Genomic DNA, 57,671 nt, shown 5'->3' on the forward strand with positions numbered 1-57,671 from the left:
GCGACGCCCTCCGCCGTCGGCAAGCAGCCGGTGCCGCCCACGCTGAGCGTCGACAAAGCGCCGCACGCATTGGCATATCGGAGCAGCGGTTTGGCCGTTTTTCCATGCAAGTATCCGTAAATGATGCCGGCATTAAAGCAATCCCCCGCCCCCGTCGTATCGACGGGCGACACGCGGTATGGCTCCGCAAGGATCACCGAACCGTCCGGTTCGCGCAGCGAAGCTCCTTTGGACCCTTGCTTAACGGCAATGCGGCCTGTAGTCGGAGGGATTTTCGCGAACGCTTGGCCGAGAGACGCTGCCTCGAAAATATGCAGAATCTCTTCCTCGCTCGGAATAAACAAATCGGTATGGGCCAACAACGCGCATATTCCTTCCCGATCCCATGCATTCCTTACGTCCCACCCCGTGTCGAACGAAGTGCTGACGCCGCGGCGCTGCGCCCGCTGAAACAGTTGCGGCCAATGCGGCCTCATGGCGTCCTGCAGATAATAGGAACCGAAGTGAAGGTGGTTTGCTTCCTTCAGGAGCGACTCCGGGATGTGATCCGGCCCGACCAGCGGGATGCTTCCCGGGTAAGTAAGCAGGCCGCGGTCCGACGGCGTCGAAAAGGACATCGTCACGCCCGTTTGCACGCCGGGCAAACGGACGACATGTTCCGTATCCACTCCCATCCGCTTTAATTCCGAAACGCAGAACGTCCCGAAATCGTCGTCGCCAACGACGCTGACGAACCTGACGTCCGCCCCGAGGCTGGCAAGAGCGCAGGCGGTGATGGCCGAGGAAGAACCGAGGACGACCCGAAAGCCGTCGACGATTTTCTCCCGGTTCCATTCCGGTATAACGTCGCTGCCCGTAACGATGACATCCACGTTCAATTCACCGACGATGACGACAGTAGGGGCGGTCCCCCCATTTCCCGCTCCGCTCATCGCAAATCCGGGATGAAATCCCGCTCCGCTTCGTAGAGTTCCTCGAACATGTCGCTGATTTCTTTAAGGGAACATACGGCGGCGGACAATGGATCCACCATAAGCGCATGCCGCGCCATGTCCTTGTCGTTTTCGAGCACGGCGCCGACGGCCAGTTCGAAAAATGCCATATTGGAGCGGCAGAGCGCGGCCAAATGCTCCGGCAGCTCGCCGAACCGGCAAGGGTTTATGCCGTTCCGGTCGATCATGCATGCCACCTCGACGACGCCGTTTTGCGGCAAATTATGAATAAGCCCCTCGTTCGGCACGTTGCCGTAAATCACTTTCGGTTCGTTCTTCAGCATCGCTTCGATGATGATCGCCGCATATTCATTGCTGGATTCCAGGCTGATCGGAAGCTTTCCTTCAAGCTTCTGCAAGATCTGCTCGTCGTTTTCCTTGCGCCAGATCGGCCAGTTATTGGCATAAAAACCGGTCGCTCCATTATAACCGGAACTGCAATGCTGGTCGATCAAATCCTGCCGTTTGCGGTAATACGGAATATATTCGGAGAAATGTCCGCTCGATTCCGAGACGAATGCCCCCAAGTACTTCATCGCGTCAAAACGCACGGGATCTTTTTTCAGCAGATCGGGGTCCTTGATTTTTTCGCGAAGCACCGGATATAAATCTTTGCCTTGATGCGTCAGCTCCACGAACCAGGACATATGGTTGATGCCCCCGGCTCTCCACTGCATCTCTTCGTAAGGAACACCGGCGTATTTGGCAAGCTGTCGCGATGTATTCTGGATCGAGTGGCACAAGCCGACGACCGGGATCTCGGTGATCCGGGAAGTGAGCAGCGTAACGGCCGACATCGGGTTGGTATAGTTCAAAATGATACAATCCGGGCACAACTCCTCGATATCCCGCACGATGTCCATCCAGCTCGGCAGCGTTCGCAGCGTTTTGAACAAACCGCCGGGGCCCAGCGTATCGCCGATGCATTGATTCACGCCGTATTTCAACGGAATTTCGTATTCATACCGAACGGTCTGCAGTCCGCCGACTTCGATCTGATTGATGACAAAACGGGATCCGGAGAGCACCTCTCTGCGGTCGACGGAGGCGATGACGTCCCATCGTTTCCCGGTCATTTCGATGATTTTGAGAACGAGCTTCCGGGCAATTTCCAGCCGGTCCGCATCGATGTCGACAAGCGCGATCGTACCGCCCTCCACGCCTTCGATGTTCAAAATATCCACGGCAATCTCTTGCGTAAAAGCGCTGCCTGCGCCGATAATCGTTATTTTTGTCATAAGTTCTCTCTCCATTTTGTTTATTTCATGCCGGTCATCGTCAAACCTTTAACGAACTGCTTTTGGAAAATCAGGAACACGACGATGACGGGAATCGTGATTAAGACGGCCGCCGACATGACGACATTGTAATTGACGACGTGGGTGCCGTTAAAATAGACCAGCGCAAGCGGAACCGTCATTTTTTCGGTATCGTTCAGCACGATGAGCGGCCATAAGTAGTTGTTCCATGCATTCATGAACGTAAAGATCCCCAGTGCGGACAACATCGGAAAAATTAGCGGCGCGATGATGCGGACCATCAGCTTCAGTTCGCCCGCCCCATCGATTCTCGCAGCCTCGAGCAAGTCGTTCGGAATCTCCTCGATAAACTGCTTTGCCAGAAACACGCCGTAAGAACTGACAAGATTCGGCAAAACGATCGCGGCCAGATTGTTGACGAGCCCCAGCTTGGCCGTAATCAAATACGTCGGAATCATGATGACCTGGAACGGAATCATCATCGTAGCCAGGATCAGCAGAAACCAAATCCGTTTGCCGCGAAACTGATGTTTGGCGAATACGTATCCGGCAAGCGCGCTGGTGAACAGGGTGGCGGCCGTGATGATGACCGAAGTGACGGCGCTGTTCAAGAGCCAGAGGCCGAAGGGAGCGTCCGCAAACACCGTACGATAGCCGTCCAGGCTGGGATGCTTGGGCCAAAAGCCGCCTGAGCCCGAAATGATGTCCATGTTGCTCTTGAACGACGAAAGCACCATCCACAGATAGGGGACCAGCATGACACAGGCTGCTACCGCGAGCAAGGCCGTGACGGCAGTATCAAGCCAGACATTTTTGCGACGCATACGTTTTCAGACTCCTTTCAATATTCCCACTGCGTACGGCCCAATCTCAATTGCAGCACAGTGACGATTAATATAATCACGAGGAACAAGGTGGCCAAAGCCGACGCATAGCCCATATTCGAATTGGAAAAGGCCTGGTCGTAAATTTGCAGCGCAAGTACCCTCGTTTCGTTGAAAGGCTCGCCCTTGGTCATGATCTGGAACTGCGGAAATGCTTGAAAATAAGAAATAACGGTTGTAATCGTGACGAACAGCGTCGATCTGCTTAACAACGGCAGCGTCACATGGCGGAATAAATGCCATCGGTTCGCCCCGTCCAAAATGGCGGCTTCATAGTACATTTCCGGAATCGAATCAAGGCCCGCCATGAACAGGACGATGTTGTATCCGATATCGGCCCACAACGTCATCATGATGACCGACAGCAACGCGTAATGCGGATCGCTCAGCCATTGTACGGGCGCGATGTGAAGCTCGCCGAGGATCATGTTGAACAAGCCGTTCTGGTAATTGAACATCGTGCTCCAGACGATGGCCGTTCCGGCAAGCGGAGCAATGGTCGGGAGGAAAAACACGGTGCGGAACAAATCCTTAAGCCAGCGTACCCGCACCCGCTGAATCGCCGTCGCGATCGCTAGCGTAATGACGAGATTGGAAATCACCGTAAAGAAGACGAATTTGAACGTGACCCACAGCGATTTAAGGACAACCCCGTCCGTAAACATGCGCAAATAATTCGCCGCGCCGACGTAGCGGGCATGATCGCTCATCGGGTTGTATTGAAACAAGGACAAAATCAGGCTCCACGCAATGGGAAGGAAGGCAAACAGGCCGAACAACAGCAGCACAGGCGTTAAGAATGCGAATACAAATCGCCGCTCGTTGCGGTAACGGCCAGGCTTCTTTCGCATTCCTGCCCGCTTGTTATCGCTTATTACGGTCGCTTCGTTCATTATCCAGACACTCCGATCATTTATGGTTGTCCTGACTATCGTTTATCGCTCTCTCCATCGTTTTGAGACCGTCTTCCACGCTCTCTTTCCCCGCTGCGATCAGTTGAAAATGATCATTCACCTGCTTGAAGAAATAATCGCGGTCCGCGATCGGACCGATCCATTGTCCGTACTGAAGGACGGAGAGCGGTGTTTTCATATATGGGTTTTCCTTGACGAATTCCGGGTCAGCCGCAACTTCCTTCTTGGCCGGAACGGTAAAAGTGTCGAGATTCCATGCTTTCAGACGATCCTTCTGCGCCATGAATTGAATGAAATCGAGCGCTTCCGCTTTCGCCCTGCTCTTCTGGGCGACGACGGTTCCCCAACCGGATTCCGCCGCAAAAAATGGTTTCTCTGAGGTGAACGAGGGCACGGGCACATAATCGAAATCCTTCACCTGGTAGTTATCCAGCCCCGCTGCGATCGTCCAAGGTCCGCGGTAGGTCATGGCGGAATTGCCTTGAAAAAAATAATCCGAGATATCCAGCTGGCTGCCAAAGGTCGTCAAATCCGCCACTTTATCGTCGGCGACGAGCGCCTTAAGCGCCGCCATCGCTTTGACCGCTTCGGGGGTCTGGAAATTCACGTGCTCGTTTTCGCCCCAGAAATGGCCCTTCTGCTGCAAAATGAGCGAAAGAAACGAAAAGGTGATGTTATCGGTGGATACGAAATCGAAGCCCTTTACTTTTATGCCTTTGCCGTCCCGCACGGTCAGCTTCTTCGCGGCATCGACGAGTTCGTCCCATGTGGCCGGCGGGCGGTCGATTCCCTTCTCCTTCAACATCTGCGGGTGAATGAGCATGCCGCCGTTTTCGATGTTGTACTCCATCGGCAGCCCGTACAGTTTGCCGTTCAGCATATAGCCGCCGACAGGCGCCGGGTAATACTCCTTGCTCAGCGTTTCCCCGTCCGGAAGCTCGGCAAGCGCGCCGTGACGGGAATATTCCGGCACCCATGTACCGAACATTTCAGCAATGTCGGGAGGGGTCCTCGCCGAAAAAGAGGCTTTTAATTTCTGGTTGTAAATTTCGTAAGGAAATGTTTGAAATTTGATTTCGACGTTGGGGTGCTCGTTTTGGTAGGCTTCGATCTGCTTCTCATAAGCCGCAACGAAAGCGTCTTCCTGATGCGCCCAGAAAACCAGCTTTACCTTGCCGTCAACGCTTGAGTTCGACCCCGCTCCTGCCGAGCACCCCGATATTGCAAAATACATGCAAAAACATAATAAAATTGCCGCAATTCTAGAAGATCGCACATTCCTCCTCCTTTCAACCTTTATTCAAATACCTATGGCAATGAGCCTCAATCCATATGGAAAATATAGCGCATTCATCGGATTACGTCAATGGTTTAATTTTCACTTTTTGCGGCAAATTTTTTGCGTGTTTTTTCTGTATTTGCGCTAAATGCAGTTGACCTCGTATCTCTTTTTACTTAACATAGAATGTGGGATTTTGCCGCAAAAATAGAAGCAATAACATGACTGACATAACGAAAAAAGGCAGGTTATACGTTATGCCCACATTAAAAGATATAGCCGAACGCGTCGGCGTCTCCATCTCCACCGTCTCCCGCGTGCTGGCCAACGAATCCAACCGCTCGGTCAACAGCCAAACCAAGCAAAAAATTTGGGATGCCGCACGGGACCTTGGCTACCCCGTCAAGCCGACCTCACAAGATCCGTCTCCGACGGTCAAGGGAATCGGCTGCATCGTATCGACGATGCAGGACCGCCATTACCATCCCTACTTTTCGGTGATATGCGAAGGCATCGACAAGGAATTGGCCAGAAACGGCTATAAGCTCGCCTTTACCCATACGCAAGAGGAGCTGAAGCGGCCGGAAATTATGCGGGAAGTGACGGACGATCCGCAGATCGAGGGAATCATTTTGATCGAAGGCCTCGACGGAAAAATGTACAACCATATGAAAAAGCACGTCAAACAGATCGTCGGCATCGACGTGTCCGACCCGAGCATCCCGACGATCTCCTACGACCGGGTCGAAGCTGCACGCATGGCCGTTGCGCATCTGATCGACCAAGGCCACCGCGATATCATTTTCATCGGCGGCACCGGCCTTTCCGGCAACTTTGAGCGGGAAAAGCGTTACCGCGGCTACAAAACCGCGCTGGAGCAGGCCGGTCTCGCCGTCCAAAGGCAGCATGTCCTGAATGCCGAGTGGGAGCCCGACAATGCTTACCGGCTGATGCTGAAATTCCTTGAACAGCCGCCCGGGCAGCTGCCGACGGCCGTGTTCGCAGCCAGCGACATTATGGCCATGGCCGCGATGCGAGCCATATCGGAGAAGGGCTACCGGATCCCGCAGGACTTCGCCGTTGTCGGCTTTGACGATAACGAACCGTCGCGGTACACGGTGCCGCCGCTGTCGACCATCCACATCCCGGCATTCGAGCTCGGGGTCGTTGCGGCAAAAACGATGCTCCAATGCATTCACTCCCCGTATCCGCTGCCTGTCAAAATTTTGCTGCCGTTTGAACCGATGTTCCGGCAGTCAAGCGATTGGCGCGTACCGAGGCAGCACTAAGCCGGAATAACCCACTACGAAACGGTGGACGGCGGACGGGTGCAGCCCTGGGAACGGACCGGTGAAATGGTCCAGGACGAGAAACTTCAATCACGTCCGATGCGGACAACAAGGCCCTCAACCCCGCGATCAGGCGGGATTGAGGGCCTTGCGCTTAATCTGGGAGCAGCCCGCATTTCATAATACCGCACACAATGTCGATAGAAATGCGACTTCAATTCGAAGCAAAGACTGCCTTATGATCATAATGCAGTACTTGATTATCATGAAAAAAAAGGAGGTGTCCCCCGGTTTAAGGCAGCGCTTACATTTGCATAAAAGGAACTTTTCTTCCATTTCGGGAGCGCGAGAATGGCACAACAGGGACTAAGAGCCGCTCGAAAAAAACTATTGTAAGGGAGAATGAAAAACGTGAGAAGCAAAAAACGAATCATTGCCTGCGTTTGCATCCTGACCATGTTATTAGGAACGTTCCTGATCGCTGCTGAACCCCCTCGTCCTGCCGAAGCCGCCGGACCGCAAAATTTGGCCGCCGGCAAACCTGCGACGGTGTCGGGTTATGCCGACGTATATGTTGCGTCCAATGTCACGGACGGCAATCAGGGCACCTATTGGGAAAGCACCAACAATGCCTTTCCGCAATGGGTTCAGGTCGACCTCGGCAAAGAATCCTCGATCAACCAAGTCGTATTGAAGCTGCCGTCCGGATGGGAGAGCCGGTCGCAGACGTTGTCCGTTCAAGGAAGCACGGACGGAACCAACTTCTCGGAGATGAAAGCACCCGCTGCTTATCTTTTCGATCCGAATGCCTCCAATGCGGTAACGATCGACATCCCCGCCGCCAATGCGCGTTTTGTCCGGATCAACGTCACCGCCAATACCGGCTGGCCGGCCGCACAGTTTTCGGAAGTCGAAATTTATGGCACTTCCGCTAGCGAAACCTGGGCCATTCCGGGCAAAATCGAAGCGGAAAACTACAGCGCCATGAACGGCATCCAAACCGAACCGACGACGGATGCGGGCGGCGGCCTGAACGTCGGATGGATTCATGTCGGCGACTGGCTGGATTACGATGTCGACGTGCAGACTGCCGGCACGTACGCCGTAGAGTATCGGGTGGCCAGCAATGTCTCCACCGGCGAGCTTCAGCTTCAATCCGGCTCGACGACGCTTGCCTCCACGAAGGTGCCCAACACCGGCGGATGGCAAAATTGGCAAACCGTCACCGCATACGTGACGCTAAGCGCAGGACCGCAAACGCTCCGCATTTATGCCAGCGGCTATGATTTTAATATCAACTGGATCCGTTTCGCATCGGATGACGGAGATCATGAACCTCCTGCCGCCCCGACAAATTTAACCTTCACTGAGCCCGCCGCAGACACCATCCAACTCACCTGGAACGCGTCAACGGATAACGTGGGCGTCACCGGTTACGACATCTTCGCGAACGGTCAGCTTCGCGGCAGCGTAAGCGGATCGACGCTCGCCTATACGGACAATCAACCCGCAAACGCAACCGTTGCCTACTACGTCATTGCCAAAGACGCCGCCGGCAATTCTTCCGAGCCAAGCAACACCGTAACCCGGTTCGGTTCGGGGGACAATCAGGCCGGACGGGGCGCAAACATGCCTTTTACCATTCTTGAAGCCGAATCTTCCTCCAACCCGACGAACGGCACGAAATTGGCCCCCAACTTTATCCCGGGCGATTTTGCGGGCGAAGCTTCCGGGCGTTCGGCCGTTTATCTCGATGCCAACGGGGAATACGTAGAGTTTACCCTTACCTCGCCGGCTAACGCCTTTGTGCTTCGCAATGCCGTAGCGGAAAACACCAGCGGAACGATCAGCGTTTACGTTGACGGCGTGGATAAAGGCAACTTTAACGTCTCCTCCAAGTACTCGTACGTATATGCTACGCCAACCACGCTTGGACGGCTGGGATACGACAACTCGGGCTCCAAAGCTTACTGGCTGTATGAAGATGCCCAACTCATGCTGGACCAAGTCTATCCGAAAGGAACCAAAATCAAGATTCAAAAAGACGCAGGTGACGTGCCGTGGATTTACGTGGATATGATCGAAACGGAAAACGTCGCCCCGCCGGCTTCGAATCCGGATCCGAGCAAATACGTCCAGGTGTCGAACACCAAATCGATTGAGCAAGCGCTGAACGAGTTCAGGCAAGATCCCACCAAAAAAGGAATCTTTATTCCTGCCGGCGAATGGACGATTCCATCCAAAATCCATTTGTACGGCCGGGCGACCGAAATCATCGGGGCCGGACCATGGCATACCAAGCTTATGGCTCCCCAAAACCAAACGAATACCGATGTCGGATTTAATATCGGATCGGAAGCCAACGGTTCAACCATCAAAAACTTATCCGCTTGGGGCAACTATGTCTACCGGCAGGACGGCCCGGGCAAATTCATCGACGGAAACGGCATGAAAAACGTCACCATCGAGAACGTTTGGGCGGAGCACTTCGTCTGCCTCTATTGGGGCGTGAACTCCTCCCACAACACGTTCAAAAACAACCGGATCAAGAACATGTTTGCGGACGGGATTAACATGACGAACGGTTCGTCCTACAACGTCATCGACAACAACTATGCCCGCGGCACCGGCGACGATTCGTTTGCCTTGTTCAGCGCGATCGATGCGGGCGGCTCCTACAACGTAGGCAACAAGTACACGAATCTTACCGCCACCAACGTCAGACGTGCCGCCGCTTTTGCCGTGTATGGCGGCCAAGGCAACCTGTTCCAGAATTTGTACGGGGCGGACACTCTGACTTACCCGGGCGTCACGATCAGCAGCCTAAGCTTCGGATACAACACGTTAGGTTTCGGCGATCAGGACACCGTCATCGACGGCGTCACGCTGGATCGCACGGGCGGGGATTTCTGGACCAGCGTCGGAGCTGACGATAAAATCAATGATTATCAAAACTTCGGAGCCATTTGGTTCCATGGCGGCGACCGGAGCTTCAAGAACATTCTCGTGAAAAACGTCGATATCAATCAACCGGTGTACTTTGGGCTCATGTTCCAATCCAAATCTCCGGAAAATCTGCCGATGGAAAACGTTCGCCTGGAAAACATCAACATCAATCAACCGACCCGCTACGGGATCAAGCTCGTAGCCAAAGCGGAGGACGGGCAAGGACCGGTCGTCGGCACGGCGAGCTTCACCAACGTTAAAGTGAACAATCCCGGAATCAAAGCCATTTACGGCGAAGACAAAAGCCCGAATTTCCATGTGATCCGGGCGTCGGGCAACAACTGGTGATCGCGCGGGTTTCGGCGGGATGAAGATTGTCCCTTCACGCCGAAGCCCCTAAATAAAAAACAATTGTTACGGAGGACTGGAGGCGGAATCCTAACCGCGGCCGTCCTCCGTTTCTGTTGTTCATCCGTGCTTCTTAAGCGCGCTCTCTAACAGTGCCCCGGCATTCCGAATGCCAAAAAGAGGTTCCACCGGCCCGTGTTTGACCCGGTGGAACCTCTTTTTTCATCGCGTTATCGATTATTGCGCTTTGATCTGGTCGAAAAACTTCGTCTGCACGAGTTTGGCCGCTGCGTCCAGCTGCGCTTTCGAATCCGTTCCTTTCTTCGAGAAGGACTCCTGCACGACGTTGGACATGGCGCCGTAATAGTCCTGCGTTCCGTACTGCGCCTCAGGTTTGCCGTCGATGAGGCTCAGCATTTTTTCGTCGTAATGGTAGACGTTGTCGTATTTGGCGTAGATGGCATTGACCTTTTTCGCGTATTCGGAGTTGTCGCTGAAGTAGTTCAGCGGAGCAGGCACGTAATATTTGTTCTTGCCCTTGCGCTCCTGAATATTGGCGTCGAGGGCTTCGAGGCCTTTATCCGTGAAGTAATCGAACGTGATGTAACGGAAAGCCATTTCCTGCTCTTCTTTCGTCGCGTTCGGGTTGATGACCAAATAGTTGCCGCCCAAAATGCCGATATGCTTGCCGCCTTTTTCCGCCGCAGGCATCGGATAGGCAATGACGTTTTCAGGCTTGAGGCCGCCTTGGTTCAAGGCGGAGTCGATGATGTCGTATGCGCCGGCGATGACCATGGCCGTCCGTCCCTGCTGGAACGCGTTAATCGCATCGCTCCAGCCTAGCGCCCAGTCCTGCGGAATCGCGTTCGCTTCCCATCTCAGCTTTTTGTAGAAGTCGAGCGCTTTGACGCCGGCGTCGGAGTTGAAGGCCGCCGTATATTTTTCGCCTTCGATGTTTTGGATTTCGCCCCCGGCTTCAAACAGGAAATTGGTCCAGTTCCAGCCGGCCTCGTTGCCTTTGCCCATCGGCGCGATGCCCGAAATGCCCTTCTTGGCGTCCGTGGCGCCTTTGGCGGTGTTGTACATGTCATCCCACGTCCAGTCCATGTCCGGCAATGGAACCTGCTTGGCATCCAAAAGGCCTTTGTTGATGACGGTGGAGGTCACGTAACCGTTTTGCGTGATGCCGTACACTTTGCCGTCCACGATAAACTGGTTTTGCAGGAGCGGGTTCATCTCGTCCTTGTATTCCCAGCTGTTGTAGAGATCGCTGATATCCGCCACCCAGCCGTGCTCGACGAGCATTTGGGCTTCCGTCGCGAAGGTGTTGTAGAACGTCGGCGCCTCGTTCGAAGCCATTTTGATGCCGATTTCGTTCACGTTGTACTGCCAGTCGTCCTTGACGATCGTCACGTTCGGATATTTCTCCGTAAACCGTTTGATTTTATCGTCTTCCTGGGCTCTGGCTTCCTTCTGGTCCGGCAGCGGATAGTGGATCTTGATCGTGATCTTTTTCTGCGAGATGTCGTCCGTTTTGGCCGGCTCTTCGGTTTTGCTCCCCGTTTCGCCCGTGCCCTGGGAACCGGTACCGGTTTTGTTTTCTTCCGCCGTTTTATTGCCGCTGCAGGCTGCCAGCATGGCGGCCGACAGCATCAGGCTGAGCAGCAACATGGAAAACTTGCGCATGGAAACTCCCCTTTTCGTTTCAAAGTTATACTTGCCCTTTTATCATAAAAGAGATGATTCGTTCTAACGATGTGCAATCATATGCCCTTCGTGTGCAGGCCTACGATGTTGCCGGATTTTATCCCTTCACCGCGGACAGGCTGACGCTCCGCATAATGAACCGCTGGAACACGAGGAACACGAAAATCGGCGGCACCATGACCATGAACAGGATCGCGAATTTGATGCTGTTGTCCATGCTGCGCGCGTTGATGACGTATTTGTAGATCGCCGTCGCCAAGGTGTATTTCTCTTCGCTGTGCAGCACCAGGGACGGCCAGAACCAATCGTTCCAGGCGCCCGAAAAAATAAAGATCGCCAGCGTCGCAAAAATCGGCACGGACAGCGGGACCGCAATGCGGATGTAGCTGTTGATCTCCGAAGCTCCGTCGATGCGCGCGGCCTCGAAGATCTCCGGATGGATGCCGTCAAAAAAATTTTTCATCAGCAGGAAATAATACGCGCTTGCCCCCGCCGGAAGCCAGAACGCCCAGAAGGTGTTAAGCAGCCCGAGGTCCTTCAGGTTGACGAAGTTCGGAATCATGTAACTCGAAGCCGGAATAAACAACGTCATCAAAATAAAAAAGTAGATCGCCCGGTGATAAGGCACCTTCAGGCGCGAAATGCTGAAGGATGCAAGGCCGAGCACGAAAATCGTCATCACCAGGTTGCCGACGAACACAAACAGCGTGTTTTTCAGGAACATCGGCAGATCGATGTATTCCCAGCCTTCCTTGAAGTTGCTCCAGTTCCACGTCTCCGGGAAAAAATGCGGCGGAAACATGTTGACTTCCTGATTCGTTTTCAGGCCGTTGAACATCGTCATCAAAATCGGATACAGCATCGTCACGATCATGACGAGGATGCCGAACACCATGAGGCCGTACACGACCCGGTTCAACGGCTTTTTCAGGTCGGAATCCGACAGGATGCCGCGTTCAGGCTGCTTGCTCATCTTTCATACTCCTCCTTGTTGAGCTTGTATTGAAGCAGGCCCACCAGGCTGAGCACGATGAACATCAGCATGCCGAGCGCCGTCGCCGTGCCGTAGTCCAGCCGCGTAAAGGCGTATTTGACGATGAGCAGCGCATACGTCAGCGTCGCGTTGTTCGGTCCGCCGTCCAGCAAGGCAAGCTGCGACTGGTAAGCCTGGGACGTGCCGATCACCTGCAAAATGAACATCAGGATGATCAGGCTGCGCATCGAAGGAAGCGTGATGTGCCGAATCCGGCTCCATACGCCGGCGCCGTCGATCTCGGCCGCTTCGTACCAGTCCCTCGGGATGCTCAGGACACCGGCCAGGTAAATCAGCATCGCCGACCCGAACTGCTGCCACGTCTCCATGAACACGATCGCGACCATCGACCAGCGGCTGTCCGAAATGAACGACACCGGATCGACGCCGAGCGAGCTCAAAAGCCCGTTGATCGGCCCGACCGGATCGTACATCCATCTCCACATGCCGTACAGCACGACGCCGGGCACGACGAACGGCAAATAGGCGGCGATGCGCGCGAAGCCTTGGAAACGGCGCAGCTCCGAAATCGCGATGGAAGCGACGATCGGCACCCAAAATCCGATAATGACCGTCAACAGCATGTAGTACAGCGTATTTTTGATCGCCGTCCATACGTCAGGATCATGGAACACCCGGACGTAGTTGTCCAAGCCGACAAAGGTGTTGCCATTGACGAAATCGATCTCGTAAAAGCTGTACAATGCCCCTTTGGCGATCGGCACCCATAAAAACAAAATAAAAATCACGACAGCCGGCAGCAAAAACATGTATCCCCAAAAGTGCTTTTTAAAAACGCCTCTTCTTTTGGACGATTGGCTCTCGCTGGCCGGCTGCCTCACCAAACCTGGCTCCCCCATGGTTCTCCCTCATTCCTTGTTGATTTCCAGCTTACGTTCATTGTAGGAAAGGGAGCCGCCTCGGAACATGTCTAGTTCTATGTGAATTATGGTTGATCTTACTTCTTCTATTTCTTCAGGTCGCTCGGGCTGACGCCGTAGTACTTTTTGAAAATTTTGCTGAAGTGCTCCGGCGATTCGTAGCCGACCCGCTCGGCGATTTCGTAGCGGCGCAGATCGGTGTGCAGCAGCAGCGACCGGCTTTCCTCCATCCGCAGCTTCACCACGTATTCCCACAGGTTGAAGCCGGTCATTTTTTTGAATAAATAGCTCAAATAGTTCGGGCTGACATGGTTGCGCCTTGCGACCTCTTGGATCGTAAGCCCCTTTTGGCAGTAATTCTCTTCGATGTAGGCTTTGGCCTGATCCACGATGCGGTTGCTCTGCGTGGAAAGCTCGTCGGGGTTCGGGTCGCGGGCATAGTTATGCCAGCTGAAATCGCCGTAATAAAAAACGTGGTAATCGCCGTGCTCCCGGGCCCAAAGCATCGCCTTGTCGGCCTGGCGGCTGAGTACGTGGACGAACTGCAGCCCTTTCAGGATCTGGCTGATGCCGACCGTGCAGTCCATTTTCAAATATTTGCCGATATGATGGTGCATGCTCCGGCCGATCATCTCCAGCTGGCTGATCCGGTTCGCATGCTGCTCCGCGTACGCCTCCTCGCTCCATTGCGCCAAAATATTGATGCTGCGGTCGGGCGCATAAAACACCCGCGCATCCAACTCCCGATCCAGCAGCTCCTGGATGATGTTCAGCGAAGCGTACTGCATGAGCGGAATGTCCCTTACCGGAAACGGCCTTTCCCCGTCCGCCCCGTTCAAGGCAAGCTTCACCTTGATGACGGCGAAATACGGTCCGGTTATCCCGATGCTTTCGTAATACGGCTGCTCCGGATACGGCTCATCCGGATGTTCGACGCTTTCCGCGAGCAGACGGTTCAGCGGCTCGTTAACCTCCGGCTGCGGTTCCTCCATGCGAAAATCCCCTTGGCCGCCCGACAGCACCTCTTCCGTGCGCGGCAGCGGCTTATCCATCTTGAGCAGCACGCTGCGCACCGAGTCGAGAAACTGCTCGCTGTTCAGCGGCTTGATCAAATAATCCCGCGCCCCCAGGCGGATGGCCATCTGGGCATACTGAAACGTCTCGTGCGCGGAAATGATGATCGTCTGCACCCATGGTTTGACGATTTTGGCTTGGTGCATCAGCTCGATCCCGCTCATTTCTCCCATTTGGATATCCGTGATGAGCAGATCGATATCCTCCATGCGAATGTAGTCCAGCGCTTCTTCACCGCTCGCCGCCGTCATGATTTTGCCGATGCCAAGGCCCGAAGCGTTCAAAAGCCCGGCCAGCCCTTTGCAAATCAGCGGTTCGTCATCCACGACCAAAATGTTGTACATCGCTTTAGTGCCTCCTTTTAGTCCTCTTGCCTCGTGATCTGCAGCGATACGGTGACCGTCGTGCCTCCGCCTTCCCGCGCCTCGTAAGCCAGTCCGTATTCGGGCCCGAAATGCAGCTGCAGGCGCTGGTGAATGTTGCGGATGCCGTACCCTTTCGCGGGATTCGGCGAATCGTCGCCGAGCACTTTGCGGATCGTTTCGTAATCCACGGGTTTGAAGCCGTTGTCCGAAATGCGGATGTACAGCACGCCCCGGCGCTCTTCGGCGGCAATCCGGATTTCTCCGTCTTCGCCCATATTTTTAATGCCATGAATAATCGCGTTTTCGATCAGGGGCTGGAGCGTGATTTTCGGAATGTGGACGGAATACAAATGCTCCGGAACGTCCATTTCGACGCGGAAAGCATAATCGTACCGGTTCTGCTGCAGCTTGATGTAAGCCGTGGCATGCTCGAGTTCCTCTTCCAGCGTAATCAGCTCCCGTCCGCGGCTGAGGCTGATTTTCATCAGCTTGGACAAATCCTTGATCATTTCGGCGGAAGTCGTGTTCCCTTCCATCATGCTTTTCCAATAAATGCTCTCCAGGGTGTTGTACAGCAAATGCGGGTTGATCTGCTGGTATAAAAGCGAAAGCTGGAATTCCTTCTGCTTCAGGTCCATCGCGTATTGATAATGGATAAGATCGTTCAGCCTTCGCGCCATGTCATAGATCGTGGAGATCAGCACGCTGACCTCGTCGTTTCGTTTGCGCAGCGGGGTCTGCGGCACGATCTGGCCGGGTTCGTACCTGCGGACGAAAAACACCAGCTTTTGCAGCGGCGTCATCAGCGACCGCCAGAAATACAAAATGATGATCAGGCCGACGATAAAATAAGCAATCGAAATGACCAGAATGACCCGCTTGATTTCGTTCTGCTGCTGAAGCAGGGCTTTGACGGGCACTTTGTAGATCAGCTTCTGCTGAAGCACGTAATTGTAATCCGCCACGTAGATGAAATCCTTTGTGATCACGTCCTTGACGCCAATGGCGGAATTGCCGGGGTCAAGCTCCGGCGGCAGGTCGAGCACGCCCGTTCTCCCTTGTTCCGTCGTCGTCAAAATATGGTTGTTCCAATCCGTGAAATAAATCTCGCCTTCCGGCAGTGACACCGTTTTCAAGGATTCGCCGATCCGGGCATCGACGTTGGACACCGCCAGCACGCCGATCGTCCCGCCTTTGTAGATGTTGTTGATCGCCCGCACGTAAAGAAGCGTCTGCTGATCCTTCTGTCCCTTCACGGGAGGCGAAAGATGATCCGTCAGCCTCAAATAACCGTTCCCTTTGCGGGAGACGGCTTCGTCGAACCATTCCGGCTTTTCCTTCTCGCTCGAAAAGAAATACAGCCCCGACTTTTTCGATTCCGGGTAATAAGGGGCGAAAAAATAAGCGTTATCCGGATCGTACACGTACAGCGAATAATAGAGCGGCTCCCGCTCATCGGTCTCCTGCGAATAGGTATTGAGCATGACCTCGATTTTTTCGTAATTTTTCACCCGGGTCAGAATCGTTTCGTCCCCGGCCGTGCTGAGCTGCTGAATCATCGCATTTTGCAGCACGGTGGACGTCACCTTGTTGATCGTTTCGATATCCCGGCTGATGAGCTTGAAGTTTTGCTTGTTCAACTCGATGTACGCATTGGTCACGTGGCGTTTCAACACTTGCCCCGCCTTGCCGTTGCCGTAACTGTTCAGGATAAAAAGCGGAATGACGAGCACCAGAAACAGCAGGATCATCTGCTGCTTGACGTTCATTTTCGTTAACGGGTTCCGCAGCTTCATCGGCCAACACCTCCGCCCTTTCAATATAACAGTTCTAAAATCGGGCCAGTATGTGCATTTCTACGATCATCATGGGCATTTCCACATACGCGGCGTTTGTCAGAAAATGTAACTCTAGTGTAAATCATTTTGGGATGCTTGCCAGTTTTTTTATGGTAAAAACAAGCGGCGGACGAAAAAAGCGGAGAAAACGAACAAATGAAGAATTTTCCTGTTTTTGATATGATGGCATAGAGGTGAGTCCGATGATTATCCGAGAGCAATGTACCTGCCCTTTAGAGGTTGTACATGACATTATAAAGGGCAAATGGAAAACCATGATCATTTATCAATTAAAAGACGGGAGTATGTCCTTGGCCCAACTGGAGAGGGATATCGACCAGATCACCCAAAAGATGCTGCTGCAGCATTTAAGAGAACTCAGGTCTTCCGGAATCGTCGATAAAATCAAAACGGAGGGTTATCCGCTGCATGTCGAATATTACCTTACCGAGCGCGGAAAAAGGCTGCTGGACGCGGTGCTGATCATGCAGGAAATAGGCATTGATTACATGGTGGAGATGGGGCAAACCGAACTTCTCGACCGCAAAGGCATTCCATACCCACAAAAAAGTGGGTAATTCACCGTACGTCATACCGGTACTATAATGCGTGTAGAAACCAACTTTTCTACGAGCAAAGGAGCCATGTACCATGAATACTGCATTTATATCGGTAGACATTCAGAACGATTATTTCAAAGGAGGCCGAAACGAGTTATACCATCCCGATCAGGCGTTAACCCATGCCCAAGAAGCATTGGCGCTGTTCCGGGAAAAAAACCTGCCCATCATTCATATTCAGTGCATTCTTCTGGATGAGCAGGCCGCGTTTTTCCTCCCCGGCACCGAAGGAATCCACATTCATGAAGGCGTAAAACCTCGATCCGACGAAAAAGTGATCGTCAAACATACGCCGGACAGCTTTTTTCAAACCGAATTGCAAGCGCATCTTGAATCGATCCAAGCAAAGCGGTTGGTCATTTGCGGCATGATGAGCCACATATGCATCGATTCGACGGTTCGAAGCGCAAGCCGCTTGGGATATGAAGTGGTGCTGCTGGACGATGCGTGTGCCACCAGGGACTTGGAATGGAACGGTACCGTGATTCCGGCCCAAACCGTCCATGATGTTTTTATGGCATCGCTGCAGGGTACGTTTGCTCAAGTCATCCCCGCAAGCAGCCTTCGCGACATGATTAGGCATAAACTCCAACAACAAATGATCAGAGGATGCCATTGTCCCGGCTTCTTTTTTACAGCATTCCTTAGGCATTGAATTCTTACGGCGGCTTGGGCAAGTCGCCGTTTCATCCTTCCTTCGCAGTCTATTCCTCTCCTCCCGGCTCGAATTCGTTCGTTATCGGACCGTCTATTGCATAATTCCACCTTTGCAGGCTTAAAATATGCTCAATTATGTTAACTGGTTTGCTGCACAATTCGATTGGTTAGGTAAGGAGATATCCATGAGTTCATACAAGGACATCAGAGACGTTAGGGAATCCCTCGAACAAATAAGCACAACGGACTGGTTGCAGCATTCATTGGGATCATGGCAATGGTGGCTATTGTTATTCTCAGCCATTGCTCCTTGGATCATATGGTGGATCTTTTTCGATAGAAAAAGAGGCAAAGAACTTTTGATTTTGGGATTGGCATTTTCAATTGTTGCGATATTTCTGGATAATTTGGGTACGTTCTACGGTTTGTGGGGATATCCGATCAAATTAGTTCCTTTAACTGTGCAATTTATCCCCGGCGATTGTGCCGTATTTCCGGTCACATTTATGTTTATGAATCAGTTTGCAAAAAACAGAAGGTCATTTATCATCATTGCCATAGTAGCTGCGGCTGTATTTTCGTATATGATCGAACCTATTTTCAAAGCAGCCGATATGTACCGGCCTCACCATCCATGGAATTATTCATGGAGCTTTATTGGGTTCGTTTTGGTTTTTATTTCGGTTCGCTCAATTGTCTATATGACGCTCAAGAAATTGGCGTGATGACGGATAGCAACCCGTCCGCAGGGCTTCAACGAGCTACGGCGATGATGGTGTGATCACATGGATGAGTATAGAACATATAGGTACCGGAGAATGAAAATCGACCGCCCCCTGAATCTAGGAAGCGATCGACTTAGTCTTTTACCCGGTTATTCCCGGATGCGGCAACAGCTCATTGAAGGCGATACAATTGGTCGATGCGCGACCGGTCGACGGGAACCGTCAAGTTCAATTCCTGCATGAAATGTTTCCGAATCTCCCCGTTCTCGTCCAGCGCATACCCGCCAAAGGTCGCGTCCGGATTGGTAAAGACGGGCATAAACGGCTTGATGGTGACGGATTCGGGCGCTTCCTTGAAGCGATCCAGCACGATATCGAACGCTACCGTCTTTCGGTCCGGATAAATCCCTTTGCCGCCGATTTGATTTCCCTTTTCGCCGTTGCTTCCGACCACCTCAAAAAGCAGGTTGCCCTTCTCGGCATCGGTCCATTCATGGTCGGCATGGACTTCCAGCCTCAAGATCGTTGAAACCGGCGAGAATTCCAATTCTTTGACCGTCATGGATAGCCCGTTCCACGTTTTCTGTTCACCGGATGTAACGGTCACGCGATCCGCCTGTTTATGGACCGGGAGCGTGATCACGAAAGGATCCTTGAAGCCTTCTAAGGTAATCTTCAATGTGAGCGAAAACTCGTCCGGCAAATGCGTGGAATTCGGGACCGAGCCATTGCTGTTGTTAAAGACATGGAACAACACCGCGTCGTCATCGGCCGACGGTTCCCACGTCAAATCCGGACGGTACGCTCCCGGAAAACTTTTCATCGCAACGCCGTCCACGAACATTTCGGCATCTTTGATCGCTCCCTTTTCGTAGACGATTTTTGATTCGCCGCCCGAACGAACTTCTTTATAATCGGATATTCCTCCGTGAAAATCTCCGCCCTCCCGTTGAAGGGAAAACGACAGAAGCGTGCCGTCGAATACGACCTCGCGTATTTTAAGAACCGTTCCGTCATGTTCGTCGTAGGCCTCGGGATTCGATACAAGCCCCTGTTCTTCCGCCGTCCGCAGTCCCAATTCGTCCGCAAGCTTAAAAATGCCGCCGACGACAGGGATCTGTTTCATCGTTTGAGCCATCGCCGGAGAAACGAAGCCGCTTCCCAAAACCGCGATCAAGGCGGCAGCCGACGCCGCTGCAGCGATTTTGCCGGCTTTCTTTCGTTGACGGTCTCTTCCCGGCCGCGCGCCCCCTTCCATTTCGGCCAAAGCGGCGTAGATTTCATCCTGCTTGCGGCGTATCAGCTCCGGAACCTCCGCGGCGATTTGCTTCTTGCCGGATTGCGTCAGTTCACGTTCCAAATCAAACAGGCTCATACGATAAATCCCCCTCCTTTCCGTTTTTCATTTGATCCGCCAAAATGCCCCTTGCCCGGTGCAGGCGCGCCCGGACGGCACCGTTCGAAATGCCGAGAATTTCTGAAATATGCTTAATCGGAAGATCCTGATAATAAAACAGGTGAATGACGATTCGGAGCGACTCGTCCAACCGGCTCACCGCCTCCTGAAGATCCACCTTCTGATAGCTGCCATAATAAGCATCCGAGGTTTTCGCTTCCGGAAGCTCGTCCATCACCACGGTCCGCTGCCTGTTTCGCAGCAATTGATTGCATTCGTTGATGAGAATCCGGATCATCCATGTCTTGAAATATTCAGGTTTTCTTAATGTCGACAGCGATTTATAGGCTTTCAGCGTTGCCTCCTGCATCGCATCCGCGCAGTCTTCGTCTCTTCTCAGAATGGACTTAGCCAAGCTGTACAGCCGGGGCTCCAGATCGCGCATGATGCGGACGAACGCATCCAGGTCTCCCTTCTGCGCCTTCTTGACTTCAAGTGCCATGGTTACCACGTTGCTTTCATCTCCTTTTAAAGGCCCTCTATGGATTAGATGGTCCGGAGGCGCGAAATGTTATATGGAAAAAATTTCTGCAGAACGAAGAATCCCTTCCCGGCGAACAGGTGCCTGCCGGAAAGGGACCGCGATGTTTCCAAAATTCATTGAACCCTAGAAAAAGTGCAGGATAAGCCTTTTATGCTGCTGCTTCTATTTTATCTTGGCAGTCATTTCGAGATCTTTCAAGTATTCCATCACCACTTCGCCTTGGTCATCTACCTTGAATGCGCCGGATGTGGCGCCCGGTTCCTCAAAGACGGGTTTGGCCGGCTTAATCGTAATGGACTTGATGTTTTTCCCCTGCATATCCAGGAAAATGTCGTGGTACATGACCCCTTTGGCCCCGTTTTCGTCGGTGCCTCTTCCGCCCGATAACTGCTCGATTTTCCGGCCTTGATCGTCAAAAAAATCGTACAGCATCGTCGTGTTCGCGTCCACCCCCGTAACGATCAGCTGCAGTCTCGCGGAATGCGAAGTCACGTTTGCCTTTTTGAATGTGATGGAGGTTTTACCCGATTTTTTCGTGATGTTCGGATTCAGCTTCTTCACCGTGCCTGCATTTTTTTGTACGGGAACGTTCAGCGTATACGGCTTGTTGACGCCTTTCAGCGTAATCTTCGCCGTGAGTTTGAAGTTGTCCGGCAAAGCCTTCAGGCTGGCTTTATCTCCGAGATAAGTCGCATCGGCCATCGTGATGAGCGCTTTGTCCGGGCTGGAACCCGCTTGCCAAGTAACGTTGGGGCGCTCCCATAGCTTGGACCCGCCGTACGCATTGGCGGAGATGCCGTTAATAAAGAGTTCCAGGGATGTAATCGCTCCTTTTTCCTGAACGCTATCTTGTTTTTGATCATCCCATTTCCAGTCGGTCATGCCTCCGACGAGGCCCTTTCCGTTACGTTCGACTTCCAGCTGAACGACGTTGCCGTCGTATGTCGCCTTGGAGATGCGCAGGGAAATGTCTTGCTGGGTCACGGTGCCGGAAACGGATTTGGTTGCCTGAGCCTGGGCTGCGAAAGCTGTCCCCCATGCGGCTCCTCCCAATAAGCAGCTGGCCAAGACGGCGGCGCTCATCACTTTATATATCGACTTCATGTATAGTTCCTCCTAAACATTTCAGTATCGTTCGAGGGCCCTCTATAGGATTAGATGGACCGGGTACCGGAAATGTTATACGGCAGGAACGATTCCTCCCCTCGTTAAGCTTCCCCATACGATCTTAAGGCTTTTGTCGAATCCGGGCTTCGTTATTCGTCGACCGTCACCGTCATCTCCAGCTCCGGAATGAACATCTTTTTTCGCGTTTCATGCGAAATGAGGTACGGCTTGATTTTGAGTCGTTTGGGCATCCGTTCGAAAGGGTCCATATCCATGTGCATCGCCACCATGGTCGTGCCGGGAATGCCGCCTCCATATCCGCTGCCGGAGGAATCCAACTGATTGCCGTCCTGATCCTCAAGGACGTATCGCAGTCTCTCTCTCCGCTTAGTCAGATCTTGCTTCGCATAATCTTCATTAATCGTCAGTTTGGTCATCAACGGCGTGAGTTCGATTTTCCCCAGCGAAATTTTGAATTGTTTCCATTCCTTCGGCGGATCGTTCGAGGTTACGATTTTGGTCGCCGTTTCATTTTTCTTGACGGGAATGTCGAACATGAACGGATCCTTCTCCATCCCCGCCAAAGTGATTTTCAGGTTTAACGTAAATTCGTCCGGGAATCGGTAAGGGGTATGGTCCTTAGAGCTGAATTCCTGATGGCTGATCGTCACTATTGAGGCCGAAGGGGTGCCTGTACGCCCCCAATTCTTCATCGTCCCTTGTCTTACGGTCATATCGACCACTTCCCCGTTGACCATGCCATTGACGCTGAAATCACGATTGGTGAACAGATGGTCGTCGGTATCCTGTTCCAATACGAAATAAATATTTGACCCGGAATAAACCAGTTTCGGAATCCGAAGCGTCACCCCGTGATGCGTCACGCTGGCATTCAGCTCGTCCATCATGCCTTTTTCGTCGGCGGTTTGCAAACCGATCTGGTGAGTCAATTGGAATAAATCCTGGATAAAGGGAATCCCTTTCAGCGATTTGGCCATAGCCGGCGAAACGAACGCCGAACCCAGCAAAGCGAGGCACACCGCAAAAGCAGCGGCTGCCGAACCGCAAACGTATAACCACTTGTTCCTGCGCTTTACGGTTAAAGACGGCAATTCCTCAAACGCCGCAGCCATGCGTTCGCCGACAATGTGCGGCAGTTCGTCCGGGATCGGCACCCGACTGTCCTTAAGCTTCATCTCGATATCGTTCAGATCCATGCTTTTTTGCCTTCCTCTCCGGCGTATCGCCCAATATTTGAAGCAGCCTCCGGCGTGCCCTGAACAAGCGCCCTTTGACCGCATTTTCCGTTATGCCCAGCAATTCGGCGACGGACAACAGAGGCATATCCCGAAAATAAAACAGCTGGATGACGGTCTGCAGCGGCTCGTCCAGTTGTTCGACGGCATCCCGGATATCCAGCGAATCATAATCGGATGCGGGCTTTGCTTGTTCCATGTCTTCCATATTGTCCACGGGGACCAGCCGTTTCTTGTTTCTCAATACCTGGTGGCATTCATTGATCAGTATTCTGCAGATCCAGGTATGGAAAAACTCCGCTTTTTTCAGCGTATGAAGCGATTTGTACGCTTTCAGGATCGTCTCCTGCATGGCGTCGGCGCAATCCTCGTCGCTGCGGAGAATCGAGAAAGCCAGCCCGTACATCTTCATTTTGATGTCAACCACAAGCCGGATGAATGCTTCATGGTCCCCCTTCCTCGCTTTTTTCACTTCTTGTTTTACGTTCACGTTTCTCTGCTCCTTTGACCGTATTCACCCTATCGTTCATTGGCATATCTTTTAGATACGCGGGAGTCCCCAAAGGTTTGTTCGAAATGAAAAAAAAACGCCGGAACATTCCGGCGTGTGCGTAGGCATGGCTCAAATTGTCATTTTCGTTCGCCCTTCAACCTTGGCGGCTTCCGTGCAATGTTGAGTCGGGAGGAGGATGTGAATGACGGTGCCTTTCGCTTCCGGATCGAGCCAAATCCGCCCGTCATGCCGCTCGACGGCGCCTTTGGCGATGGATAGTCCCAGCCCGCTCCCGCCGTCGCTCCGGCGGGCCCGGTCGCCTCGAACGAACGGCTCGAACACGGTTTCTTTCACTTGATCCGCGATCCCCGGCCCGTTATCTCCTACCGTCACCCGAACATTTTTGGCCGTAACCTCCAGCGATAGCCATACGCGGGCGCCCTCCGTATTGTACTTCAGCGCATTGGCCAACAAATTCGTGACCGCCCGGCGTATCAGCCCCTCGTGGCAGCATACCCTGACCGGCGTTTCCGGAATCCGGACATCGAAGGCGATGCCTTTTTGCGCGAACGAATCATATAGATCGGCCGCCGCGGTACGGCACAGCTCCGCCAAATCTTCGGTCCTGCGCTCGTACGCCGGCTCCAAGCTTTCAAGCTTGGTCAGTTCGAACAAGTCATCGACAAGCGAAGCGATGAACTTGGCTTTCAAATAGATGCGGTTTGCGAATTCGAACCTTTGCGTTTTGTCCTGCTCCATGCCGAGCCGCAGCACTTCCGCATAACCTTGGATCGTCGTAATCGGCGTTTTAATGTCATGGGAAATATCCATCATCATCCGGCGGCGCCCTTCTTCAAGCTTCCGTTTTGCCGCCTCGGCCTGCTTGAGCCTGTCGGCCATGCGGTTGAAGCGAAACTGGAGGTCCATCAGCTCCCGGTCGGCCCGATAAAAAAGCCTCTCGTCTTCCCTGCCTTCGGCGATGCGGTCGAGTCCGCGGGTTACCGCGGCGAGCGGCTTCGTAATCCGTTTGGCCGTGATCCGGCTGTACAGCCATACGCTTGCCAAAAACGCGGCGGCGAACCACAACAAACCCCGCAGCAGAAGACCGGCAAATACGCCGGTGATTTCGGCGTTCGTCTTGGCCAACCGGCTTTCTTTCTGAACGGCCCCGCCCGGGATCGCGACAAGCAATCGGTATGGCCGGCCGTCAGGCGCAACGAAAGGCGCCAAAGAATAGTAGGCCGAACGGTTTCCGTCATAAAACATCGCGTACACCTCCTCCTCCGTATAAGCGGATTTGGCTTTTTCCTTGCCGCTGCCGCGCGAAAAAACGACGCGCAAATCGGAATCCAGCACCTGAATGTAACCGCCCAAGGATTGAACGGTTTCATAGGGAATCTTTTCCCAATCGTCCCGGATCAAATGGCTGGCTTCCACCATGGGCAGCGTTTGGTTCAAGTACTGGTCCCGCGCATCATACATGCCTTTGTACACCATGAAACCAATGATGCCGAGAATGACGGAAAAAAGGACGTAGTTAAGCATTAAGCCCGCATGGACGCTTCGCATGTTCCTCATGGCGCCACGTCCCTTGGATCCAGTTTGTATCCCAGCCCTTTAATGGTCACGAGAAACCGCGGTTCCCTCGGGTCGTCCTCCAGCTTGTCCCTCAGCCTGCTGATCTGAACCATGACGGTGTTGCTGTCCTCCAGATAAGGCTCGTTCCATACGTTTTCGTATATTTGGCGTTTCGTGAATATCCTTCCCGGCGATTCCATCAAAAGCTTGAGCAGCTTATATTCGAGCGGCCCAAGCGCAATCTCTTGGCCCCGTTTGTACAGCATGCAGGCTTCGTGATCCAGCTTCAGCGGCCCGCAGACGGTGGCAAGCTTCGGCGAAGCACCGTCTCCGCCGGCCCCTTTCAGCTCATAATAACGGCGAAGCTGGGCTTTGATTCTCGCCACCACCTCGATTGGGCTAAACGGTTTGGAGATGTAATCGTCCGCCCCGATCCCAAGCCCGGTCACCTTATCGACGTCACCGCCCTTGGCCGACAAAATGATGACGGGGATCGTATGTTTTTCCCGGATCCGCCCGATCAGCTGGTAACCGTCCAGCTCCGGCATCATAATATCGACCACGGCCAGGTCCACCTGTTCCTGCTGAATGATCCTCCATGCCTCCTGCCCGTTTCCCGCCACGATCACGCGGCAACGCTCCCGCTCCAGAAACAGTTTCAGCAGCTCCGCGATTTCCGGCTCATCATCCGCGACAAGAATCGTACGCTCCTCGATCTCTCTTCGTTCATGCATCAATATGATTTCTTCCTCCACTTGTATGTTGGCGGCTTGTCCGCCCTATTCATATAAAAATATACATTGCTATGATCGTCCCATGCGCAACGAATGTCAATTGTAAGGATAATGTAAGGTTGGCTACAGATGGGTTACAGTTTCGATTGATACGCTGATGGCATACATCCAAGACAGGAGGAAAAACATGCGAATTGGGGAAATTGCCTTATTCATCGCAAACTTTACGCTGATTCTCGGCAGTGTTCTGGTTACAAGGAAACGGGGACGCTCGTTTTATGGGTATGCCTGGGCCACCGCCGTAACGGCAGTTCTTAGCTTGGTTCAAATCATCGCCGAAGGATATCGCTGGCAGATGCTTCCGGTCTATGCAGCCAGTCTTGTCACCGGGGGCTTGGCCCTGCGCCGCCGGCATCCGTCGCGAAAAGCGGAGGCCCGGACAGATACGCTGCCGGAAAAACCGCGTGCCGCAGCAAAAGGACTCCGCCGCGGAATCGTGGCGTTCCTGTTTCTCGTATATGCGGGAGTGTCGGTCGCGCTGCCGACCCTTCTGCCCGTCTTCAGTTTCGTCAAACCCCAAGGGCCGTACCCGGTGGGAACCACGACGATGATGCTTGAAGATCCAAGCAGGGAAGAACCGGCCACCGCGGACCCTGCCGATCGCCGTAAGCTCATGATTCAAATCTGGTATCCGGCCCAAGCCGGTACCGGAACGGGGCCGGCCCCCTACATCGAGCACCTGCCGGAAATATTGGACGGCTTGCGCCAGGCGATCACCCTTCCCCCGTTCCTGCTGGGCCAGCTTAAATACGTGCATACCGATGCGATGCAAAATGCGGAACCATCCAGGGAACAGGAACGTTACCCGGTGCTGCTGTTTTCCCACGGATTAACCGGCTTCCGGAACCAAAACACGTTCCAGGTGGCGGAGCTCGCCAGCCGCGGATATGTCGTGGTCGGCATCGACCATGCCTACGATGCGGCCGCCGTCGTTTTTCCGGACCATACGGCCATGCTCAAGCTTGAACATGCTTCCGGCTTCGATGCTTATGAGGAAAAAAGCAGATTATGGGTCCAGGACGCCAAATTCGTGTTGGATCAATTGCAGCGTTTGAACGATCCGAGCCAAAAAGGGATGTTTTCCGGCAGGCTCGATCTAAACAAGGTCGGCATGTTCGGCCATTCCTTCGGCGGCGCCACAGCAGCGCAAATGCTGCTGGCGGATGGACGGGTCAAAGCAGCCCTGAACATGGACGGTACGCTTTACGGCAAGCCCGTGCCGGAAGGCGGCTTCGGCAAACCCTATCTGCAAATGAACGCGGAACTGAGCATCAGCCGGGACGTCTTCGACAAATCGCTGGATCAGGCGATCCAACAATCCGGCCGCAGCCGGGAGGATTACGAACAATTTTGGGACGAGTCCGCGAAACGACGCCAACGGGCCGCTGCCTCGAGCGAGGCGTATTCGGTCACTTTTGCCCACGCGAACCATATGAGCTTTACCGATTTTTATCTGTTCTCGCCGCTGCTTCACCCGAAAGGAGCCGAACCGAGGCAGATGCAAGCTTCGATCAACGCGCTCACCGTTGCATTTTTCGATCGTTACGTCAAGGGAAATCCCGGTCCCTCCATCGAGGAGGTTGCCGGCCGCCTTCCGGGCGTTACCATGCCATAGCCGCACGACGTATCCATGTACCGCAAAGAAGCCCCGGGCAGGAATGCCCGGGGCTTTGGTACTTTTTTTAGCCTAATCTGTTTTGTTTGTGCAATTCCGATCTGGATTTTGCAATAACGCAGGACCGGTTTTGTGTTCGATCGCTTTGTGGATGAAATACAGGCTGATCCTCCCAGCCGCTTCGTCCCCGGCCTTCACCAGTTTCAGCACCCAACTTATTCATCGGCCGTCCCATAATCTTTGATCGTTAGGTTGACCTCATACCGGATCGGAACCTCGCTAAAGGTTTGGTCCCAATCTTTTTTGACTGCCTTCCATACATGAGGATACGCAATTCTCAATTTGTTTCCGAAGCCGGCAACGTCCGTTTTGTATTCATGCTGAATTTTATCCAATACATGCTCTACTAAACGCTCCACCTCTTCTTCGGCCGCTTTTTCCGCTCTTTTCAAAAAGTCCGTTTCGATGGTTTTCTCCGAAACCACCCAATGCTCGGCAATTCTTCCTTCAGACTCGATTTCTATTTTAAAAGAGATGGTGTTTCCATCAACGCGGGGCTTAATTTTGCTTTTCATGGACAACACCTCGTATATTATGGGCTCACCTGTCTTTTTGTCCACGCTTTTAACCAAACCGCCCTTCCCCTCCCCGGTTATCCACGTTAAGCCTTCCAATTCCTTTTCATTCAAAAAACCGCGCAGTTTTCTGGTTTTCCCTTCAATGACGGCGGCTCCTTCAAATTTTATGTCCCCATTCGCCGACGAGACGACATTTTGCAAAAGAAAGCTGGTCCCGGAATGCAGCTTCCCCTCGATCTTGGTCAGCGTAGCCGGTGGTAAAATCTTGGTGGTTCTGCCGTGGCCATGTGTCATTTCAACCAGTTTAAACGCCGGAACCTCCATCGGCTTTTTCGAATCCAGCGTTTGGCTCGCCCGGTTCTGAGCGCTGAGAAGGAGGCAGCTTGGTCTCATTTCCTGTTCCCTAATAAAAAAATCCAAGATCTTTTGCAGATCCAAGGCACGTGCAAGATCCCCGCCAATAATAATCACTTTTGAATGCTCGGCAAAGGCGCGCTTTTCGATTCTTAATATCATATTGCGCAAGGTCGGGAGGATCGCATCTCCGGTTTCGGAAACGTTGTTATAAGCCTTGGGTTGTGAAGAAGCGTTTTTGGTGCCTTTGCCTGTCGTCTCTGCGGTGACAAACTGATTGGTTATCGTAATTCGATCCCGGCGGGGAGGCCCGCCTGCTTGTCCCGCAGATTCTTCCCGGGACTCCTCCTGTGTGTCCAGATCCAAAGAAGTGCCTACAACCAGGCCCAAATCTTCAATTTCTTTACTGCTCCAGCATCCTGTAAGAGATAAGAGGGAAAGAACCAACAGCGAAATCAAAAGGTTTCGTACCGTAACGCGCTTCAAGCTTTTCCACCTCTCACGCTCGATACCAGAAGCAAAATGACTGGCAGTACGGCAAATAATAATAACGCGGCATTGCCAACCATATCCCCGAATTTAAACAGGTCATTGATATCTTTTGGAACCATGGCAATGAGATAAATAATCGGAACCAAGCCATAAACAAACGGGCGAATCCTTTTTTTGAAGAGTTGGGCCATCCCTAAAGCAGCCGCATAGTAGGTAATCGTAAAGGTCGTGAATATTTGCATAATCCATATGACAAGCAGCCAAGATTCAAACCGTTCAAAGATCAAACCGGGGATCTCAAAACTTCGCATCAGCTCCAGCGTAGGCCACGTACTCATGACCACTCCATCGATTGACAGGGCTCCGATGACCATGACAACGGTGATGACGTAAAAAAGCAAAGGGATGAATACGCCAACCAAAACGACTTTGGCGGCTTTGTCCGGCTGTTTCATAAACGCAACAAGGAGCAGCATAATTTCAGAGCCTAAAAAAAGCGAGCGTAGTTGTCTTGATTCCCTTGAGCGTAGGGACAACTCCCAATCCCAATACGGGACGGAGATTATCTATTTCAAATATGCCTAAACTCAAAAAGGCAACCAGTAAAAAAATGATGATCGTAATAGGGAATATAATTTCAAACAAACGGGCGATCGCGTTGATTCCGCCTGTGATCAGATAAAGACCTATCCATATAAAAGGAAGGATGATGGCCCAGGTGGGGGTGCCTTCCAGCAAAAAAAGCCCGGTTACTTCTGCCATCGTTCTGACTTCATATGCAGAAAGAGTAAAAAAGTAACCTATAATAAGCAAACTGAGGAACCCGCCGATCCATTTCCCCACAATTTCCTGGCTGTATTGATAGAAGGTTTTTTCGGGGTATCGCTGGTTTAATTTCACGATGATCAGCCCTATGATCATGGCGATGATCCCGCCCAAAATAACGGTGATCCACACATCGGGTGTTTTCACCTTCTCCACGGATGTTCGGGGGAGGGTGAGGATCCCGGCTGCAAGAATGTAATTGACGAGGATAACCGCCGCTTGCGAATTCGTAATTTGACCTTTTGGACTTCTCATGCTGGTTTTATTTCCTTTCATAAAAGAGCTATCCTTTACGCATGGAATCTTTCTTTTGTATCGCCTTCCGAAAGCGTCTCATCTTCACAAGCGGCATTCGAATCATCAAGTCTTTCCAATCACTTACTCGATAAGGAACGACCGGCGTGATAAAGGGAACGCCAAAACTCTTCAGCCTCACTAAATGGCTGCAAAGGAAAAGGAAAAACAGAACCACCCCGTACAATCCATACACCGCCGCGAAAAACATGGCTACAAACCGAAGCATGCGAAACGAAATTCCGGCGCTGTATTGAGGGACGGCAAAGGAAGAAATGGCCGTCAGCGCCACCACGATCACCATAATAGGACTGATGATTCCCGCTTGCACGGCTGCTTCCCCGATGACTAATCCGCCAACGATCCCCATGGCCGGACCAATAGGTCTAGGCAATCGCAGACCGCCCTCCCGCAGGATTTCGATCGAAACTTCCATGATCAGCGCTTCGATGATGGCGGGAAACGGTACCCCTTCCCTCGTGCCCATGATGGATAAGGCCAGTTTGGTAGGGATCAACCCTTGGTGAAACGAGACGAACGAAATATACAAAGAGGGTCCAAAAAGCGAGATAATAGCTGCAAAATAACGTAATAAGCGGATAAGAAAACTCGGTATCCAACGATCATAATAGTCTTCCGGTGAGTGCAGCATCATACTTAATGAAACCGGAACTATCAAAGCGAAAGGCGTCCCGTCCAACAAGATGGCAACTCGTCCTTCCATCAAGGCACTGTATACGCGGTCGGGGCGCTCCGTATTCTGTACCTGCGGAAAAGGACTGAGGTAATTGTCCTCGATCAGCTGCTCTACATAGCCTGATTCCGGCACATCATCGATATTGATTTTTTTGATTCTTTCCCGGACCTCTTCCACCAAAGCAGGATCAGCCAGATCTTTGATATAGGCGATGACGAGTTCTTTTTTTGAACGCTCTCCTACTTGAAACTTGAGGATGGATAAGTTGCTGTTGCCGCCTTGCTGTCGTAAAAGGGCGGTATTATCTCTTAACGATTCCGTGAAACCTAACCGCGGGCCTCGAACCAACGGCTCCGATGACGGTTCTTCCATATTGCGCGACTTCCCTTTGGTTGTACCGAGAATGAGCGCATTCTGCACGCCGTCCATTAACAGGGCGGTCGAACCCGTCAATATCTTGGACGCCAACTCTTTTGCATGACGTGCTTCCGTTACTTCACCAATGGTAAGAACTTGATTTTTAATATACTCTTTAGAAACGGCTCCTTGCACAATAGATGGCTCCTGATGATGGTTTTCCGAGAAACTCATCATCAGCGATTTCATAATGTGTTTGTCGATAAGTTCTTTATCCGACAGTCCATCCACAAAAATGATGGCCGCACAAATGCCTGTGCCTCCGATCTGAAACTCCCTAAAGTGCACATCCGAATTATGGCCGATTTCTTTTCTCACCCGTTCAAGATCTAAGGCAAAATTCCCCGTAAATGGCTCTAATGAGGCTTGGGCAGCATTCCATGTGTTGTTTTCTTTATTCTCATGTTGTTTCATCGTAGATACCTGCCATGTTATTTTCCTTCGTCTTCCTTGGAGTGATGAATCCATTTAAAGAACCTTGAGAGGACATACGGAACCACAAATGCAATGAATCCCTGCATAAAAACCTTCCAGTCCGGAAGGTAGAAAAGCACCATTTTCCACATGTCGGCCCCCTGTCCAAGGCAACATTTGCGTCGTTTAGGCATGCGTCCCTGTAATTCCATTATGGTCTAAGCCACAACCGTTTATTCTTCATACATCGACTATGCAGGAGTAAATGGATGATCATTGGAATGGATGGGAAATAAAGCGAGGCGAAACGGATCACGATGGATTCATACTCCCCTTCTAAAAAGAGCCTTTGCCGCAGTAACGGCAAAGGCTCGGGGGACAAAAGGCTGTGGAACCCACGGCGCGCAAAGGATGAATCTAAGCGAAACCCGCCGTTAGGCAGCAAATTGTTCAAGCATCTTACTACATTTTCTTCAAACCTGGTGTTTGGGCCTCAACTTTTGCGGGGCGGTTTACTTCCGAACGACAGCGTATCCTTTGTCCTGCAGCAGCTTGATGATGCCGTGCTCGCCCAAATAATGAGCCGCCCCAACCACGATGAAATACTCTTCTTTTTTGCCGTTTTTCAAGTATCCGTCGATTTTTTCGGCCATTTTCTCGTTGCGGTCGATCAGCATCGCTTTGTTGTATTCCGGCTCGGCAGCCATGCTGTTGGTCAGTTCGAGCAGCTGCTCGTCATTGCCCGTTTTCCACATCTGGGCCATCTTGTCTACGCCGTCATCCAGCACGTCGAAATTGTCCAGCGCGTTGTTCAGGTTTTTCTCCTGCAATTCCTTGGAGAAGCCATTGAACATGCTCAATTGGGATTCGTAGGATTCCAGCTCGACCACCGGGATTTTGCGTTCGATCGCTTTTTGGATGAAATACAGGTCGATCCCTGCAGCCGCTTCGTATCCGGCCTTCACCGATTTCAGGCTGCTGATCGTCGTTTCGACGACCCACGGTTTGAAGGCATCCAAGGCGTCCGGCTTCATGCCGCTTTGCTGCAGGATTTTGCCAAGCTTGGCGTAGGTCTCGCCGGAAATATGATCCTTCAGCGTCGTTCCGTCCTGATACATGCCCATATCCATGACCATCTTCTGCTGCGCTTCGTCGGCCGCTTTGCTCAGATCGATCTCGACGCCGAGATAGTCGGCCTCGGCAAACGCTTCTTCAAACTCCGGACGCAGCGGGTAAAAGCTGTTATCCGCAATATGGATCGAGCCTACCAAATACACCGTGTTCCCGTTGTTCTCCACTTCCCACATGAAGCCCTTGCCGCCGGTCTTGGCGGTTTCGGTTCCCTTGGAAATGAGCAGCACCGTGCGCGTTTTGGCATCCCAGCGAACTTCGTAGCCCGCTGCGTCGCCAACCACCCGAATAGGTGCATACGTCACGCCGTTGATCCGTTTGAGCTTGCCTTTCAGCGTAATCGTTTTGCCGTTCACGACGGCGTGAATCGTATCATTCGCAGCGCCCGTCAGCGTGGCATCCATCGCCTGGAGCGTCGATTTCAGCGGAACATACGTGGTACCCTGCTCGATGATCGGCGCGCCTCCGGCATATTGAACGGCGTGGTTATTCACTTTGACTGCCGGCTGCTGCGGAGCGGCCATGGCAGGCGCGGCCGTGGCCATGAGTCCCGCCGAGATCGTGATGGATAAGAGCATTCGTTTCCAATGTTTCATGTTGGATTCTCCTTAAAATTAAATGAGTATTTGGATGAGATTCAAATCTTGTAAGCCTTCATGGCTTTGCGAAGCTCTTTGAACGACGGACGTTTGCCGTACATCAGGACGCCGGTGCGGTAGATCTTGGCCGACAACCAGCCGAACACGATGATCGACACGACGAGCAGCGCCAGGGATATCAAAATTTGCCAAGTCGGCACGGTGCCCATTCCGATCCGCACCAGCATCGCGGTAGGAGCCGTGAACGGGATGAAACTCGTGACTTTGATCAGCATCGTTCCCGGCGAGCTGATGCTGAAAATGCCGATGTAGAACGCGGCAAGCCCAAGCATCGTAATCGGCATGACCGCCTGCCCCAGCTCTTCGGTGCGGCTGACGATGGAACCGACGGCGGCATACAGCACCGCAAACAGGAAGTAGCCGACAATGTAGAACGCCAGACCGTACACTAGCACGGAAATATTGAGATCCGTCAGGCTCAGGTGGAACTCCTGAAGCATGCCCACGTTGTTCGGCAGCATGAGGTTCGCTACCACCACCACGCCAAACACGGCGATTTGAACAAGCCCTACGAGGAAAATCCCGATGATTTTGCCGAACATTTGGTTCAGAGGTTTCACGCTCGTAATGAGAATTTCCATAATGCGCGAGCTTTTTTCGGCGGTGACTTCCGCGGCGATCATGTTGCCCGTCATCATATTGGAGCTGAAGAACAAAATCATGAGAAAATAGACCGTGACGTAATTCATGATTTTCTGGTTTCTTTCCTTTTCCGTGTCCCCTCCGGCATTGGCCTTCGCCTCTTCGGATAAGTCAAGCGAATCCAGGCTTACCGGTTTATTCAGGGCCGCGATTTGCTCCGCGGTCAAGGCATCCTTGGCGATCATCGCCGTTTTGACGTTTTGCAGCGCTCCTTGCAGATACGTGCTCAGCCCTTGCCCCATTCCGCCTTCGCCGGCATAGACGACTTTCGGAAAAGACGAATCGGCCGGATCCTCCTCGAACTTCAAATACCCTTCAAGCTTGCCGTCCTTCACGTCCTGCTTCAACGGCTCTTCGGCATTTCCTTCATATTTCACAAACGTATAATCCTTGTTACCCGAAGCCGCCGCATACTTTTCCAGTTCGGACGCCACGGCCTGCCCGCTGCCGGTCAAAAGACCGATTCGATCCGGGCCGTCGTCCCCGCCGCTGAATTGTTTGATGAAATACGGCACGTTCATCCCGATCGTGATCAGAATGGCCAGCACCAGCGTCGTAATAAGAAATGATTTCGTTTTGACTTTATTTTTGAACGTAAAACCGATAATCGTCCCCAGATTATTACTCATTGGATTCACCCACCTCTTGAATGAAGATTTGGTTCAACGTCGGCTCCTTGATTTCGAAGCGTTCAACGGCCGTTTGCGCCATCGCATGCTGCAAAATCAGCTGAGCCGTATCCGGCGTGCCGATCTTGATCTGGTAACCCCGCTCGTTGCGTTCCACCGATTTGACGCCCGGGATGGATTCCAGCCGTTCCACCACTCCCACGGTATGCAGCACGACCTCTTCCCGCGGGTAACGGCTTTTGATTTCCTTGATATCCCCCTGCACTACCGTATTAGAGCGATGAAGAATCGTGATGCGGCGGCACAGCTCCTCGACATGTTCCATCCGGTGCGTGGAGAACAAAATGCTTGTTCCGTTGTCCCGGAGCTCTTTGACCGTCGCCTTGAGCAGTTCCACGTTGACCGGATCCAGGCCGCTGAAGGCTTCATCCAAAATCAAAATTTGCGGTCTGTGCACGACGGCGGCGATAAAACCCATTTTTTGCTGATTGCCCTTGGACAGCTCCTCGATCCGCTTATCGTAATACTCCGGCACTTCGAACCGGTCGAGCCAATAACGCAGGCTTTTGTCCGCGTCCTGTTTGGACATCCCGCGCAGCCGCGCCAGATAAACGATCTGCTCGCTGACCTTGATCTTCGGATACAAGCCCCGTTCCTCGGGCAGATATCCCATCACCCGCGTCAGTTCATTGCTGTAGGGCTTGCCGTGGTAACGGATTTCGCCCCCGTCCGGATAAATGAGCCCCAGCACCATCCGCATCGTCGTCGTTTTGCCGGCGCCGTTTGCGCCCAAAAGGCCGTAGATTTCGCCCTGCTCTACCTGGAGCGATATGTTGTTCACCGCCGTTTTCTCCCCATACTGCTTAAACACGTGATCCAATTGCAACGATACCATGCGTTTAATCTCCTTTCCCTGACTGCATTCCTGCAGGCAGATGGCCTTTTAGCCACAGGCTTAATATTTCATCCAACTCAAGCGTCCTCGTCTTTAACACCGAAATGCCCGAGTCGTGCAAAATCCGTTCCGCTTGCAAACACTCCGTCGTAATCATGCGCACCACGCCATGGAATTCCTGCTGAACCTGAATGATGCCGGGCAAATCCTCGGCCAGGTCCATGCCGCCGCTGATCCAAAGCTCTTTCCAATTGTCCATCAGGCCGTCCTTTTCCGCCATGCCGTGGAGCTTGCCGTGATGCAGGAGCACGACGTAATCGGCCAGCCTTTTCACTTCCTCGACGATATGGGTCGAAAGCAAAATGGTTGCCTCCCCGGATTCCATGTACTCGCGAAGCTCGTCGATCATCAGCTTCCAAGCGAACGGATCGAGCCCCGAGGAAGGTTCGTCGAGCAGCAGCAGCTTTGGCCGATGCGCCAGCGCGGCGGAAATTTCGTATTTGCGCCGCTCTCCCTTGGACATTTTTTTCAACTTGATGTTTCTGGGGACCTTGAATTTTCCGAGCAGCTCCTCAAAATACGCCTGGTCCCACTCCGGATACCATTCCGCCCGGAACTCGGCCGCTTCCTCCGCGGTCAAATTGTCCTCTTCGACGCTGGACTTTTCCGACACGAACCCGATTTGGCGCCGCACCTGCTGCGGAATCTCGTGGGGATAACTTTCGCCGAACCAGGCAATGTCGCCCCGGTCGGGAAAGACGATTTTCAAAATCATATGGATGAGCGTGCTTTTGCCCGAACCGTTTTCCCCGATCAATCCGATGACGTATCCTTTAGGCAGTTTCAGGTTGATGGGGCCGATCAGCTTTTGCCGCATTTTTTTCTCGACGCCCTTCATTTCGATGGCCGTTTGCTCCATTACGACTCACCTTCCTTCTCCTCCGGATGATATTTTTTATGCAAAATGGCCAGAAACAGCCGCTTCAGCTCTTCCTCTTCGTATTTCACGGACATGCCGACATCCACCGCCGAACGCAGCGCTTCCTCTACCGCTTCGCGCCGGAAGGTCTCCCGTTCCGTATCGCCGACCTTGGCGACAAACGTTCCGGTGCCCTGCTTCGTTCGCAGCAGCCCTTCGCTTTCCAGGTCCTGATACACCCGGCGGACGGTAATGACGCTGCAGTTCAAACCTCCAGCAAATTCCCTGATGGACGGCAATAGAGTCCCCTCCTTGATTTGCCCGCTGATGATCAGCGACCTTAACTGGGATTCGATCTGATGATAAAGCGGTTCAGCGCTATTTTCATTCAGTTGTATTGGAATCCACACCTTTCGCACCTCACCTCTTGCTTTCCCGGTCAGTACGCCGCTTTCGGCTATTCTGCCAGAGGTCAGCCTTTAATCCAATCCTTATTCCGGTCGGGTTACACCAAGTCTCTGCTTCTCAGTTTAAGCCGGGTTAACCTCGTAAACACCGTCAAACTCGCGGCCGCTGCCGCAAGCATGCCCCACATCAGAGGGGAAAGCAGCTTCCACCGGGCCCCCGCCTCGATCGAATATAGCAGCATGTTCCCGCCGCATATTTTAATGACGACCGTCGCCGCAATCGCTCCACCAAACAGGATCAGCGTCGATCTGAAATACGCTTTGCCGTGGTTGGCTAATTCAAAATACATATAAGGTCCCGAAATCGCCAGCCCATAACCGATCCATGTCAGCGCAAAAGCCGCATAACCGGCCAACGACATGCCGCTTCGCATCGGTTCGGCGGTCCAGAACATGATCCCGAAAAATACGATGCCATTGATGCTAAAAGCGATAAACATCTGCAGCAGGCGATAGCTGATAATGACATGATCCGATATCGGCAGCGCCCGGAAATACGCCAGCATTTGCGTATACGAATCCTCGCTCAAATATTTGAAGGATCTTCGGCTGAAATAAAAACCCAGCATCGGAATGAGCAGCAAAAACATCCCGTCGGTGACCGGGCTTACGTATTCCGGCGCTTCCATCTGCCCCCGAACGGCCATCCCGATCATCACCGCCATATATACCGCATAAACAACGGTCCAAACCAGATATCTTTTCTCGCATCTCAGGTCCTTTTGCATGATGAACCAAGCTTTTCTCGCGTTTTCCAAAACGGCTCTCCCCCGCTCCCGTCAAGACTTATCCGTCAGGTTAAAATTGTTCCATTTTCTCAGGTGTGCATATGCCACGTTTACTGTGCTCACTGTATATATCTTTATACACAGTATACAGGGTGAAGCACACTCATGCAATAGCCGTATCGCTAAAAGTTTGGAAAAATTTATGGAAATCGAGTAGAAGGGGGCGGCAAACCCCCGTCCTCTCACACCACCGTACATGCGGGTCCGCATACGGCGGTTCCAAAAGGTTAACGAAGTTCCAAGTAACGAGAAAGCAAACTTTTCAGCCCTTTCGCTTCCCAATAGGTTGTCGGAAGGGCGTTATTTATGTTTCGGGACATTTCCCAAGCTCCTTTGCGGGAGTTGGCCATCATAAAAGCGGCCCATTCTGGCACGCCCAGGGCGCGGAGTTCTCGAATACGTGTACGCACTCGCTTCCATTGTTTCCATAAGCACATGCGCAGTCTTCTTCGAATCCATTTGTCGAATCTCTCGCAGTGGCCCTTGGCAGAAGCTATCCGGAAGTATCCAATCCATCCCATGAGGTAGCGGTTCAATTTTAAAATTCGCTCTTCCATCGATATGGACCGGGAACGATTCGTTAGCTCCCGGACTTTCTCCTTCAATCGGGAGATCGTCTTAGGGGACAGACGAATCGTCGCCTGTCTATTCCTCAGAAAGCTAAAACCAAGAAATCTCCGATTCCACGGCCTGTCTACGGCACTTTTGTCCCGATTCACCTTCAGTTTCAACTTTCCTTCTACATAGTGAGTTATCGATCTCATGACACGTTCACCTGCCCGTTTGCTTGCGACAAAGATATTGCAGTCGTCCGCATAGCGGACGAAACACAAGCCTCGCTTGGTGAGTTCTTTATCCAGATCATCCAGCAGAATGTTTGCCAGCAGCGGGCTCAGCGGACCGCCTTGGGGGGTTCCTTCCTCTGTCTTTTGGCAAACTCCGTTTTCCATCGCTCCGGCACTCAGGTAGGCTCGGATCAGCTTCAGTACTCGCTTGTCCTTCACCTTCCGCGCCACCCTTGCCATGAGCATGTCGTGATTCACTTGGTCAAAGAACTTCTCCAGGTCCAGATCTACGACCCATCTTCGGCCGCTTTGGATGTACCGCTGCGCTTGCTTCACCGCGTCATGCGCCCGCTTTCCGGGTCTGAAGCCGTAGCTGTACCACGAGAAGTCTGCGTCGAATATCGGATTCATCACTTGCAGAAGCGCTTGCTGGAGGAAACGGTCCATCACGGTCGGGATGCCCAGCAGCCGTACGCCGCCTCCGGGTTTGGGGATTTCCACCCGTTTGACTGGCGCCGGCCGGTAGGTTCCCGCCAGAAGTTCGGCTTTCACCGTTTCCCAGTGGGTTTTCAGGTAAGCTTGTAGCTCGGCTACCGTTACGCCGTCCACACCAGGAGCTCCCCCGTTTTGAACCACTCGTTTGTAGGCGAGCCGAAGGTTATTTCCTTCGAGCATCTTCTCCAGCAAGTCGTTTTGATCTCCGCGAGGGGAAGGGGCGACTTGTGCCGGTGAAGAGCTCGGCGCTCCAACATACCCTTGCGGCTTCACCGCTCCTCTTTGTCGGCAGCTCCCTTGCGGGATATTCGGCTTTCTTTGCTCCTCACTCGAACGCATCGGTTTCCTCTCTCCTTTCGGTTCGGTCCTTCCGCTTTCCGGCGTCCCGTACTCACGTACTATGACCTCTGCTGACTCCTGCGGGTTCAGCGCAACCTCTCGGTTACGGTTACGAAGTGACTTCGCATTTTTTTTCCTCCCGCAGGCCTCCCCAGATAAGAACGTCATCTTTCCGCCCGCGACCACTGGAGTTTACAGAAATAGCTCTTGGCGGCTTGGGATTTCGCTGTGTTCGGGCAGCTCATCCGGCTATCCCTGCCTCAAATCCAGTTCGTGTACCTTGGCCCGTGCTTTTGCCTCCGGCTTCCTTCAGATTCTGCCTCGCGGCAGACACCCTTGCCCTTGGCTAACGGTAGGCGCTCGCCAGCCCCCGTTCGGGACTTTCACCCTAGAGATGACGCCCATGCTGGGCGTACAGAAAAACCAGTCCCCCATCCGTTCGGAATGGAGACTGGTTTTTGCTGTTCCTCTCGGCGAAGCATCCTGCTCTGCCCTTTTCGGGCGTTTGTCCGATGCATAAGCATTCTTCTCGCACCTTGATTCCGGCATCGATCGGATTAATATTTCGTCGTCGGTTCCTTGACTTTATCGAAGACGATAATGCCGTCGTATTGCTCCTTCGGCACAAACCTCATCGCCATCGGTTCGATGATCTCGGATGTCATGCCGTCCTCCGCGGCATAGATGGGCTTGAACATCCAGGCATTGTTTTTGTTCGGCGTTTGGTGCTTGGATAGGTCGGCGAAGGCGATCTTATACCCGCTTCCCATCATCAGCTGCTCCAAACTTCCCTTCGGCATCGGCTTGATCTGGAAAATTTGCTGCGTCGTAATCGTGCTGGCCCTGCCGCTGTTCATGTACAGGCCGATGACGTATTCCTTGTCCTTCAGCTTTTTGTGAAGCAGCTCTCCCATGCTCGTAAAGCTGTTGATCCATTTCCCCTGCTCTTTGACGCTCATTTTCGACGTGTTTTTCGCAAGATGGTCGTTATGCGCCCACAAAATCACTTTTTTCCCGGGGTACATCACTTTCGTTAACCACTCGACGTTGTCCGCCATGATCCGGTCCCTGAATTCGTAGCTTTCTTTCGTGTCGTACAATCCCATTTCGATGAACTTGATGCGGTCTTCCAGCGTTTTGACGGCGACGTCGACGATTCGCGGATTTTCCGGATAGGCGGCCGCAAGCTGTTTTTTGTTCTCTTTGATGAACTGGATCAATGCCTTGTATTGGGGTTCGTACTGATCTTTTACCTTTTGGATTTCCTGCTTGGCCTTTGGGGTGTTGCCGTTATCGAGGCCATATTCGTTTATGACTTTATAATAATCGGTCATCGCCTGCAGCTCGAATTGGAAATAATCCCGGCCCCGCTGCGGATCCACCTCGGCAATCCACTCCGCGATCCACTGCGTCAAATAGGCGGACGTGAACTGCATGTCGTAACCGGCAAGGTACAGCGGTTTGCCCTTGCTGCGCTGCTGTTTGATGTAATCGAACAACGCCAGCGTTTCTTTGGAATGCCAGACCGGAAAAATCGAGCGCTCCATCATTTCTTTGGACGAAAGCGTCCCTGCGTTTTCATAGGTCATAAAAGAATCGCCTAACCCCGACTCGAAGGCAATGACGTCAAAACCGAGCTCTTCGTGCAAATATTTGATCAGCCTCGTTTTCATGCTGCTGTATTCCGCGACCCGGTGAAAGTTCTCGCCCAGGCTGACGACGGTTTTATCCTTTAATATCGGCTTTAGAAAAGCCAGATCTTTATAGTCCTCCGAAGTCAGGGATTTGATCTCCCGAATGTTCGCCTTCGTTCCCGCACCATGGCCAGCCGCCGCGGACGCGCCAACCGGCGAAAGCGCCACGGCAATGGCCAGCCCCGCTGCGACCATGCCCGTCAATCGCTTGAATGTTTTCATTGTTTTTCCTCCTTATCGATTGGTTTTCACTCCCTCATCGTAACGGGCGCTTCTAAAGAATTTATAAAGGCGGGTGGTGCGGGCGCTATATTTTCAAACAAAAGTTACGGGAACGGTCACATTGAAAAAAATCTTATTCTTCATGGATGCTTCCGGGTAATCGATTCATCCTCCTGCAGAAACGGCCAAGTCAAATACTCGGCAGGCAGCTTGCTGACCTCGTCGAGGCGGGCCAATTCGTCCTGCGTCAACTCGATGTCGCTGGCCGCAAGATTGTCTTGAAGCTGATCCGGCCGCTTCGCGCCGACGATGACGCTGGTCACCGCAGGCTGATGGAGCACCCAGGCCAAAGCGATCCGGGCAACGGTGGATTCCCGCTCTTTCGCAATTTCCTCCAGCACGTCGATGATGCGATAGGATTTGTCCAGGTCAACCGGCGGAAACATCATTTTGGTATGCCGATCGTCCCCGCCCCCCTGGCGGCTGCGGGAGTATTTGCCCGACAGGAATCCGCCCGCCAGCGGACTCCAGACCAATAGCCCCATGTTCTGATCCTTCAGGACGGGAATGATTTCCCTTTCGATCTCCCGGCCGGCCAGCGAGTAGTACAATTGGCTGCTCTTGAATTCATGAAGGCCAAGCTGCCGGGAAATGCCGCGCGTTTTCATCGTTTCCCACCCCGTCATATTGGAAGCGCCGATGTAGCGCACTTTGCCGCTGCGCACCAAATCGTCCAAGGCCCGCAGCGTATCCTCCCAATCGGTCAACTGGTCCGGATTGTGGATTTGGTACAGGTCGATATAATCGGTCCCGAGGCGTTTCAGGCTCTCCTCCACTTGGCGCATGATATGAAGGCGGGATAGGCCGATATCGTTCGGGCCGCTTCCCGTACGTCCCCTCACCTTGGTGGCGATAATCACGTCCTGACGTTTTTTGCCGAGCGCTTTGCCGAGGATCTCTTCGGATCGACCGCCGGCATAAATATTCGACGTATCAAAAAAATTGACGCCCGCTTCCAGCGCCTGCCCGACGAGCACGGAAGCCTCCTTTTCGCCGAGCGAGCCGAAGACGCCCCATTGCTCCCCGCCGCCGAATGTCATGGCCCCCAGCCCGATCTCCGAAACCAGCACGCCCGTATTTCCAAGCAAGTTATATTTCATCTTTATTCCCTCCAAAATTTGTTTTATATTGATGGAGACGGAGGCCAAAATCAAAAGACGCAAAAAATAAGCGATTCATACAAAAAAATTTCCCGATGGATAAAGGGGTGAACATATGACCAATCGCATGGAAACCAAAAGCCCGGCCGGCACGGCAGAATCAATCACGCCGGAACTGCTGTGGGAACAATATCACGGCCCGATTTCCGGCTACGTCAAACAGAAAACGAATCGCCATCCGGATGCTGAAGATATTGTGCAAACGGTGTTTATGAAAGCCTATCGCCATTTGCCGCAGCTTCAGGACGAAACCAAACTCCGGGCTTGGCTGTTTCAGATTGCGCGCAACGCGATCGCGGACCATTTCCGCAAGGAAAAGCCGACCGACGAATTGCCTGACCATATGCCCGGTCCAGAGCTGTCAGCGACCGAGGATTATTCGGAAGAAGCCATTGCCGGCATGAAGGGCGTATTTTGTTATTTGCCCGATAAATACCGGGAAGCCGTGGAGTTATCCGAACTGAAGGGAGTGTCCCAAAAGGAGCTTAGCGAGCGCCTCGGCCTTTCTTATTCGGGCGCCAAATCCAGAGTCCAACGCGGCAGGGACATGGTCCGGGAATTGATGAACAGTTGCTGCGAGATCCAAACCGACCGTTACGGCAATATCATCGACTATCGCGTCATCCTCCCCCAGCCCGTCGTTTCGGGACGGGTTCGAAAACATCCGGGCCGTTGCTGCCGGCCGTCATGAACAAACCAGACTCGAGGTTATGCCAAAATACGCCGTAAAACGGCGTATTTTTTTTGCGTCCACTTTGGAGGATAAATTTCCCATGGTGTCGAATGGAATAAGGATTTGTAAAACAAAATCGAACACAAAAGAGGGGTTATGAACTTGAACTGGAAAAAGTCATTATTGGTCATGGCTTTAGGCGCCTTCGCGCTCGGCTTAAGCCCGGCCTTCGGTGCCCATGAAGCCTCTGCCGCCGGCGAAGAACAGCTTCAAATCAAAGACATCGCGGGAAAAAACACGTATTTGATGAGCGACGGTTCCATGTGGACGACCGTCATGCAGATTGAAGGAACGCGTGTCCTCCATACCAAAGGAAACATTGAGACCATTTCCGGGGATCTATACGACGGACTGGGAATCACGAAGGACGGGCGCCTGGTGGAATGGGACACGGGGTTGGCCCCCCATCCGGTGGAAGGCGCGGCGGGAGTCAAGCAGGTATCCGGCTCCTACTGGCTGAAGTCGGACGGAACGGTTTGGATCGGCAACAAGAAGCTGAAAAACCTCAGCGGCATCGTGCAAATCGCTTATGGGGAAAAAGATTTCGCGGCGCTGGCCCAGAACGGGGACCTATTATTCGAAGATTCGCGCAAGCAGGATACTTACAAAAAATTCGGTACCGTCGCCGATCCTTCCTCGGTCAAGTCCATGGCGGTGCACGACGACCGCGTCGCCCTGCTGTTCAACAGCGGCGAAGTCGTCCTGTACGAAGGCTCGAATTTTGACGACAATGGAAAAATCATCCCGGTCACCGTTGCGCAGGATGCGGTCCACATCACGTATGTATCTGCCGATCCCACCGACGTGCTTATCGTCACCCGGAAAGACGGATCCGTTTGGTTGACGGGTGAATACTCCAACCGCTGGAAACTTACGCATCAGGTTCAAGGCTTGAGCAATGTCGTAAAAACCGCGGTGGACGCCTATGCGGACAAGCTTTCCGAGGGCATTTACGCCCAACGCAGCGACGGAACATGGGTGTTCAGCAAGGATGATGAAATCAAACCGATCGATGTGCCGACGGTCAAGGCGGTCTCCGTCTCGCTTTCCGACCAGGAGCCTTTCGTCGGCGATGCCGTCGAAGTCCATATCCAGGAAACGTATACGAACGGAGCCAAAATCAAAGTCCCGGTGAGCGAAGCCAATCTCGAGTTGGACAAGCCGTACCTGCTCAAGCAGCAGGCCGACGGCAAGTTCAAAACGGCGGGCGTGGGCCAAACGAAACTGACGGTGACTTCCGGCGGCGTGTCCGCGAGCGTGACCGTATCCACCAGTCTCCGCGATTCGTTGAAATACGCCAAACAGGTGAACGGCACCGTCTTCCTTCCGGTAAAGACCGTATCCAAAGCCTTGGGCGGAACCGCAACCCCTTCGGGCGACGGATGGAACGTGGCGTTCGGGGATGCTTCCCTGTCGTTCAAAGCCGGCAGTTTAGCAGCGCAATTCGGAGGCAAGGACGTCCAGCTTAAAGCCGCTCCGTTTACCGAAAAAGGAGAAACGTACATCCCCGCTTCCTTGTTGGCCGACACGCTGGGAGCGAAGGTAAGCTGGGACTCGAAGTGGAAACAGGCGGACATCAGCTTCGGCAGCGCCAAAATGACCGTCGTTTCAACGGAAACCGCGGGCCTGATCAAAAAAGCGATGCAGGGCAGCTTGGCCAAATTCATCGGAAAATCCTACTGGGTGAACGACTTCGAAGGCTGGGAGCGATTCTCGAAGGTGACCGTCGCCGACGTTCTTCCTACCGATACCGGAAGCTTCGTCATCGTCTTCAAAACGCCTGCGGGAAAAACGCTCAAAAGCTATTCCATGAGTTCCTCCGAAGTCATCAAGACGTTGACCGATTCCAGTTACTTTTTGAACTACGATCCGTACAAAAAATATAAATGGTCCGCCTCCACCTGGAAGCAGATCAAAGCAGGAAACGTGGCGCTGGGCATGACCAAGGAGCAAGTTCTCCTTTCGTGGGGAGCGCCGATCGCCAAAGATATCCAAAAGGTACAAGGGAGCACCATTGAAACCTGGGGTTATGCAAGCTACGATTTCGTTTCCTTCCTGAACGGCAAGGTAACCCTGATCATTATGTAATCCCAGACTTGGCTGCAAAACCTGAATGCCTATGCACGAATAACCTCCAGGCTTTTTGTCTGGAGGTTTTTTCGCTTGAATGGAATGAGGAGTGATCAATAATCTATATATACCCATGTAATACATACTGCTTCAGGATTCAGTGTCAGCCATAAGGGGTGAATTATTCAACTATTATGGTTAACACCGAATCCTAATGGAGCTGAAGTCCAATTTGTAACTTGATCTGGTTCTCATTATTTGTTAAACCGTTTTTGCTTATCTTTATTTTTTCTTTAAAACAGCGGCAAAGGACTCGCTGCCCGGTACATAATCTCCACCGTTGACATCTGCATATACTTCTTCGAGAATAAATCCAGCATCATTTACTTCTTTTTCCAAACTTTCAACGGTGTAATGTTGATTCCAATAATTATAATTTATGATCTTACCATCGCCGAAAACCAAAACATTTTTTGCCAAAGTAACGTTATCCGGGTATTTAAGCGAGGCGTATAATGTTAAATGCTTCCTATCCGACAATGGGTTATCTTTTCTGGATAGGCCCCACATCAAATTTTGTTGAAATTTTTCATAGCTAGTCTCTGATAACACATCTAATAGAACAAATCCCCCGGTTTTTAAACTACGGTGGACTTTGCTAAGTATTTTTTTTCTATTCTCTGGACTAAATACACCATAAATCTGGTAAATTAGTAAAGCTAAATCAAACTCATTTTCAAACTCAATGTGCATCATATCTTCATTCCTGTAATCAATTGATAAATCCTTTTTTCTCGCTTCATTAATAGCGTATTCAATGGATGTTTTATTAAAATCAATACCAACAACGTTGTATCCCTTCATGGCTAAGTACTGAGAATAAAGCCCTGGACCACAACCTAAGTCGATAACTTTTTTATACTTCTCTACTGGTGCAATTTTATTTATAAAATCAATAGTTTCATCAATAAAACGGCTCTCCCTGCTACCCCCAGGTATATTTTCATCAAAATGAGCTTTCAGAACAAAATCGGCTAGATCTGGATCAAGCCAAATTTCTTGCGTTCCTTCTTCAAATGGTTCGGGATTTTTTGCAATTTCTAACAACTTTTCCATTTTCATTACCCCTCAATTGAATTTTGATATATTTATGGGTACACTAGAATAATGGAGTTGCTTAGCTGATAATCAGCTAAGCAACCGAAGAGCATTGATTTGTACCGACAATTTTTACAAATTAAATTAGCAATGATTGCTTACTGAAGAGATGAAACTGCTGGTTGTTGTTACAGTCCATGTTGTTGTAATCGTTGCATCTGCTGCTTGGCCTTTACCATCAGCGTCATGCGCCAATTTTTGCAATTCCAATACCGCGTTCATTTTTTCACCTCCTTTACTGATTAAGGACATTCATTTAGCAGTGATTGCTTACTGAAGAGATGAAGCCGGTGGTTGTTGTTACAGTCCATGTTGTTGTAATCGTTGCATCTGCTGCTTGGCCTTTACCATCTGCATCATGCGCCAATTTTTGCAATTCCAATACCGCGTTCATTTTTTCACCCCCTTTACATAATTAAGAGCATGCCGTCGGCAAACGATGGCTTACTGAAGAGATTATTGTTGAGTTATACCTGCCGCTGAGGTCAGCATATTAAATTTGTTCAGTAGTTACTGGTAGATCCTTGGCTTTTGTTCTTGTTAGAAATTCGTCTGAATTTACTAGTGGCAGCCAATAGAGCGGATGATTGTTGATTACCCCCATCAATGCCAGAATTATTCCTGAACTTCCTGAATAAACATCATCGGCTAATCGATAAGAAAATTGTCCTGGATATACATAATAACCATTTTTCTTTATTAAAAAGATGTGAAGCAAATTCAATACGTCACTAAGAATTTCTTCACGCTTTTCTTCCTGCTCAACCATCGAAGGAAGTAAAAGGAAGCTGCCGGCGCCATCAAATAAACCTCCACTAATGGTGGAACACATCTTTGATAAATTTAATATCGCATCCATCTCTTCCCTGTAAAGATCTTGTCCGCTAACATGGTTTAAAAACCAAATGGAGACAGCAATTCCGATAGATCCTCCGGACAGGTACGGCAATAGGCGATTTCTGTCATCCAATGTTTGTATTACGCCGGTGATATCGTCTTTTTTTGTCTTTTCTAAATCTTGATTTAGTAGCAGTTTGGCCTTTTCTAGATACTGTTCATTACTGGTAGCTGAATAAAGTGCCGAATAAAACAGGGATACGCCGGATAATCCATCAATTGCACCTATCTCAACCGCCATCCAGTCATTGGCTCTTAACGACTCATCCTTAACTCTATTCAATTCAATTAACTCTTCTAGTTTCTTTGCAAACCGCAAGTATGCTTCATTGTTTGTCTCAAGGTACAAACTAATAACGAATAATCCTATTCCTGAAAGACCCGAGCGTAATGAAACATTAGTTTCGTTAATATTTCCCATTAAAGTCGTCATTTCATTGAAGACAATTTCCTTGTAGCCGTTTTCATAAAGCAAAGCCATTATTCCTGTTTTCCCAGTTAATAACCCATTGTCATCCATGCGAGTGAATTGATCTAATAAATAATTTTGAATCCATTCATTTACTTCTGAAATACCAGAATTATTTTTAGTAAGTGTAAAAGCTGCACCGCTTCCACCCGTTAAAAAGTTGAATCCCCCTCCACTCATCTCAAACTGACGAATGTCGCCGTTAATAAACCTTTCATCCTTCGTTAAATGATTCTCAACGCCTTTTATTAACTTATTCATGATGGAAGCCAAGTTAAAGTCACTTGTCTGATCGCCAAGGTTAATTGCTTTAGGAATATACTCTTGGTAAGCATTGATTCGCTTATCGCATTTTTCTTGTAAATCTACAATAAAATCGTAAAATGAGTCTTCATAATTTTCTTTTATCCATTTAAGGTGGTTGTATTGCAAATACCCTTCTAAATCTTCCGAAGACAAGACTGGAAGCGCCAAATACCTTACCAATCTCTTCAGTCCAAACCAATCTCTTGCAGCAGCAACCTTCATTTCCTGCGAAACAAATCCAATTGTGGCCATATTAGGTTTGTCTTCGGAGTTTACGGGCATGGCAGTTTCAAAGTCTATCATCCTAACGGTTAAGTCTTCCGTTACCATTACATTTGCCGGTTGCAAGTCACCCATAGCTACACCCTGATGATGGATTTTATCTACGAGAGCAAAAAGCTGGAGCAGAATCTTTTTAACGTTTCTAGCATGATTGCTCATACTGTCACGGCCTCTAAAGAATGGAAAATCTTGAGCAAGCCATTGCCTTATGTCTCGCCCTTCAATGAATTCCTCTACTAAAAAATAATGTTCCCACTCTTGGAAATACTCGATTAAATTAACAACCCCCGGCACATCTTTTAGTTTTTTTAAAGCCTCATATTCCTTTGTTTGCCTTGTTAAGGCGTCTTGAGCTGCCCCGTCTAAACCAGCATTTGGCCTTGCTTCCTTAATGATTACTTTCAAGTTATCTTTCTTTCGAGTTGCGAGGTATACCCCGCCGGCATTACTATAGCTAATTGCAGATTCAATCTGGTACCGACCTAAATGGCCTCCCCCTTTATCTTCCAAGTCACCGGAATTATTAATCGTATTAAGATAATCGTCGAACTCTTTCACAAAGTCAGGAACCTGGTAAAAGGGAGTTCTCTGATCCTTAATTAAATTCCCTTTCTCGTCCCTAATGCAATGCTCGCCAAGTTCATTATAGATACGTCTAAATCCTCCATATCTATAAAATACATTGCTATTTTTCCATCGTTTATCACTAAGAATATACGGTCCTTTTTTAAACCCTTGAGTGATTAAAGAAATAGATTCCAACAATTCAACAAAAACTTCGTTATTCATTGGATATATTGTGATAAATTTCCCGGAAGAGGCGCGATTTGCATTTTTCGAATTTACTTTTATATAACTATGCCGATCCTTAAGATGCTTGAACTCAATCTTCCTGTCTATGCAAAACCGTCCAACCTTATCTAACACACTCTGAGAATCTTCTAATAACGAAGTTACGTGAATTTTCCACCCCTGCTCTGGCAGGATTGAACCCTTAACATGGTATTGCTTCCACACTGAGTCACTTTCTGAAATAACGGAATATGTATCAGGAATTTCATTTAGCTCATATGAATCACCCTCTTCGCCCATCTTCGATTTTCCGTAATATTCCGACTTCGGTTTCAAATACTGATGATAAAGCATGTTACCTTCCATACAAAATCCCTCCATTTATATAGATTGAACTAAGTTTTGCACTGAACTTCCTGTTATTACGCCCTAATATTGGCCTATAACATTTCTAGATATTTAAAAGTTCATCTTTACAACGTTAGGAGTGATTGTGTGTCCACTAAAATTCTTTTCTGAGGTATATAAAGACAGAAATGAAAAAGGAAAGGATGTACATGATAACACCAAATATGATGTATATGATCGGAACGGATAAAGATGGATCAATACTTAAATTTGACAGTGGCGATTGTTCTATCAGATATCCAACCACTCCTTGTAATCCAATAGCAGCAAAAAGTCCCCCAATTGCACCGCCAATGACAATAGCATCCGATTTTTCCGGGCCAATCATATAGAGGAGCGGATAAGCTATCGCACCGGCAAAGAGAACGATGAAAGTCCCAAAAGAGACGATTTTGAATATATCATCCATTGGCGTATCTGAGATCAGACCATATATATAAAAGATGCCATACGATAATAAAGCTCCGATCATTGCCACAAAAAAATAGAAAAGGTAGTGGCTTTGAACAATATTGTTTCTAGTAACCGGCAGAGTAAGCACGTACTTATCATAACCAGACTTGCCTTCATATTTTATAATTTCAAGTGCAGGCATCGCTATAAGCAAGATAATTAACATAGCAACAAAACGGTGCATCGAAGCATCTCCAAAATAAAACATGAGTCCAGACACCAATACCGCTATTCCTGCGTAAGCAAAAAAACTTCGATAAACCAGGTAATAATTTGTCAGTAATAGACCTGTCAATTATTTTTCACTCCTTGTTAATAAGACACTGATTTCCTCCATGGAGATGGTTTTAGCTGGAATTCCTTTTGGCAAGGCCTGTTTATCCGATATAAGTACACTGAAATAAGAACCACTGTTCCTTTTCGCTACAACTATATCCTTGTCGAGCAAGGTTAGTTGTTTCTCATCAATATCTACAATAGCGTAACTTTCAAAAATTTTATCCTTCTCTTCGTTTAATAAAATTTCGCCATCTTTTATAAAGACAACATGGCTGGCTATTTTCTCGACATCGCTCATAATATGGGAAGAAAGCAATATCCCCCCATTACTTGTACTCACAAAATTCTTTAATTCATCTAACAATTCTTCCCTTGATGAAGGATCAAGCCCTCCCGTCGCTTCATCTAAAATTAATAATTTTGCATTATGTGACAACGCAACAGCTACGGACAGCTTCATGGACATCCCGCGCGAGAGTTTATTTACTTTCTGATCAGTCGGTAAAGAGAATGCATGAACCAGCCGATAAAATTGGGCTTGATCCCAAGATTTAAACAGTTTTTCAAAAACTTTGTTCAGTTGCTTTATTGTAAGATGAGCCGGTAAATTCATAGCATCAAATACGACCCCTATTTTTTCCTTTAACTTGGCATGCTTATCTATATTTTCTTCGCCGAATATTTTAACTGTACCGCTATCTTTAGTAATTAATCCTAGTATTGCCTTGAATGTTGTTGATTTACCTGCCCCATTATCACCAATGAAAGCAACAATTGATCCGAACGGCACGTTGAACGTAACTTCTTTTAAAACAACTTTATGACCAAATGATTTTGTAATGTTTTTAATTTCCAGAAGGTGTGGCATCGTTTCACTCCTATTATGAAGTCGTCCTTACATTGGAGAAATTCGAGACGATCGGTTTAAAGCTCCCTCCCTTTAATTTCATTAAAGTCAGGGGCTAGCATTTGGGGTTTTTGTCCATTTATAAACATGATGGTATGGAATCATCGTCGGAAATGTAGGTTTTACAAATTTAAAAAATAACAGAGGACAGGGAATGCAACTGGCTGCAATACTGTAAAAGAAGTAAACATGGCGCTCATGATGGATGATTGGTTTTATGCTTTCTGGTGCGCAGTCTTGATATGTTCATTTCATGAAGGTGGAAGGAGTCCATTCCCCGACGGCTTTTCATCTTTAAAGTAAAGCCAGTCGGAGCCAGAAATATGGCAGTCATGGAAAAACTGAAATATGATGAATTATTAGATTACCGAATCTAAGGTATGTTGGGTTGTGCCTAACCCTGTAACAATTGTACCAAATTTTATTATAATTTGGAAAGTATGTAAAAACATCCATATGGATTCTTTTACCATAAAATGAAATTATAAGTTAGTTGATTCATTCCCCTTTTACAATTAAAGTTGTGCTCGATTCATTGGAAAAATGTAAATGCAGCACTTCTTCAAGATCCTTTTCCGTTAGATTTTCTAGTGTGGGCAGGACATCAAATAAATCCATCCCATTAAAACGATAACGTGTAAATTGGTTAGCAATAAATTGAGGTGAGTTTATGGCGCTTAAGAAGTTACCAATCTCCTTCTTAACGATTCGTTGCGCATCTTCTTTCTGGATTGGTTTACTCTTAAACCTATCAATGGTTTCGCTTACAATTTTCATGACTTCTTCGGGCTTACGACTATCTCCGCCAATGACTGAAAAACCAAAATCCTTTTCATTTGTATAGTCAAAAGTAAATGACTCATCCACATAACCATTATCGTACATCGTTTCGTACGTTTCAGAGCTTTTACCAAACATTAGCTCAAGCAGGACATTTAGGGACAGTTCATATTTAAGCAGCTCTTGACCTTGTCTTACAGGATTCGGTTCTTTATAGCCAATAAAAACTTTAGGCGTCTGGACCGGCAACATGATAACACTTGATCTCTTGCTTACTTCGGCGACTTCGTCAGGGAATATACGGCGAATCTCTTCAGGATCTCGAAATGTTTTTTGCTCTTGATTGTTTCGGATGAGCCCTATTACTTCATCAGGATCAACAGGTCCAACAACAAAATACAACATATTACTAGGGTGATAGAAGGTATTATAGCAAGAGTATAAGTCCTCTTTAGTAATTTGATTAATAGAATGAATCGTTCCTGCTATATCAATTTTTACCGGATGACTCTTATACATATTTTCTAAGATTCCAAATCGAGCACGCCAGTCTGGATTATCGTCATGCATTTTTATTTCCTGTTCAATAATCCCTTTTTCTTTTTCTACCGTTTCGTCCGTAAAATACGGATCTTGAACACAGTCCAGAAGAGTTGTGAGGTTTTGGTTTATGTTCGTTGTCGCTGATAATGTATAGGCCGTACGAGTAAAGCTTGTAAATGCATTAGCAAAAGCTCCTTGCTTTGCGAATGTATGAAAGACATCGCCCGTTTCGCTATCAAACATTTTATGCTCCAAAAAATGCGCAGTTCCATCCGGAACCCGAGTGGGGCATTCTTTCCCTGAAGGCATGAAGTGGTTATCTACTGAACCATATTTTGTTGTGAATGTCGCAAATGTTTTATGAAAGCCTTTTTTGGGAAGCACGAAAACGTCAAGCCCATTAGCGAGCTTTTCATAATAAATTGTTTCCTCTAATGTTTTGTAGATTATTGGCTCCATTCGGTTTGACCCTTTCTATTTAAGAAATAGATTGTATCAAGCTCCCATTGATTGGCGGCACAAATAACGTCGTTTTTTGAAACCGCACCGATTCTTTTCATTTGATCATTTAATTTATGAGATAATCCGCTATCAACCGCTTGAATAGATATATCCATGATTCCTAGAGGGGTATCATGCGATTCCAGCAATAGATTAATCAACATAGCTTTGCCTTGTTCAACCTCGTCCTCAGTAAAGTCGCCTTCTTTCATCGCCTTCTCTTGTTCCCTTATAATTGCGACTGCACGTTCATAATTATCAAAATCGATTCCCGCCATCGTTAGCAATAACCCCTTATTGCTTTCTATTTGTGAATGAGCAAAATAAGCAAGACTCTCCTTTTTCCGTAAATTGGCGAACAATTTGGAAGAAGGGAATCTACCAAAAATCGCATTTGCTACCCTTGTAGCTTCATAGTCTTCATCTTTTATTGTAGAATAAGTCCTATAACCCAAAAGGAGCTTCCCTTGCTTTACGTCCATTTGATCTTGAACAACTTTAACGTTATTTGCACATCTTTTATCTGGAATCATTGCCTTTACGGGGTTGTCGTTATGTCGTTCAGAAAAAACATCCCGTACCATTGATTTAACGTCATTCTCATTAAAGGCACCTACGATGAATAAATCAAACTGATCGTGTTGAAGTAATTTTTCATATACTTGATAAAGAGATGGAGCATGAAGGGAATCGATATCTCCTTCTCTCCCGTATGGAGAATACTGATACGGTTCACCTTTAAACATCTCTTCTATCAAACGGACATGGGCGTAGAGCATTTTGTCATTAAACATCGAAGCTAATCGTTGCTTTAACGATCGCTTCTCTTGTTCAACAATTGAAGCATGAAATACTCCATTTTCAAGCATTGGAGAATAAACAATTTCGTGCAATAAATCAAGAGATGATTTCAATAAAGAGTCAGATTCATTAAGGAATCGATCTGCTGGGATTTCCATTCTAAAAGCAATAATATGGCTCTCTCCCTTTTTTAAGACATATGGGAAAAGAGTTGCTCCATACATTCCATCAAGCTTTTGTTTTATTCGCTTGCGATTCGGGTAGTTCGTTGAACCTCCATTCAGAATATGGGGAATTAACGATCTCGCGGTAATCAAATCCTCTTCAAGCGGTGCTTGCATCATCAACATTATGCTCATCGTTTTAAATTTGTCTGTATTGCATAGGTGAAGACGTAACCCATTTTGGTCACTGGAACTGATATGAGTGTCCTCCATATTTCAATCCCCTTCCTTGGTGCAGCAAACACAATATTGGAATTTTATGTAATTTATTACATAAAATTTGTGATATTTATATAAACTTACAATAACTTAGTTGAGTAGGACAAGTCAATATGGATGAAATTACATAGTAAAGCGAATATCGTTCTTCCTTTTCTGCCGAAGTTCAGGAGGGGCCTATTTAACAATCTGCTGGAAGTCATAAGGTTTTGTGGGGAAACATAAGAGAATGCATACATCAGCTGCATATTCGAGCGAATAGGTTCAGCTCCATTCAGAACAAATGTGTATGGACTGGCTTTCAACCATAAAGCCTTACATATTTCGGATACGCCCGAAGATGGATTTCCTTGGCCCGCTGCTGGGTCGTTTCCTTCACGTCCGGCACGCTCTCCGCTTCGACGTAATCGGCAAGCATGTCAATGACATCATCAAAAAGCTTTGCTCTAAAGTAAAGCTCCATCCGTTCTAAAGTCTCCTCGTCTGCCAGACGTTTGATTTCACCCTTCCATGCCGGCCAATCCTTTCCACGATACAACGGCCACAAAAACACCGAGTAGTCCCTGGCGGCATCCCTCAAGCGGATTATGAAAGACTTGCTTCCAGCCGAAGCGGCATCGAATAAGTGAACGACGAAAAACTTTTACGTTCGGTTTACGCAGGCTTGACGAAGAATAAACATGCATCCCTCATGATAAAAAGGACATCTTGAACTTCATTTAAATAGAGGGAGACATGACTGCAATCATGAAAAAAACCACACTTCTGGGCGCTGCATTCTTTTTGACCGTATCGCCGCTGGGCGCTGCCATGGCCGAGGCCGGTGCGGTTCCCCATAAAAATACGGCGGTTGTCCAGCATCCGGCGAAGCAGGGTGCTTTTACGGGAGCGACCGTCGAGAGAGCAAAAAACGGAGCCCTTACGATTCATTGGAAAACGTCGGCCGACCTTGGCCCGGTCAAAGTGTATTGGAGCACCAAACCCGACGGAGGCTGGAAAGAACTCGCGCGCACCTATGCTTCTTATGGCGGCTTGCATACGGCCGACCCGAATCCGGGAAGCCGGGTATATTTTAAAATCAAGGGCGGCAACGGCTCCGAAATCAAAACCGCTGAACGTCTGCTCCCCCTCCAGGGCGCGACGAACTTCCGTGATCTTGGCGGTTACCGAACGGCGGACGGCAAAACCGTCCAATGGGGCAAGCTGTTCCGTTCGGACGAGCTGGCCGGCTTGACCAAAGCCGACATTACTTTTCTTCAGAAAAGCGGACTGAAAACGATCATCGATTACCGCACCGACGATGAAGTGAAGCAAAAGCCCGATCCCGCCATCCAAGGCGTTGCCTACGTCCGGAATCCGGTTTTTGGGCAATCCGGCAGCGGAACCGATATTTTCGCATATATGGCTGCAGGCGAATTTGACAAAATGGGCAAACCCGGCGACGTGCTGATCGCGGCAAACCGGGACATGGTGGACCACCCTGAAGCTTACGCGAAGCTTTTTGACATGATGCTGGACCCTGACGCAACCGCTTTCGTTCAGCATTGCACCGCCGGCAAAGATCGTACCGGACTCGGCTCGGCGCTCATACTCCTCGCGCTTGGCGTTCCGAAGGAAACGGTCATGCAGGATTTTCTGCTCAGCAACCAATACCGCGCAGCGTACAACAAAGCAGCCGTGGATGCCATGGTGAAACAGTTCCAACTGAAGGACGAAAACGCCATCGGGATCATCCAGGCGCTGATGGACGTTCGCCCGGAATACATGAACGCCGCTTTCGACGAAATGGCCAAAAAATACGGCTCCATCCAAGGCTTCTTGGAAAAGGGAATCGGTCTGAGCGCAGCCGAGCAGGCCAAGCTGAAAAAAATGTATCTCGAATAGGCTGGACTCGTGCCTGAAAGTTAAATCGGCATGAGCGGTTAAAGGACGGTCCTTGCAGCGTTTCGCCGCAGAGGAGCCGTCCTTTTTCTGAGTTTTTTAATATTTAAGAATCGTGTAGGCGCAGTATATCAATAACAGAAACATCAGCAGGTTAAATGGTCTGCTATGCTTCGACAGAAACCTGCTAAAAACGGCCCCGAACAAACTCCAGCTTAATGTCCCCGCAAATCCGATGCAACCGAGAAGAATCGAATACAGCCAAAGGCTGGCGGTTGAACGGCAATACGGAACAATAAATACCGAAACGACCGATAAACCGAACAATATGACTTTGGGGTTGATGAACTGCAGCAGCATGCCTGTAAAAAAACGTTGTTCCCCCTCCCGCTCCCCGACAGCGTTTTCGTCTTTGCTCCGAATGATCTTCAGGGCCAGATATACCATGTACACGGAACCGATGATCGACATCCAATACTCGATTTTAGGAATGACATCCTTCAGCCACAGATCGAAATAACAGCATAACAAAAGGATCGCCCAAAAACCGGTCCCCACGCCGAGACAAAATTTAAAGGTTTTGCGAAAACCATGCTTTTGCGCCAGATACATGGCCATGATGTTATTGGGACCGGGCGTAAAACTCGAAATAAACGCGTACAGCAGCATCGACGATAACAGCATCCCTCTCCCTCCTTTTATTGGACGTTATATAATCTATTTTGTGCTTTATAACGCCTATAATGATACAAGATGAACGCTATATTGTAAATGTAGGTTGGAACAGGATGCTCCCCTTTTCTCCTCCATTTGTTTTTGGATCGTATGTTATACTTTTCTTAAAACAACCCTCGAGGAGCGTATTTCTATGGCCGAAGAAATTCATCTCGTCATCGCCAAAAATGTAAAGGACATCCGTGAGCGCAAAAAACTAAGCCTGGATAAAGTATCCGAATTAACGGGAGTCAGCAAAACGATGATCGGACAAATCGAAAGAGGGGAATCGAGCCCGACCATCACGACCATTTGGAAAATAGCGACGGGTTTGAAGGTATCTTTTACTTCATTGATCCATGAGCCTCAGCCTGAAACCAAAATCGTGCTCCGGGATGAAATCAACGTATTGTCGGAAGACGACGGAAAATATAGAGTGTACCCCTGCTTTCCTTATCATGAGGATCAGCGGTTTGAGCTTTATTTTATCGAAATCGAACCAGGCGGGTACCATCACGCCGATCCGCATATTGAAGGCACGGAAGAATACATCACCGTTTTTGACGGCGAAATGACCATCGAAGTGAACCAATCGAAATTTACGATCAAGCGTGGCGATTCGATCAGATTCAAAGCGGACCGATCCCATTCTTACCGTAATACTGGGGATTCCTTGGTGCGGGCAAGCATGACGATATATTATC

General features: G+C 50.1%; 48 protein-coding genes and 1 pseudogene (2 of these 49 cut by a window edge). 10 read left to right on the top strand and 39 right to left on the bottom strand.

Features of this window, described 5'->3' with window-relative positions; all coding sequences use genetic code 11:
• The 5 genes in view from NYE48_RS24250 to NYE48_RS24270 are tightly spaced (at most 58 nt apart) and all read right to left on the bottom strand, a layout consistent with a single transcriptional unit that may run on beyond the window.
• A protein-coding gene (locus NYE48_RS24250) for a carbohydrate kinase family protein (protein WP_212952274.1) crosses the window boundary here: on the bottom strand, positions 1-932 show its 5' portion. The gene continues 22 nt to the left of window position 1, outside the view; only the first 932 of its 954 coding nucleotides appear in the window; it begins with the start codon at positions 930-932; the stop codon falls past the left edge of the window.
• Positions 929-2,230, bottom strand: a complete 1,302-nt coding sequence (melA, locus tag NYE48_RS24255) for an alpha-galactosidase (protein ID WP_341000221.1) — start codon at positions 2,228-2,230, stop codon at positions 929-931. The genes NYE48_RS24250 and melA overlap by 4 nt, the downstream gene beginning before the upstream one ends.
• Positions 2,231-2,250: 20 nt before the next feature.
• Positions 2,251-3,075, bottom strand: a complete 825-nt coding sequence (locus tag NYE48_RS24260; RefSeq protein ID WP_212952272.1) for a carbohydrate ABC transporter permease — start codon at positions 3,073-3,075, stop codon at positions 2,251-2,253.
• Positions 3,076-3,092: 17 nt separating this feature from the next.
• Positions 3,093-3,986 carry a carbohydrate ABC transporter permease gene (locus tag NYE48_RS24265; protein WP_246537210.1) on the bottom strand — a complete coding sequence of 298 codons (894 nt, stop codon included), beginning with the start codon at positions 3,984-3,986 and terminating at the stop codon, positions 3,093-3,095.
• A 58-nt stretch (positions 3,987-4,044) separates the two neighbouring features.
• The gene (locus NYE48_RS24270; protein ID WP_246537208.1) at positions 4,045-5,325 is read right to left on the bottom strand and encodes an ABC transporter substrate-binding protein; all 1,281 of its coding nucleotides are present in this window, start codon (positions 5,323-5,325) and stop codon (positions 4,045-4,047) included.
• A 260-nt stretch (positions 5,326-5,585) separates the two neighbouring features.
• Here NYE48_RS24270 and NYE48_RS24275 point away from each other — a divergent pair, with 260 nt between their 5' ends.
• Both NYE48_RS24275 and NYE48_RS24280 read left to right on the top strand, forming a co-directional pair.
• Positions 5,586-6,617, top strand: coding sequence for a LacI family DNA-binding transcriptional regulator (locus NYE48_RS24275; RefSeq protein WP_212952270.1), 1,032 nt, complete (start codon positions 5,586-5,588; stop codon positions 6,615-6,617).
• 402 nt (positions 6,618-7,019) lie between these two features.
• Entirely contained in the window at positions 7,020-9,911 is a 2,892-nt protein-coding gene (locus tag NYE48_RS24280) for a carbohydrate-binding protein (RefSeq protein WP_341000222.1), read from the top strand.
• Between the two features lie 237 nt (positions 9,912-10,148).
• On the opposite strand, the gene NYE48_RS24285 is transcribed toward NYE48_RS24280, so the two are convergent.
• The 5 genes from NYE48_RS24285 to NYE48_RS24305 form a co-directional block, all read right to left on the bottom strand.
• Positions 10,149-11,597, bottom strand: a complete 1,449-nt coding sequence (locus tag NYE48_RS24285) for an ABC transporter substrate-binding protein (RefSeq protein ID WP_341000223.1) — start codon at positions 11,595-11,597, stop codon at positions 10,149-10,151.
• 118 nt (positions 11,598-11,715) lie between these two features.
• On the bottom strand, positions 11,716-12,591 hold the full coding sequence (locus tag NYE48_RS24290; RefSeq protein WP_341000224.1) for a carbohydrate ABC transporter permease: 876 nt from the start codon (positions 12,589-12,591) through the stop codon (positions 11,716-11,718).
• Positions 12,588-13,511, bottom strand: a complete 924-nt coding sequence (locus tag NYE48_RS24295; protein ID WP_246537206.1) for a carbohydrate ABC transporter permease — start codon at positions 13,509-13,511, stop codon at positions 12,588-12,590. The genes NYE48_RS24290 and NYE48_RS24295 overlap by 4 nt, the downstream gene beginning before the upstream one ends.
• Positions 13,512-13,618: 107 nt before the next feature.
• Positions 13,619-14,950, bottom strand: coding sequence for a response regulator transcription factor (locus NYE48_RS24300; protein ID WP_341000225.1), 1,332 nt, complete (start codon positions 14,948-14,950; stop codon positions 13,619-13,621).
• Between the two features lie 17 nt (positions 14,951-14,967).
• Complete coding sequence (locus NYE48_RS24305; protein WP_036708855.1) at positions 14,968-16,767, bottom strand: sensor histidine kinase; 1,800 nt, start codon at positions 16,765-16,767, stop codon at positions 14,968-14,970.
• Positions 16,768-17,012: 245 nt separating this feature from the next.
• Between NYE48_RS24305 and NYE48_RS24310 the strand changes: the two genes are divergently transcribed.
• The 3 genes from NYE48_RS24310 (at position 17,013) to NYE48_RS24320 (ending at position 18,811) form a co-directional block, all read left to right on the top strand.
• Complete coding sequence (locus NYE48_RS24310; protein WP_212952265.1) at positions 17,013-17,387, top strand: winged helix-turn-helix transcriptional regulator; 375 nt, start codon at positions 17,013-17,015, stop codon at positions 17,385-17,387.
• A gap of 73 nt (positions 17,388-17,460) precedes the next feature.
• Positions 17,461-18,084 (top strand): cysteine hydrolase family protein, encoded by a 624-nt coding sequence (locus tag NYE48_RS24315; RefSeq protein WP_341000228.1) that lies wholly within the window; start codon positions 17,461-17,463, stop codon positions 18,082-18,084.
• 187 nt (positions 18,085-18,271) lie between these two features.
• Positions 18,272-18,811: a CBO0543 family protein gene (locus tag NYE48_RS24320; protein WP_341000229.1), complete on the top strand. Its 540-nt coding sequence runs from the start codon at positions 18,272-18,274 to the stop codon at positions 18,809-18,811.
• A gap of 172 nt (positions 18,812-18,983) precedes the next feature.
• On the opposite strand, the gene NYE48_RS24325 is transcribed toward NYE48_RS24320, so the two are convergent.
• The 7 genes from NYE48_RS24325 to NYE48_RS24355 all read right to left on the bottom strand — a co-directional run bounded on the left by NYE48_RS24325 (position 18,984) and on the right by NYE48_RS24355 (position 25,919).
• The gene (locus tag NYE48_RS24325) at positions 18,984-20,186 is read right to left on the bottom strand and encodes a DUF4179 domain-containing protein (protein WP_341000230.1); all 1,203 of its coding nucleotides are present in this window, start codon (positions 20,184-20,186) and stop codon (positions 18,984-18,986) included.
• A complete protein-coding gene (locus NYE48_RS24330; RefSeq protein WP_341000727.1) occupies positions 20,173-20,709 on the bottom strand; it encodes a sigma-70 family RNA polymerase sigma factor in 537 nt (178 codons plus the stop codon). The genes NYE48_RS24325 and NYE48_RS24330 overlap by 14 nt, the downstream gene beginning before the upstream one ends.
• 204 nt (positions 20,710-20,913) lie before the next feature.
• Complete coding sequence (locus tag NYE48_RS24335; protein WP_341000231.1) at positions 20,914-21,855, bottom strand: DUF5643 domain-containing protein; 942 nt, start codon at positions 21,853-21,855, stop codon at positions 20,914-20,916.
• Between the two features lie 152 nt (positions 21,856-22,007).
• The gene (locus NYE48_RS24340) at positions 22,008-23,075 is read right to left on the bottom strand and encodes a DUF4179 domain-containing protein (protein WP_341000232.1); all 1,068 of its coding nucleotides are present in this window, start codon (positions 23,073-23,075) and stop codon (positions 22,008-22,010) included.
• Positions 23,044-23,604 carry a sigma-70 family RNA polymerase sigma factor gene (locus NYE48_RS24345; protein ID WP_341000233.1) on the bottom strand — a complete coding sequence of 187 codons (561 nt, stop codon included), beginning with the start codon at positions 23,602-23,604 and terminating at the stop codon, positions 23,044-23,046. The genes NYE48_RS24340 and NYE48_RS24345 overlap by 32 nt, the downstream gene beginning before the upstream one ends.
• Positions 23,605-23,736: 132 nt before the next feature.
• Positions 23,737-25,185, bottom strand: a complete 1,449-nt coding sequence (locus NYE48_RS24350) for a sensor histidine kinase (RefSeq protein ID WP_341000234.1) — start codon at positions 25,183-25,185, stop codon at positions 23,737-23,739.
• Positions 25,182-25,919 carry a response regulator transcription factor gene (locus NYE48_RS24355; protein WP_036708931.1) on the bottom strand — a complete coding sequence of 246 codons (738 nt, stop codon included), beginning with the start codon at positions 25,917-25,919 and terminating at the stop codon, positions 25,182-25,184. Before NYE48_RS24355 ends, NYE48_RS24350 begins: the two co-directional genes overlap by 4 nt.
• 187 nt (positions 25,920-26,106) lie before the next feature.
• On the opposite strand from NYE48_RS24355, the gene NYE48_RS24360 reads away from it, so the two are divergent.
• Positions 26,107-27,594 (top strand): alpha/beta hydrolase family protein, encoded by a 1,488-nt coding sequence (locus NYE48_RS24360; RefSeq protein WP_341000235.1) that lies wholly within the window; start codon positions 26,107-26,109, stop codon positions 27,592-27,594.
• A gap of 215 nt (positions 27,595-27,809) precedes the next feature.
• On the opposite strand, the gene NYE48_RS24365 is transcribed toward NYE48_RS24360, so the two are convergent.
• The 12 genes and pseudogenes from NYE48_RS24365 to NYE48_RS24420 all read right to left on the bottom strand — a co-directional run bounded on the left by NYE48_RS24365 (position 27,810) and on the right by NYE48_RS24420 (position 42,490).
• Complete coding sequence (locus NYE48_RS24365; protein WP_341000236.1) at positions 27,810-29,012, bottom strand: Ger(x)C family spore germination protein; 1,203 nt, start codon at positions 29,010-29,012, stop codon at positions 27,810-27,812.
• Positions 29,009-30,098, bottom strand: a pseudogene (locus NYE48_RS24370) (spore germination protein). The gene NYE48_RS24365 and the pseudogene NYE48_RS24370 overlap by 4 nt, the downstream one beginning before the upstream one ends.
• Before the next feature lie 28 nt (positions 30,099-30,126).
• Entirely contained in the window at positions 30,127-31,665 is a 1,539-nt protein-coding gene (locus NYE48_RS24375) for a spore germination protein (RefSeq protein WP_341000238.1), read from the bottom strand.
• A 512-nt stretch (positions 31,666-32,177) separates the two neighbouring features.
• Positions 32,178-33,392: a TraB/GumN family protein gene (locus NYE48_RS24380; RefSeq protein WP_341000239.1), complete on the bottom strand. Its 1,215-nt coding sequence runs from the start codon at positions 33,390-33,392 to the stop codon at positions 32,178-32,180.
• A gap of 41 nt (positions 33,393-33,433) precedes the next feature.
• Positions 33,434-34,726, bottom strand: a complete 1,293-nt coding sequence (locus tag NYE48_RS24385) for an ABC transporter permease (protein ID WP_341000240.1) — start codon at positions 34,724-34,726, stop codon at positions 33,434-33,436.
• Positions 34,719-35,621, bottom strand: coding sequence for an ABC transporter ATP-binding protein (locus NYE48_RS24390; protein ID WP_341000241.1), 903 nt, complete (start codon positions 35,619-35,621; stop codon positions 34,719-34,721). The genes NYE48_RS24385 and NYE48_RS24390 overlap by 8 nt, the downstream gene beginning before the upstream one ends.
• A 4-nt stretch (positions 35,622-35,625) precedes the next feature.
• Positions 35,626-36,540, bottom strand: a complete 915-nt coding sequence (locus tag NYE48_RS24395; RefSeq protein ID WP_341000242.1) for an ABC transporter ATP-binding protein — start codon at positions 36,538-36,540, stop codon at positions 35,626-35,628.
• On the bottom strand, positions 36,540-36,950 hold the full coding sequence (locus NYE48_RS24400; protein WP_036708802.1) for a GntR family transcriptional regulator: 411 nt from the start codon (positions 36,948-36,950) through the stop codon (positions 36,540-36,542). The genes NYE48_RS24395 and NYE48_RS24400 overlap by 1 nt, the downstream gene beginning before the upstream one ends.
• Before the next feature lie 95 nt (positions 36,951-37,045).
• Complete coding sequence (locus NYE48_RS24405) at positions 37,046-37,765, bottom strand: hypothetical protein (protein WP_341000243.1); 720 nt, start codon at positions 37,763-37,765, stop codon at positions 37,046-37,048.
• A 257-nt stretch (positions 37,766-38,022) separates the two neighbouring features.
• Positions 38,023-39,414: a group II intron reverse transcriptase/maturase gene (gene ltrA / locus NYE48_RS24410; protein WP_340996795.1), complete on the bottom strand. Its 1,392-nt coding sequence runs from the start codon at positions 39,412-39,414 to the stop codon at positions 38,023-38,025.
• A gap of 557 nt (positions 39,415-39,971) precedes the next feature.
• Entirely contained in the window at positions 39,972-41,330 is a 1,359-nt protein-coding gene (locus tag NYE48_RS24415) for an erythromycin esterase family protein (RefSeq protein WP_341000244.1), read from the bottom strand.
• A gap of 140 nt (positions 41,331-41,470) precedes the next feature.
• Positions 41,471-42,490: an aldo/keto reductase gene (locus tag NYE48_RS24420; protein ID WP_341000245.1), complete on the bottom strand. Its 1,020-nt coding sequence runs from the start codon at positions 42,488-42,490 to the stop codon at positions 41,471-41,473.
• Positions 42,491-42,605: 115 nt separating this feature from the next.
• Between NYE48_RS24420 and sigZ the strand changes: the two genes are divergently transcribed.
• Both sigZ and NYE48_RS24430 read left to right on the top strand, forming a co-directional pair.
• Positions 42,606-43,241: an RNA polymerase sigma factor SigZ gene (gene sigZ / locus NYE48_RS24425; RefSeq protein ID WP_341000246.1), complete on the top strand. Its 636-nt coding sequence runs from the start codon at positions 42,606-42,608 to the stop codon at positions 43,239-43,241.
• A 144-nt stretch (positions 43,242-43,385) separates the two neighbouring features.
• Positions 43,386-45,371: a copper amine oxidase N-terminal domain-containing protein gene (locus tag NYE48_RS24430; RefSeq protein ID WP_341000247.1), complete on the top strand. Its 1,986-nt coding sequence runs from the start codon at positions 43,386-43,388 to the stop codon at positions 45,369-45,371.
• Positions 45,372-45,635: 264 nt separating this feature from the next.
• On the opposite strand, the gene NYE48_RS24435 is transcribed toward NYE48_RS24430, so the two are convergent.
• The 9 genes from NYE48_RS24435 to NYE48_RS24475 all read right to left on the bottom strand — a co-directional run bounded on the left by NYE48_RS24435 (position 45,636) and on the right by NYE48_RS24475 (position 54,835).
• Positions 45,636-46,469 (bottom strand): class I SAM-dependent methyltransferase, encoded by an 834-nt coding sequence (locus tag NYE48_RS24435; RefSeq protein WP_341000248.1) that lies wholly within the window; start codon positions 46,467-46,469, stop codon positions 45,636-45,638.
• Positions 46,470-46,595: 126 nt separating this feature from the next.
• Complete coding sequence (locus NYE48_RS24440; protein ID WP_341000249.1) at positions 46,596-46,733, bottom strand: class III lanthipeptide; 138 nt, start codon at positions 46,731-46,733, stop codon at positions 46,596-46,598.
• Positions 46,734-46,767: 34 nt separating this feature from the next.
• The gene (locus NYE48_RS24445) at positions 46,768-46,905 is read right to left on the bottom strand and encodes a class III lanthipeptide (protein WP_341000250.1); all 138 of its coding nucleotides are present in this window, start codon (positions 46,903-46,905) and stop codon (positions 46,768-46,770) included.
• Positions 46,906-47,004: 99 nt separating this feature from the next.
• Entirely contained in the window at positions 47,005-49,623 is a 2,619-nt protein-coding gene (lanKC, locus tag NYE48_RS24450; protein ID WP_341000252.1) for a class III lanthionine synthetase LanKC, read from the bottom strand.
• A 136-nt stretch (positions 49,624-49,759) separates the two neighbouring features.
• The gene (locus NYE48_RS24455; protein WP_341000253.1) at positions 49,760-50,413 is read right to left on the bottom strand and encodes an ABC-2 transporter permease; all 654 of its coding nucleotides are present in this window, start codon (positions 50,411-50,413) and stop codon (positions 49,760-49,762) included.
• Positions 50,414-51,265 carry an ABC transporter ATP-binding protein gene (locus tag NYE48_RS24460; RefSeq protein WP_341000254.1) on the bottom strand — a complete coding sequence of 284 codons (852 nt, stop codon included), beginning with the start codon at positions 51,263-51,265 and terminating at the stop codon, positions 50,414-50,416.
• Between the two features lie 537 nt (positions 51,266-51,802).
• Entirely contained in the window at positions 51,803-53,086 is a 1,284-nt protein-coding gene (gene yfmH, locus NYE48_RS24465; RefSeq protein WP_341000256.1) for an EF-P 5-aminopentanol modification-associated protein YfmH, read from the bottom strand.
• On the bottom strand, positions 53,074-54,366 hold the full coding sequence (gene yfmF, locus NYE48_RS24470; protein WP_341000257.1) for an EF-P 5-aminopentanol modification-associated protein YfmF: 1,293 nt from the start codon (positions 54,364-54,366) through the stop codon (positions 53,074-53,076). Before yfmF ends, yfmH begins: the two co-directional genes overlap by 13 nt.
• A 307-nt stretch (positions 54,367-54,673) precedes the next feature.
• Complete coding sequence (locus NYE48_RS24475) at positions 54,674-54,835, bottom strand: hypothetical protein (protein WP_341000258.1); 162 nt, start codon at positions 54,833-54,835, stop codon at positions 54,674-54,676.
• 284 nt (positions 54,836-55,119) lie between these two features.
• On the opposite strand from NYE48_RS24475, the gene NYE48_RS24480 reads away from it, so the two are divergent.
• Entirely contained in the window at positions 55,120-56,256 is a 1,137-nt protein-coding gene (locus tag NYE48_RS24480; RefSeq protein WP_341000259.1) for a tyrosine-protein phosphatase, read from the top strand.
• A 96-nt stretch (positions 56,257-56,352) separates the two neighbouring features.
• Here NYE48_RS24480 and NYE48_RS24485 read toward each other — a convergent pair whose 3' ends face one another.
• Complete coding sequence (locus NYE48_RS24485) at positions 56,353-56,937, bottom strand: LysE family transporter (RefSeq protein ID WP_341000260.1); 585 nt, start codon at positions 56,935-56,937, stop codon at positions 56,353-56,355.
• 184 nt (positions 56,938-57,121) lie between these two features.
• Here NYE48_RS24485 and NYE48_RS24490 point away from each other — a divergent pair, with 184 nt between their 5' ends.
• Positions 57,122-57,671, top strand: partial view of a helix-turn-helix domain-containing protein gene (locus NYE48_RS24490; RefSeq protein ID WP_036715375.1) — the 5' portion only. The gene runs 14 nt beyond the window's last position; 550 of the gene's 564 nt are visible here — the first part of the coding sequence; the start codon lies at positions 57,122-57,124; its stop codon lies beyond the right edge, outside the window.

It is taken from the genome of Paenibacillus sp. FSL M7-1455 (assembly GCF_038004655.1).
Lineage (GTDB): Bacteria > Bacillota > Bacilli > Paenibacillales > Paenibacillaceae > Paenibacillus_AQ > Paenibacillus_AQ cookii.

What these genes read in the sequence shown, in the direction of transcription:
- melA (WP_341000221.1), bottom strand. Translation starts at nt 2,230, where the DNA reads ATGACAAAAATAACGATTATCGGCGCAGGCAGCGCTTTTACGCAAGAG.
- NYE48_RS24260 (WP_212952272.1), bottom strand. Translation starts at nt 3,075, where the DNA reads ATGCGTCGCAAAAATGTCTGGCTTGATACTGCCGTCACGGCCTTGCTC.
- NYE48_RS24265 (WP_246537210.1), bottom strand. Translation starts at nt 3,986, where the DNA reads ATGCGAAAGAAGCCTGGCCGTTACCGCAACGAGCGGCGATTTGTATTC.
- NYE48_RS24275 (WP_212952270.1), top strand. Translation starts at nt 5,586, where the DNA reads ATGCCCACATTAAAAGATATAGCCGAACGCGTCGGCGTCTCCATCTCC.
- NYE48_RS24280 (WP_341000222.1), top strand. Translation starts at nt 7,020, where the DNA reads ATGAAAAACGTGAGAAGCAAAAAACGAATCATTGCCTGCGTTTGCATC.
- NYE48_RS24285 (WP_341000223.1), bottom strand. Translation starts at nt 11,597, where the DNA reads ATGCGCAAGTTTTCCATGTTGCTGCTCAGCCTGATGCTGTCGGCCGCC.
- NYE48_RS24290 (WP_341000224.1), bottom strand. Translation starts at nt 12,591, where the DNA reads ATGAGCAAGCAGCCTGAACGCGGCATCCTGTCGGATTCCGACCTGAAA.
- NYE48_RS24295 (WP_246537206.1), bottom strand. Translation starts at nt 13,511, where the DNA reads ATGGGGGAGCCAGGTTTGGTGAGGCAGCCGGCCAGCGAGAGCCAATCG.
- NYE48_RS24300 (WP_341000225.1), bottom strand. Translation starts at nt 14,950, where the DNA reads ATGTACAACATTTTGGTCGTGGATGACGAACCGCTGATTTGCAAAGGG.
- NYE48_RS24305 (WP_036708855.1), bottom strand. Translation starts at nt 16,767, where the DNA reads ATGAAGCTGCGGAACCCGTTAACGAAAATGAACGTCAAGCAGCAGATG.
- NYE48_RS24310 (WP_212952265.1), top strand. Translation starts at nt 17,013, where the DNA reads ATGATTATCCGAGAGCAATGTACCTGCCCTTTAGAGGTTGTACATGAC.
- NYE48_RS24315 (WP_341000228.1), top strand. Translation starts at nt 17,461, where the DNA reads ATGAATACTGCATTTATATCGGTAGACATTCAGAACGATTATTTCAAA.
- NYE48_RS24320 (WP_341000229.1), top strand. Translation starts at nt 18,272, where the DNA reads ATGAGTTCATACAAGGACATCAGAGACGTTAGGGAATCCCTCGAACAA.
- NYE48_RS24325 (WP_341000230.1), bottom strand. Translation starts at nt 20,186, where the DNA reads ATGAGCCTGTTTGATTTGGAACGTGAACTGACGCAATCCGGCAAGAAG.
- NYE48_RS24330 (WP_341000727.1), bottom strand. Translation starts at nt 20,709, where the DNA reads ATGGCACTTGAAGTCAAGAAGGCGCAGAAGGGAGACCTGGATGCGTTC.
- NYE48_RS24335 (WP_341000231.1), bottom strand. Translation starts at nt 21,855, where the DNA reads ATGAAGTCGATATATAAAGTGATGAGCGCCGCCGTCTTGGCCAGCTGC.
- NYE48_RS24340 (WP_341000232.1), bottom strand. Translation starts at nt 23,075, where the DNA reads ATGGATCTGAACGATATCGAGATGAAGCTTAAGGACAGTCGGGTGCCG.
- NYE48_RS24350 (WP_341000234.1), bottom strand. Translation starts at nt 25,185, where the DNA reads ATGAGGAACATGCGAAGCGTCCATGCGGGCTTAATGCTTAACTACGTC.
- NYE48_RS24355 (WP_036708931.1), bottom strand. Translation starts at nt 25,919, where the DNA reads ATGCATGAACGAAGAGAGATCGAGGAGCGTACGATTCTTGTCGCGGAT.
- NYE48_RS24360 (WP_341000235.1), top strand. Translation starts at nt 26,107, where the DNA reads ATGCGAATTGGGGAAATTGCCTTATTCATCGCAAACTTTACGCTGATT.
- NYE48_RS24375 (WP_341000238.1), bottom strand. Translation starts at nt 31,665, where the DNA reads ATGAAACAACATGAGAATAAAGAAAACAACACATGGAATGCTGCCCAA.
- NYE48_RS24380 (WP_341000239.1), bottom strand. Translation starts at nt 33,392, where the DNA reads ATGAAACATTGGAAACGAATGCTCTTATCCATCACGATCTCGGCGGGA.
- NYE48_RS24385 (WP_341000240.1), bottom strand. Translation starts at nt 34,726, where the DNA reads ATGAGTAATAATCTGGGGACGATTATCGGTTTTACGTTCAAAAATAAA.
- NYE48_RS24390 (WP_341000241.1), bottom strand. Translation starts at nt 35,621, where the DNA reads ATGGTATCGTTGCAATTGGATCACGTGTTTAAGCAGTATGGGGAGAAA.
- NYE48_RS24395 (WP_341000242.1), bottom strand. Translation starts at nt 36,540, where the DNA reads ATGGAGCAAACGGCCATCGAAATGAAGGGCGTCGAGAAAAAAATGCGG.
- ltrA (WP_340996795.1), bottom strand. Translation starts at nt 39,414, where the DNA reads ATGCGTTCGAGTGAGGAGCAAAGAAAGCCGAATATCCCGCAAGGGAGC.
- NYE48_RS24415 (WP_341000244.1), bottom strand. Translation starts at nt 41,330, where the DNA reads ATGAAAACATTCAAGCGATTGACGGGCATGGTCGCAGCGGGGCTGGCC.
- NYE48_RS24420 (WP_341000245.1), bottom strand. Translation starts at nt 42,490, where the DNA reads ATGAAATATAACTTGCTTGGAAATACGGGCGTGCTGGTTTCGGAGATC.
- sigZ (WP_341000246.1), top strand. Translation starts at nt 42,606, where the DNA reads ATGACCAATCGCATGGAAACCAAAAGCCCGGCCGGCACGGCAGAATCA.
- NYE48_RS24435 (WP_341000248.1), bottom strand. Translation starts at nt 46,469, where the DNA reads ATGGAAAAGTTGTTAGAAATTGCAAAAAATCCCGAACCATTTGAAGAA.
- NYE48_RS24440 (WP_341000249.1), bottom strand. Translation starts at nt 46,733, where the DNA reads ATGAACGCGGTATTGGAATTGCAAAAATTGGCGCATGACGCTGATGGT.
- NYE48_RS24445 (WP_341000250.1), bottom strand. Translation starts at nt 46,905, where the DNA reads ATGAACGCGGTATTGGAATTGCAAAAATTGGCGCATGATGCAGATGGT.
- lanKC (WP_341000252.1), bottom strand. Translation starts at nt 49,623, where the DNA reads ATGGAAGGTAACATGCTTTATCATCAGTATTTGAAACCGAAGTCGGAA.
- NYE48_RS24460 (WP_341000254.1), bottom strand. Translation starts at nt 51,265, where the DNA reads ATGCCACACCTTCTGGAAATTAAAAACATTACAAAATCATTTGGTCAT.
- yfmH (WP_341000256.1), bottom strand. Translation starts at nt 53,086, where the DNA reads ATGGAGCCAATAATCTACAAAACATTAGAGGAAACAATTTATTATGAA.
- yfmF (WP_341000257.1), bottom strand. Translation starts at nt 54,366, where the DNA reads ATGGAGGACACTCATATCAGTTCCAGTGACCAAAATGGGTTACGTCTT.
- NYE48_RS24475 (WP_341000258.1), bottom strand. Translation starts at nt 54,835, where the DNA reads ATGGAGCTTTACTTTAGAGCAAAGCTTTTTGATGATGTCATTGACATG.
- NYE48_RS24480 (WP_341000259.1), top strand. Translation starts at nt 55,120, where the DNA reads ATGAAAAAAACCACACTTCTGGGCGCTGCATTCTTTTTGACCGTATCG.
- NYE48_RS24485 (WP_341000260.1), bottom strand. Translation starts at nt 56,937, where the DNA reads ATGCTGTTATCGTCGATGCTGCTGTACGCGTTTATTTCGAGTTTTACG.